The sequence below is a fragment of the Tardiphaga sp. 619_E2_N8_4 genome (assembly GCF_051810905.1).
In the GTDB taxonomy this organism is placed as follows: domain Bacteria; phylum Pseudomonadota; class Alphaproteobacteria; order Rhizobiales; family Xanthobacteraceae; genus Tardiphaga; species Tardiphaga robiniae.
The window spans coordinates 6203414-6252713 of the sequence record NZ_JBPWQJ010000001.1 but is presented as its reverse complement, the minus strand read 5'-3'; the positions used below and the strand labels follow the sequence as shown (position 1 = coordinate 6252713).

The following is a 49300-nucleotide window of genomic DNA, read 5'->3' as shown; positions in this document are numbered from 1 at the left end:
AGCTTGGGGTTACCCCCCTCCCCGACCCTCCCCCGCCTAGCGAAGCTTCGCTTCGCACGGGGGGGAGGGAGCAGGACGATAGCGCGTCGAAGCGAAATGTAGTTGCCATCCTCATGCTTCGATCGCCCTGCCCTTGAGCGCGAACAGACCGCGCGGCCGTTTCTGGATGAACAGGATGATCAGCACCAGGATGGCGATCTTGCCAAGCACGGCGCCTGCGACCGGCTCGAGGAACTTGTTGGCGATGCCGAGCGAGAATGCACCGACCAGCGTGCCCCAGAGATTGCCGACGCCGCCGAACACCACGACCATGAATGAGTCGATGATGTAGCTCTGACCGAGATTGGGCGACACGTTGTCGATCTGCGACAGCGCCACGCCGGCAATGCCTGCGATGCCAGAGCCGAGGCCGAAGGTCAGCGCATCGACACGCGAGGTCGCGATGCCCATGGACGCCGCCATGCGGCGGTTCTGGGTGACGGCGCGCATCTCGAGTCCGATGCTGGTGTAGCGTAACATCGCCAGCAGGATCGCGAACACGGCGAGCGTGAAGCACAGGATCCAGAGCCGGTTGTAGGTGATGGTGAGCTGGCCCAGCTCGAATGCGCCGGACATCCAGGAGGGATTACCGACCTCGCGATTGGTCGGGCCGAACATGGTGCGCACCGCCTGCTGCAGCACCAGCGACAGACCCCAGGTCGCCAGCAGCGTTTCCAGCGGACGGCCATAGAGGAAGCGGATGATGGTACGCTCGATCACGATGCCGAGGAGACCAGCGACGATGAAGGCCAGCGGCACGGCCATCAGCAGCGAGTAGTCGAACAGGCCGGGATAGCTGGTGCGGATCACGTCCTGCACCACGAAGGTGACATAGGCCCCGATCATCACCATCTCGCCATGCGCCATGTTGATGACGCCCATCACGCCGAAGGTGATGGCGAGGCCAATGGCGGCGAGCAAGAGAACCGAGCCGAGCGACAGGCCGTACCAGGCGTTCTGGCCGATCGACCACAGCGTCTGCCGGCTGTTGATGGCGGTGACAGCGCTGGCCGCGCTGCGCGCGACACCAACGGTCTGATCGGCCGGCAGGCTGGTGAGCAGCGCCAGCGCGTCCTGATCGCCGCGGCCCTTGATGATCGCAATGGATTCGATCTTCTCGGCCTCGGTCGCATCTTCCTTGTAGAGCAGGATCGCGGCGCGGGCTTCGGTGAAGGCCTGCTTGGCGGATTTGTTGGTTTCCTTTTCCAGCGCAGCCTCGATCACCGGCAGCATCGCGGTTTCGTGGCTCTTGAACACCGATTGCGCCGACGCAATGCGTTTGGCGGGATCCGGCGACATCAGCGTGAGCCCGCCCAGTGCGGATTCGATGTTGCGGCGAAGACGATTGTTGAGGCGCACCGCTGCGGCACTGGCCGGCACTTCGGCAACGGCCTCGCCGGTCGCGGCGTCGGTGACCTTGCCGTCGGTGCCGGTGAGATAAACCTTCTTGCTGTCGGGATCGGCGGAGAGGCGGCCTTCCTGCAGCGCGGTGATCACAGCGAAAGCCTGCGGATTGCCGGAGGTGGCAATGATGCCCACGGCTTCGTCGCTGTCGGAGAAATCATCATTGGCGAATTTGGCGACGGCATCCTCGAAAGGACCCGCAAAGGCCGGAATGGCGGCGGCGACGATCAGCAGAAATGCAACAGCGATCGCGCGGAAACGATAAAGGAGATCAGTCACTGGAAAACCCCGGCCGAAGAAAAAAGAGAAGGCGACGGATTCACCGCCTTCTCCAGTTTTGGGAGTCTCGAGAGTCGAGATAGACACGAAACCATCAACCGTCATTGCGAGGAGCGAAGCGACGAAGCAATCCAGAAGCCGCAAACAAGAAAGAACTGGATTGCTTCGCTGCGCTCGCAATGACGGAGAGTGTGTGGAGCTAACTTACGAACCCTGACCGCCGCACTTGTTGGTCTTGGTGTTGAAGTTGCCGCACTTCTTGCCAACCCAGTCGCCAATCAGGTCCTTGGAGCCGTCGAGCTCCTTCGACCATGCATCGCCAGCCACCAGCGCCGGGGTCTTCCAGACCACGTCGAACTGGCCATTGGCTTTGATTTCGCCAATGAACACCGGCTTGGTGATGTGGTGGTTCGGCAGCATCTTGGAGGTACCGCCGGTCAGGTTCTTGGCTTCGATGCCGGGCAGAGCGTCGATGACCTTGTCGGCTTCGATCGACTTGGCCTTCTCGACCGCCTTCACCCACATGTTGAAGCCGATCACGGTGGCTTCCATCGGGTCGTTGGTCACGCGCTTCGGATTCTTGGTGAAGGCCTGCCATTCCTTGATGAACTTCTCGTTCTCAGGGCTCTTGATCGACTGGAAGTAGTTCCAGGCCGCGAGATGGCCGAGCAGCGGCTTGGTGTCGATGCCGGCGAGTTCTTCTTCACCCACCGAGAACGCAACCACCGGAATGTCGGTCGCCTTGATGCCCTGGTTGCCGAGCTCCTTGTAGAACGGAACGTTGGCGTCGCCGTTAATGGTCGAGACCACGGCGGTCTTCTTGCCGGCCGAGCCGAACTTCTTGATGTCGGCGACGATCGTCTGCCAGTCGCTATGACCAAACGGCGTGTAGTTGATCATGATGTCTTCCTGCTTGACGCCCTTCGACTTCAAGTAGGCTTCCAGGATCTTGTTGGTGGTGCGCGGATAGACGTAGTCGGTGCCGGCCAGCACCCAGCGCTTCACCTTCTCGTCCTTCATCAGGTAGTCGACAGCCGGGATCGCCTGCTGGTTCGGAGCGGCGCCGGTGTAGAACACGTTACGCTCGGACTCTTCGCCCTCGTACTGCACGGGATAGAACAGGATGTTGTTCAGTTCCTTGAACACCGGGAGAACCGACTTGCGCGACACCGAGGTCCAGCAGCCGAACACGACGGCAACCTTGTCCTTGGTGATCAGCTCGCGCGCCTTTTCGGCGAACAGCGGCCAGTTTGAAGCGGGATCGACCACCACGGCTTCGAGCTTCTTGCCGTTCACGCCGCCCTTCTTGTTCTGCTGATCGATCATGAACAGCACGGTGTCTTTCAACGTGGTCTCGGAAATCGCCATGGTGCCCGACAGCGAGTGCAGGACGCCGACCTTGATGGTGTCGTCTGCGGCTTTGGCCGGCGAAAATGCCGACAGGCCCAGAGCCAGACCCGTTGCCGCGGCCATCAGGCTGCGACGCGAGATCGGCTTGGCTATTGCGTGAGTCAAATTGGTAATCATGTGCGGTCTCTCCCTGACGCAGACGAAATCAATGCGGAACGGCCCCACGGCCGGCGCGTTAAGGAGATCGCAAGAAGTGTGCCAGCCCTCGAACACACGTTAAGCTATTGGGATTACTCGCATGTTTCCGATTTTCGGAAAGCGCGGAGGTTTTCCTGTTTATTTCTTGTGCAGAAAAATTGATCATGCACACGGCAAACAGCTTAAATAATCGCCAAAAATTGCCTCATGTCTAAATTTCATGCAGCGGTATTTTGTCGCTGGTTTTAACCCTCTCGCCGATTGACCTTGAATCCGCCGCCTTGCTGTTCCATATCAATCGAACGACCTAGAGAATCATCAGGTCCTTGCGAGCCGCGTGTTCTGATCCCGTCTTTACTCTGATCTCCTCAGGGCAGTTCGACGGTTTCTGGCTTGCCCCTTCAGCTAACCAGAACTGACGCCCCAAACACGCGGGTGTCCCAGACACACTCGCGCGCTCCCTGGCCCCATGGTCTTTGAATCATGGCCGGGCGCCTGCTTTCACTTTGGAAAGATTAATCTTTTGACCACCTTTCAGGAATTCGGCCTCGCCGATCCCATCACCCGTGCGCTTAAAGAAGAAAACTACACCACTCCGACCCCGATCCAGGCCCAGACCATCCCGATTGCCATCACCGGCAAGGACGTGATCGGCATCGCCCAGACCGGCACCGGCAAGACCGCTTCCTTCGCGCTTCCTATCCTTCACCGCCTGCTCGAGAACCGCATCAAGCCGCAGCCGAAGACCTGCCGCGTGCTGGTGCTGAGCCCGACCCGCGAACTCTCCGGCCAGATCCTCGACAGTTTCAATGCCTATGGGCGCCATATGAACCTGTCGTCGGCGCTGGCCATCGGCGGCGTGCCGATGGGCCGTCAGGTCCGTTCGCTGATGCAGGGCGTGGATGTCCTCGTCGCCACCCCGGGCCGCCTGCTCGATCTCGTGCAGAGCAACGGCCTGAAGCTCAACATGGTTGAGTTCCTGGTGCTCGACGAAGCCGACCGCATGCTCGATATGGGCTTCATCAACGACATCCGCAAAGTCGTCGCCAAGCTCCCGATCAAGCGCCAGACGCTGTTCTTCTCGGCCACCATGCCGAAGGACATCGCCGATCTTGCCGAAGCAATGCTCAAGGATCCCGCCCGCGTCGCGGTGACCCCGGTCGCCTCCACCGTGGAGCGCATCAGCCAGCGGATCATGCTGGTCGATCACTCCGCCAAGCCGACGATCCTCGCCCAGATCCTCAAGACCGAGACGGTTGACCGCGCCCTTGTGTTCACCCGCACCAAGCACGGCGCCGACAAGGTCGTGAAGGGCCTCGAGCGCGCCGGCATCGCCGCCGCCGCGATCCACGGTAACAAGTCGCAGAACCACCGCGAGCGCACGCTGGCCCAGTTCCGCACCGGCGAAATCCGCACCCTGGTGGCCACCGACATCGCCGCCCGCGGCATCGACGTCGACGGCATCACCCATGTGGTGAACTTCGACCTGCCGAATATCCCGGAAACCTATGTCCACCGAATCGGCCGCACGGCCCGTGCCGGACGCGAAGGCATCGCAATCTCGCTTTGCGCGGGCGAGGAAATGGCGTATCTGCGCGATATTGAAAAGCTGATCCGCATTTCGCTTCCGAAGGAAGACCGCCGCACCCCAGGCCGCAACGACGTGGGGCCGTCGCCTTCCCAGAACCGTGGCGGTCAGCGCAACGGTCGCTCCGCCCCGCACGCATCACGCAGCAATGACGGAGCGCCCGGCAAGAACGCGCGCAATCGTCGTCGTCCTCATGGCGGCAACGGCAGCGCATCGCAACCGAACCGCGATCATGGTCGGAACGAGAATGCGAGACACGAGAATGCACGGCATGAGCCGATCTCACGTCCGGCCAACCAGGCTGGAACTGCGACCAAAGAAGGGATGCAGGGCGTTGCCTTCCTGCACCGCGAAAGCCGACCGAATACAACCCCGAACCGCACCCAGCGGCCACGCTAACAGCCGATCGATCTGGAGCTAACAATGGCCAAAGAAGAGCTGATCCAGTTCGAAGGACTGGTGACCGAAATCCTCCCCGATGCACGCTATCGCGTGCAATTGGATGCAGGACACGAAATCGTCGCCTACACCGCCGGCAAGATGAAGAAGAACCGCATCAAGACGCTGGCCGGCGACCGCGTGACCATCGAGATGTCGCCCTACGATCTCGAAAAGGGTCGTCTGATTTTCCGCCACAAGGACGAGCGTCCCGGCGGTCCTCCGCGTGGCGCACCGCCGCGCGGTCAGTTCCGTCGCCGCTAAGCGCATCCCGCGTTTAAACTGTCGACAGTTTAAATCGCAACGACAACCCATCCGCGCATCGGATCACTCGCGATCCCGCGGATGGGTAAGCGTTCCTGACCGTTCGTGCGCAATCAAAAAATCGTGCGCGTCAGGATTGTTTTGAGGGGGCGCTTCCCCTAATATGAGTTAATCGATTTTCGGCCGGACGACATTATCTATCCCCCGGTGCAGCCGGTCTAGACTGACGACCCTTCCAAAAATTCGATGTCACCAGCCCACATCTGTTGCGTGGGCTACACTATATCTTTGAGAAGGGACTACCCCCATGAGCATGGGAACAGTGAAGTGGTTTAACGCGACCAAGGGCTTCGGCTTCATTCAGCCGGACGATGGTGGCAACGACGTGTTCGTTCACATCAGCGCCGTTGAGCGTGCCGGTCTCGGCACCCTGCGTGAAGGCCAGAAGATCAGCTACGAAATCGTTGCTGACCGTCGTTCCGGCAAGTCGTCGGCCGACAATCTCCGCGCCGCAGGCTAAACGATCATTCGCAAGCTTGATGCTTGCGAATTGATCGACTGAATACGAAAAGGCCGCGCTCTTGAGCGCGGCCTTTTTGCTGAAGCATGATCCGAGAAAGTGGACCGACGATCGTTCGCTGCAACTACAAATACGCAGCGCATGATCGCAAGTTACGGCGTGCAGCTCGTCACCATCACGACGCAGGACGTTTGCCGCGGCCGCGTGTACATCGCATCGGACAGCGTGAGCCCGCCCTTCGGCACGACCCAGCCGATTGTCGGCACGTAGGTATAGTTAGCCTCGCCAAGGATCAGATACTGGTTTGCCACATAGTTTCCGTTGGCGTCCTTGACGATCAGATTGGTGGGAACCGATACGACCGTGCCCACGTCCTTCTTTTGGTCGCCGCGACTCCACACAACTTTGGCGGTCTTGCTCGATGGATCGATATAGACTTGGCTGATGGTCGCCTTGAGCTGCGTCTTGTCATAAGGTGTCAGCATCGCATCGGCGATGATGAAGAAGTTCGAGACATCGGTTTCCGCCAGCGTCGTGTAGCGTGACGCCAGGTCGGCCATCCCCTGTGAGATCTGACTGACCTTGCGATCGACGGCAAAACCGTTGGAAACATCCAACATGCCGAAGAACATCAGGAACATCAGCGGCATGATCATCGCGAACTCGACCGCGGATACGCCTCTCGTATCGTCTCGCAACAGCAAGGCCCGTCGCCAGGCTGCCAGTGCTGCCATCCGCACGTGCATTGTCCCGATCCCTGCCATCACTGCGGCCCGGTCGCCGCTGTCGCGGCCAGCAGGCGCTTGCTGCTCGTCGTTCCACGACTGATATTGGCGATGTTGTAGCCGAGGCCAGTCACATAAAGCGGCCACTGATAGAAGCCGCGCACGACCACCGTCTTGCTGGTCGGACAGGCCGGCGGCTGGTAGACAAGATTCGTCGACACATAGTTGCCGCTGGCGTCGATCGGATCCGAAATCGTGATCGCTGTGCCGGGATCGTACGAGCGCACATCGATGTCGATCTTGGTGCAATCCATCAGTGTCGATGCGCGCGCGCAGATCGACGTCTTGAAATCGACGGCTGTAGCTGCAGCGGAACACGTATAGACCGACCGCGCGGCATCCTGGACGCCGGTTTCAAGGACCTGCCCCGCCAGAAACACCATGCCGGTTTCCATGATGGCAAAAATCAGCGCGAAGAAGATCGGCGCGATCATCGCGAATTCGACCGCGGCCGAGCCGCTGCTGTTATGGCCGAAGCGGCGCAGGCGCCCGGCGAGCGTCGCCATCGAAATCAGCGGTAGCAGCATCTGCAAGTGCCTCGGTGATAGGAAATAACTACCGCCAAGATGTATCGGAAACAGATTGTTGAAGTGTTTCGCCGGATCGAGACAAGATGGCTCGCTGCGTTAACCCGCCATTAACCATGTGGCAGGACGCTTGCGATGGTGTCCGGCGGGATTGGTCTGACCGACGAAAAGTGGTGGCTTAGTTGCTCCTCGCCCCTATCGTCGCGGCCTGACTGCCGATGGCGCCGGCCTGATCCATCGTCGACTTGAAGAAGGTTTCCCCGTCACCCAGCGTCAAACGCCGCTCGCAATTCGCCGCGCAGCTATAGGTCTCCCGGCTCATACCGCGATAGACCGTCACGACCTTGTCGGTCGGCCCTTCCACCTGAATAACGCGGTCCATCAGCACGGAGCCCTGGCGATCAATGGCAATCACATTGGTGGCGCCATAGCTCTTGCCGGTGATGACAACCATGCCGCCGGCCTGCAGCGTCACATCGGCGATCAAGGGGTTGCCGACCACGATGGTCGCGATCTTCTCGGGAAATTTGACGAGCCTGGCCTGATCGACGCTGACTGCGATCAGATCATTCGCAGGAGCCGCAAAACCGCCCACCGGCAACAGCATGGTCCCTGCCGCCAGAGCACGGGCCACAAACACCGCGCGCATCCGCGCGCGCTTCGACTGAAACGACATCCTGTACTCCGGGACGATACAAGCCGACAAAAGCAGATACGCAGCGGTGCCGGCGCCCGACATGGCAAATGTGCCGTTAATTGATGAAGGAACTGGAAACGGCGGTGGCAGGGTGCATGATGGACGCTGTCCCGGCTTAGGAAGCCTGGATTGACTGGCATTCCGGGGCACTCGAAGGCGGCGAGGCCACTGCAGTGAGAACCTCAACCACTCCACCTGGAGCGGGGAATCTCGACATGTTCAGCGCAAAACAGATCGGGATTCCGGGTTCGCGCACGTAAAGATGCGCGCACGCCCCGGAATGACAGTGTGGGGCGGCAAGACAGCGCCCAAACATTTTTTTCCTATCTCCCGTTGACACCATCTCAGTCAGGTTTATATTCCCCATTGTCCTGCCCCACCGAGAGGGGCGATCGCGATCGTCACGTTCGCGGGGTGGGATGCGGTGGACGCCGGAGATGCGGCGTCACGCGGTTCACGGGTGACGTCTGTCTTCGGGCAGGACGGATCTGCGCCAGCACTGCCACTGGCAAGGAGACGGGTGGCCTTGGGATGGAAAGAGCCCTGGACAGTGTGACGGACGACCAAATCAAAACGCGTTCGGCTTACTCGCTTGAGGCTCCCTTCCCATCGCCTTGGGACTTTAATTCGGTGATCGGATCGTTCGCTGAGGCAAAGTGCAAGCAACCGAAAAAACACCGCAGGCGGAACGCTGGGCAATCGCTCGGCGCCTCCGAAAGTCCTGATGCACTCTAACCCTGCGGAAGACCGCATCGCATCAGGCCCAAGGGTGCAACGGGCACCCGGCGTTCCGCACGCCCTCTCACAGGGGCAGGGAATGCAAGAGACGACGGCGCCCCCGCGCCGCAAATAATGGGGGCGATGACGCATGTCTTCAGAGCAGTGGCTGTTTGACAGTTGAATCTGCGATGGCGCGTAGGCGCCAGAGGAATCCCTCCCTCAGCGCGGCTACGCCGCTTGGGGGAGGAGCAGGAAGAGCGTGCTACTGCTTGAACGGATAGGCCAGTTGCCCGGTGAATTCGGTCGGCAAAGGCTCGCCGTCGACACCGTAATTATCCGGCAGTTCACCCTTCGGCATGCGGAAGGTCCCGAACATGATGTCCCAGATCGGAAACGTGCCTGCGAAATTGGTGTTGCCGCCGCGCTCCAGCGACGTGTGGTGCCAGCGGTGGAACACCGGCGTCGCCAGCACATATTTAAACGGCCCGAGGGTCCAGTTCAGATTGGCGTGCACGAAAGCCGAGTGGAAGGTCGTGAACGGTCCGACCCACAGCATGATGTTCGGCGAGATACCGGCCATCAATAGCAACACGTCGACCGCGACGGTGCCGAGAAACAGGTTGACCGGATGAAACCGTGCAGCGGAGATCCAGTCGATCTCTTCCGACGAATGATGGATGGCGTGGTACTTCCAGAAGCCGCCGCCGTGATACATCCGGTGCAGCCAGTAGAGCATGAAGTCGGACACCACGAGAAAGAAGATCCCCTGTACCCAGAGCGGCATCTGCGCCAGCGGCCCGTGGCCGTTGTCGTAGAAGGCAATCAGTTCATCGGCATCGTGAATATTGAAGACGACGGCAGCGCCGACCACGAGGAGTCCGATCCGCACGACGCGGGTGATCAGCGGCACGAAGAACCAGTAGACCACGTCGGTCACGATCTCCGTCTTGCGCCACCAGTGCTTGCCGGGATTGCAGGCCCAGAAATGCGTCAGCACCGTAAAGACCACCGCAACAACCAGCGTGATCGGCACCACCTTCATGATGGTCTCGCCGAACATGTTCAGGACTTCCATGGGGAGTATAGTCATCGCGACCTCGTAGGCTCCGGAGGCCAAGAGTTACCGCGGTATGCTTAAGGAGCGATGAAGCGAAAAGGACACGCCTGGTGTCATCACACCCAAGTCATTCTAAAATCGCCTTAAGTAGGTATTTACCGTGCAAAAGAAGAGACAAATGCGACCGACTTTCATCAATCGAATTAACCGCACTGCAATTCCCCACTCCTAGTGTTCCCTCATGGTCACGGTGCTGAGAACGCCGGGGAGACCAGGCATCACGATCGACAGCCACGTGCACATATGGAGTTTTGTATTATGAAGAACCTCGTTTCGCGTTTCATGAAGGATGAGTCCGGCGCCACCGCTATCGAATACGGCCTGATTGCTGCCGGCATCTCGCTGGCCATCATCGCGGTCGTTAACGGCCTCGGCTCGAACCTGAACGGCAAGTTCACCTCGATCAACGGCTCGCTCAAGTAAGCGACTGTTACGAGTGCATCAAAGGCTCCGGTGTCCGGAGCCTTTTTTGTTTCGGAATGCTGCTGAGCCGTCGTCGTCAAAAGTGTAATGCGTATGAGACACCCCGACATTCCCCGCTCCGTCCTGCAGGGACTTCAGATCTCGCTCCGCGACCCCGCCGGCCTGGTCTGCGCCGCATTGATTCTCGCGCTGGTCGCCGTCGCGATTCGGATCGCCAGCGTTTGGTAAATTCTTTCTTGTTGTCCGATTGTTCATTTCTGCTGGCTAGGTTTTCCGTCGTCGCCGTAACGGGCCCTTGAAGCCATGATCCTCGATTTGACGCGCCTCCTGCTGTTCCCGGGCCTGATGGCCTATGCGGCGATCAGCGACCTTTTCACGATGACCATTTCGAACCGTATCTCGCTGCTGCTGGTGGCGGGCTTCGCCGTGCTGGCGATGTTCGGCGGGATGGGTCTTCACGATGCGCTGTCGCATCTCGGCGCGGGGGCGACCGTGCTGGTAGTCGCTTTCGCCTGTTTTGCGTTCGGCTGGATCGGCGGCGGCGATGCCAAGCTCGCCGCAGCTGCGGGACTGTGGTTCGGCTTCGACCATCTCCTGAACTACCTCGTTTACGCCTCGCTGTTCGGCGGCGCGCTCACGTTGCTGCTGCTCCAGTTCCGGCAGTGGCCGCTGCCCTATGCGCTCGGCGGCCAGGCCTGGCTGATGCGTCTGCATCACAAGGAAACCGGCATCCCTTACGGTATTGCCCTCGCCCTCGGCGCACTGCTCGTTTACCCCGACACCGGATGGGTGAAGACGATCGACCTGGCGCGTCTCGCGCTTCACTAAGATCGGAACTTTCTATTAACGCGATTTAGATACCGCTCATTAACCATGCTTTGACGAATAACTGGTCAACTCCCGTTACAGCGGCGGCAGCGTCGCGGCGTAATGTGGAAAGTTGAAGCGTATGAATACCGCACGCATTGTGGTCCTCGCCATTGCACTCGGCGCTGGCAGTGTGGCGCTATATCTTGCGAGCACATCGGACGCACCGCCGCCCCCTCAGGTCGCCGAAGCCCCGACAACTGACGTTCTCGTTGCCAAGGCCGATATCGCGCTCGGTCAGGCGCTCGGTCCCGATGATGTCCAGTGGCAGTCCTGGCCCGCATCAGCGGCGAGCACCAATGTCATCAGCCGTAACAGCCGCCCGGACGCAGCGACGCAAATCGCTGGCTCCATCGCGCGGTCGGCCTTCATTGCCGGCGAACCGATCCGCGAACCGAAACTGGTACGCGCCAATGGCGCTGGCTTCATGGCCGCCGTTCTGCCGACCGGCATGCGCGCCGTCTCCACCGAAATTTCGCCGGAAACTGGCGCCGGCGGCTTCATCCTGCCAAACGACCGCGTCGACGTGATCCTGTCGAAGCGCGAACGCGGTACGGATCGCAGCGGCATTGAGGTCATCAACTCCGAGATCATCCTGAATAATATCCGCATCCTCGCCATCGATCAGGCGCCCAAGGAAAAGGACGGTCAGAACTCAGTCGTCGGCAAGACCGCAACGCTCGAATTGAAGCCCGAACAGGCCGAGTTGCTCGCCCGCGCGCGGCAGAGCGGCACGATCTCACTGGCATTGCGGGCCCTGGTCGACGCTAACGCGCCTGCGCCGGTTGAAGATCCCAATGGCGGTAAGCGCGACAGTATTAGCATCGTGCGTTACGGCATCCCGTCGACCGCGACCATGACGAAGTGATGAAGAGGACGCAGGCGATGAAGCGCATCACAACAGGCGGATCGATGCGGGCTCTTGCAGCCCGCGCGCTGTCGCTCACCGCCATCACGGCGCTCACGATCAATCCCGTATTGACGCCCGTTTTCGCGGCCGACTCCGCGTCCATGCAAGCCGGCAGCGCCGGCGCCTTGAACGCAAAATTCCTGCCGCTCGGCATCGGCAAGTCGATCGTCATCGACCTGCCGCGCGACATCAAGGATGTGCTGGTCGCCGATCCCAAGATCGCCAACGCCGTCGTGCGTTCGGCACAGCGCGCCTACATCATCGGTGCGACCGTAGGCCAGACCAACATCGTATTCTTCGACGTCAACGGCCAGCAGATCGCCGCCTACGATATCGCCGTCACGCGCGACCTGAACGGTATTCGGGCCGCGCTCAAGCAGACCATGCCCAATACGGATATTCGCATCGAAGGTCTCGGCGATGGCGTGATGCTGTCGGGTACGGCATCGAGTCAGGTCGAAGCGCAGCAGGCCGCGGACCTCGCGGCGCGCCTCGTCGGCGGCATGGACAAGGTCGTGAACAGCATCTCGGTGCGCGGGCGTGATCAGGTCATGCTCAAGGTCACCGTTGCGGAAGTCCAGCGCAACATTGTCAAGCAGCTCGGCGTCGATCTGTCGGCATCGATGAGCTACGGCACGTCCGTCGTCAACTTCAACAATAGCAACCCGTTCACGGCGCGCGGCGGCAGCCTGGTCTCCGATAATGCCCTCAAGGCATCCTTCGGATCGACACCATCCGTCACGGCGACGCTAAAGGCGATGGAAAACGCCGGCGTCATCCGGACGCTTGCCGAGCCCACGCTGACCGCGATCTCCGGCGAGACCGCCAATTTCCTTGCGGGTGGCGAATTCCCGGTCCCCGGCGGCAATACCTGCGATCCCACGACGCGGATCTGTACGACGCAGATTACCTTCAAGAAATTCGGTATTTCGCTGGGCTTTACGCCGGTGGTTCTGAGCGAAGGTCGTATCAGCCTGCGTGTCGGCACCGAAGTTTCCGAGCTATCGCAGGAAAATTCCGTCACGATCAGCGGAACCTCGATCCCGGCGATCAAGGTCAACCGTGCGGACACCACGCTCGAGATTCCGTCCGGCGGTTCGATGGTGATGGCCGGCCTTATCAAGCAGCAGACCAAAGCGGCCATCAGCGGCCTGCCGGGCATGTCGCAATTGCCTGTGCTGGGCACGCTGTTCCGCAGCCGGGATTACGTCAACAACAACACCGAGCTGATGGTCCTGGTAACGCCCTATGTGGTCCGCGCCGTCGCGCAGAAGGATCTCTCGCGTCCGGATGACGGCTTCGTGGATGCATCCGATCCGCAGGCCGATCTGCTCGGCAACGTCAACCGCATCTATGGCGCACCGCACCGCACCGAGCCGACCCAACCGACGCGCAGCTATCGCGGCGTTTTCGGTTTCATCACGGATTGAGACGGGGCAAGTATCCGATGACCATGATCAATCATACAGCGATACACTCTTCGCGCACACGGACCGCCACTGGCGCGCTGCTGTTCCTGGCGCTTGCGCTCGGCGGCTGCAAGACCGTTGCGCAGGACACCACGTCGAGCATACCGGACGATTACCGGCTGCGGCATCCCATCGTTGTCGAAGAACGGGCCAAGACCACCGAGGTCTTCGTCGGCAGCCAGCGCGGCGGCCTGTCGGCCACACAGCGCGCGGATGTCGTATCGCTCGGTCAGGACTGGTTGCGCGAAGGCACCGGCGTCATCACTGCGGAGGTGCCGGTCAATACACCGAACGCACGCGCCGCCAGAGAGTCTTATCGTGAGGTTCATTCGCTCCTGATGGCGATTGGTGTGCCCCAGAACGGCGTCCTGATGCGCAGCTATCAGCCGAGCGATCCGCGTATGTTGCCGACCATCCGCGTCAGCTACCCGCTGATCGCGGCTTCGGCTGGTCCGTGCGGCACCTGGCCCGACGACCTTGCGTCGTCGATCAAGAACAAGGGCTATCTCGCGAACAAGCCATATTACAATCTCGGCTGCGCCCAGCAACGCAATCTCGCCGCCATGGTCGCCAATCCTTCCGACCTGGTTCAGCCGCGCGCCGAAACCCCTGTCTATGCCGGCCGACGTACCGTCGTGCTGGACAAGTATCGCAAGGGTGAGAGCACTGCGACGACCTATCCCGAAGACAAGACCAGAATCAGCAATGTGGGCCAATGATTAGCTACGCGCAGAAAACCGCAGACGAGCAGCCCTCCGCCGCAACACCCGCGGCAGAGGAGCATATTGCGCCGGCACCGCGGGTGTCGGTGCAGGCGTTCTGCGAGACCGTGGAAACCGCTGCCGCTGTGCAGGCCGCCGCCGAGGACAGGCGTCTGGGCAAGGCTCACATCAAGATTCAGATGGGCGGCATGCCTGCGGCCATCGAGGCCTATCGGTCAGCACCGACGCCGAACGTCATTGTTCTCGAGACCGAACCGCGCGGCGACATTCTCGCTGGCCTTGATCAACTGGCGACGGTTTGCGATTCCGGTACCCGCGTGGTGGTGATCGGCAAGGTCAACGATGTCACGCTCTACCGCGAGCTCGTTCGTCGCGGCGTCAGCGACTACGTGATCGCGCCTGTTGCGACTATCGACGTCGTTCGTTCGATCTGCGGACTGTTCTCGGCGCCGGAAGCCAAGGCGGTCGGCCGTATCATTGCCGTAGTCGGCGCCAAGGGCGGCGTCGGCGCGTCCACCATCGCTCACAACGTCGCCTGGGCGATCGCGCGCGATCTGGCACTGGACTCCGTTGTCGCCGACCTCGATCTTGCCTTTGGAACTGCCGGGCTGGACTACAACCAGGACCCGCCGCAAGGCATCGCCGACGCGGTGTTCTCGCCGGATCGTGTCGATACCGCCTTCATCGACCGACTGTTGTCGAAGTGCACCGACCAGCTCAGTCTGCTGGCTGCCCCTGCCACACTGGACCGCGTCTACGACTTTGGCGCCGAGGCCTTCGACTCGATCTTTGACACGCTGCGGTCGACAATGCCCTGCATCGTGCTCGACGTGCCGCATCAATGGTCGGGCTGGACCAAGCGGGCCCTGATCGGCGCGGACGACATCCTGATCGTTGCAGCACCGGATCTCGCCAACCTGCGCAATACCAAGAACATGTACGATCTGATCAAGGCGTCACGCCCCAATGATCGCGCACCGCTGTACTGCCTCAACCAGGTCGGCGTTCCAAAGCGGCCCGAAATCAGCGCCAGCGAATTCGCCAAGGCCATCGAGACACCGCCGATCGTCACGATCCCGTTCGATCCACAGATGTTCGGCTCGGCCGCCAATAATGGTCAGATGATTGCCGAGATTGCGGCCAGCCATCGCACCACCGAACTCTTTCTGCAAATTGCGCAGCGGCTGACGGGCCGCGGCGAGGCCAAGAAGCCACGAGGATCCTTCCTGGGTCCGTTCCTGGAGAAGTTGCGGTCGAAATAATCCGCCGCATGGAGTGTTGTCGTGTTTGGTAAGCGTAGCGGAACAGATACGGATGTCCGGGCCGTCAAGCCCGCCAGCGCGCCGGAGCCCTCTCCCGGCGCGATGGCTGCGTCTGCGCCACCGGCTGTGTCATCGCCGCCGCTGTCACCCGCGCGTGCTGCACCAGCGGCCCCCGTCATCGCAGAGCGTCGCTCCGAAAATTACTATCAGGTCAAAGCCACGATTTTCGGCGCCCTGATCGAGGCGATCGACCTCGCGCAGCTCGCCAAGCTCGACGGCGAATCCGCGCGCGAGGAAATCCGCGACATCGTTAACGAGATCATCGCGATCAAGAACATCGTGATGTCCATTGCCGAGCAGGAAGAACTGCTCGACGACATCTGCAACGACGTGCTCGGTTACGGGCCGCTCGAGCCGCTTCTGGCGCGCGACGACATCGCCGACATCATGGTCAATGGTGCCGGCACGGTGTTCATCGAAGTCGCCGGCAAGATCCAGAAGACCGGCATCCGCTTCCGCGACAATCAGCAGTTGCTGAATATCTGCCAGCGCATCGTCAGCCAGGTCGGCCGCCGCGTCGATGAATCCTCACCGATCTGCGACGCTCGTCTTGCCGACGGCTCGCGCGTCAACGCCATCGTGCCGCCGCTGGCCATCGATGGTCCTGCGCTGACGATTCGTAAGTTCAAGAAGGACAAGCTGACGCTCGAGCAGCTGGTCAAATTCGGCGCGATCTCGCCGGACGGCGCCCAGATCCTTCAGATCATCGGCCGCTGCCGCGCCAACGTGCTGATCTCCGGCGGTACCGGTTCGGGCAAGACCACGCTGCTGAACTGTCTCACCAACTATATCGACGACGACGAGCGCATCATCACCTGCGAAGACGCCGCTGAACTTCAGCTGCAGCAGCCCCACGTGGTTCGGCTCGAAACCCGGCCGCCGAACATCGAGGGCGAAGGCCAGGTCACGATGCGCGAACTGGTGCGTAACTGTCTGCGTATGCGTCCGGAGCGGATCATCGTCGGCGAAGTCCGCGGACCCGAGGCATTCGACCTGTTGCAGGCGATGAATACCGGCCATGACGGCTCGATGGGCACCCTCCACGCCAACAATCCGCGTGAAGCGCTGTCGCGCTGCGAATCCATGATCACCATGGGTGGCTTCTCGCTGCCCTCGCGCACCATTCGCGAAATGATCTGCGCGTCGATCGACGTCATCGTTCAGGCGGCCCGTCTGCGCGACGGTTCGCGCCGCATCACGCACATCACCGAGGTGATGGGCATGGAAGGCGACACCATCATTACGCAGGACCTGTTCGTCTACGACATGGTCGGTGAAGACGCCAACGGCAACATCATCGGACGGCACCGCTCGACCGGCATTGGCCGCCCGCGGTTCTGGGATCGTGCCCGCTATTACGGCGAGGAGAAGCGGCTCGCGGCGGCGCTCGATGCTGCCGAAGTCATAGCGCCGAACTGAGGAGCGAATGATGAACATGCAGGCGCTCGCATTGGCATTCATGGCCAGCATCGCTGTCGGCGGTCTGGCCTGGGTTTTTCTCTATCCGCTGTTGTCCGGCGAGAAGAAGGCCGAAACCCGCCGTGCATCGGTCGCGCGGACGGAGCCCGTGGCGCGCCAGGTCGACAGAAACCAGCGGTCCCGGCGCGAGCAGGTCGAAGGATCTCTCAAGGAAGTCGAAGCACGTCTCCAGAAGGAAAAGAAGATCCCGCTCGGAATCCGGATCGCGCAGGCCGGCCTCGACTGGAGCGACCAGAAATTCATGGTGATCTCCGGCATTCTGGGAGGCGGAAGCTTCCTAATGACCATGATGTTTGGCGGCGGTCTGCTCGCGGCCGCCGGTCTCGGATTCGCCGCCGGCTTCGGCCTGCCGCGCTGGATTCTCAGCTTTCTCAAGAAGCGGCGCGAAGCCGCATTCCTCAAGGCGCTGCCGGATGCCGTCGACGTCATCGTTCGCGGTATCAAAGCCGGCCTGCCGCTGTTCGATTCGATCAAGGTTGTCGCCGCCGACGCGTCCGAACCCCTGCGCAGCGAATTTCTTGCCATCATCGAAACTCAGACCATAGGTATGCCGCTCGGCGATGCTTGTGCGCGGCTCTATGAGCGCATGCCGCTTCCGGAGGCCAACTTCTTCGGCATCGTCATCGCGATTCAGCAGAAGTCGGGTGGCAACCTCTCGGAAGCTCTTGGCAATCTCTCCAAGGTGCTGCGCGACCGCAAGAAGATGGCCGAGAAAATCCAGGCCATGTCGATGGAAGCCAAGGCGTCCGCCGGCATCATCGGCTCGCTGCCGCCGATCGTGATGTTGCTCGTCTATCTCAGCACGCCTGAATATATTTCGCTGCTGTGGACCCATCCGACAGGCCGCCTGATGCTGGCGGCCTGCGTGGTCTGGATGTCCTGCGGCATCTACGTCATGAAGCGCATGATCAACTTCGACTTCTGATGGTGCCAGCATGCTCGATCTCCTGATAGCAAAGCTTCACGACATCCGTTTCATGACGATGCTGCTGGCCGCGATCGCGGTTGCGGCAACGGCCTACAGCCTGCTGACGCCGCTATTCGCCGGCGATGGCCTCGCCAAGCGAATGAAAGCGGTCGCCAGCGAACGGGAGCGGCTGCGGCAGCGCGAGCGGGACCGCATGGCGAAAGGCGAGAGAGTGTCGCTGCGCCAGACGCCGAAGCAGTTGGTCTCCAAGGTCGTGACCGAGTTCAACCTCAGCAAATGGCTGGCGCAGGAAGCCGCGCTCGACAAGCTGGTCATGGCCGGCTATCGCGGCCAAGCGCCCTATATCACCTTCCTGTTCTTCCGCGCCGTCACGCCGATCGTGTTCCTCGTCTTCGCGATCCTCTATGTGTTCGTCATCTCGCGCATGGAACAGTCGATGCCCATCAAGATCGGCATGTGCCTCGGTGCCGCCTATCTTGGCCTGCAGGCGCCGATGATCTTTCTCAAGAATGCAATCACCAAACGCCAGCTTTCGATCCGCCGCGCGTTTCCGGACGCTCTCGATCTGCTGCTGATCTGCATCGAATCCGGCATGTCCATCGAAGTCGCGTTTCGCCGCGTGTCCATCGAGATCGGAACGCAGTCGGTGGCGCTGGCCGAGGAATTCACATTGACCACGGCCGAACTGTCCTATCTGCAGGATCGCAAGGTTGCATATGAGAACCTCGCAAAGCGTACCGGATTGGAGGGCGTCAAATCAGTCTGTCTGGCGCTAATGCAGTCGGAACGCTACGGCACTCCGCTCGGTCAGAGCCTTCGCGTGATGGCGCAGGAAAACCGCGACATGCGCATGAACGAAGCCGAGAAGAAGGCCGCCGCGCTGCCGCCGAAGCTGACGGTGCCGATGATCCTGTTCTTCCTGCCGGTTCTGTTCGTCGTCATTCTCGGCCCAACGGGCATCAAGGTCGCAGCGATGCAGTGAGGCCGGTGAGCTTGGCCTTGCTCAACGTCATTGCGAAATTTGACCTGCGAGAAATTACGACCGACGCGGCGCGTCGTCGTCCCGGGCGCCCAGGCGGGGCTGACCTTTACTGCTCAGCATCTGCTTGAGATAGGCGACATTCGCCGCTGCTTCGTCTGGGGGCAGGTCAGCCCTCACGATAGATTCCGCTTCACCGAACCGGCCCTGCAGGCCAACCACGAGACCGAGATTCTGGCGAACGCGCGGATCGACATTGCCGCGGCCCTGCGCGCGGCGCAGCGTCGCCTCGGCCTGCGGCAGATCCTTCGAGAGCATGTAGGACAGACCGAGATTGGAGAGCACGGACGACTCCTCCGGCCTGATCTTCAGCGCGCTGTCGTAGTAACGGCGGGCTTCGTCATGCCTCCCCATCTGGTCAAGGACGGCGCCCTGTGCCGACAGGATACGCCAGTCCGGATTGGCTGGGCTATGTGCGGTGGTCAGCACATCGAAGGCGCGCTGGAAGCTGCCGGCGTCGGCCAGCGCGCGGCCGTAGCCTGCCAGCAGCGGCCTGTTGCCGGGATTCGTCAGCGTCGCCTGTTCGAACACCGAAACGGCCTGGGCCCGCTGGCCGTTGGCCCGGAGCGCCTGGCCGTAACGCAGGGCAGCGTCAGCATCCTTGGGATTGGCGCGATAGCGTTCGCCATAGACTTCGGCAGCACGCGCGGGATCGGTATCGCTTGGTGCTTCCGCCCGAGCGCCAAGGGAACCGGTGATATCGGACATGCCCGCCGTCTTGCAGCCGGCAAGGCCTGCGGCCAGGATCGCGGTCACCGCCGCGGTCGTCAAAAGCCGGGCAAGACAAGGGGGCTGACGCATGACAGGTTGACTCAACAATGGCGCGAACGGGCGGGCCGGACGCCTTCAGCAATAGAGTGTTAACCCTAATGGCTGGTTAATCGGTGCAGACCGCGCCATATCCTCCCATACCGTCGCTTGACGCCCTTTGCGCTTCGGGTGTCATTGCCGCTCCCTTTCGCGAGATTCCGCATATGCATTCCGCCTTCGAGACCGCTGCCGCCGCATCCGCCATACCGATCACCTTCGCGACCAAGACGACCTGGCCCGAAATCAGCGCGGCACTCCCCGCGCGGGCGAGAGCTTTCGCCGCGGCCAACGGTTTTGCGGCGAAGCCCGGCGCGTGGCTGGCGCTGCCAGCAGAGGACGGCGCCATTGCCCAGGTGATCTTCGGACTGGAAGACGACAGCGCGACCTTCCGTGACCTGTTCCGCCCCGGACAGTTGCCTGGCCTGCTGCCGCCCGGCACCTACCGTTTCGCCAACGCCCCCCACGACACCCGCCTCGCCGTACTGGCTTTTGCGCTCGGCAGCTATCGTTTCGGCCGCTATCGCAAGAATGATGAGCCCAAGGCGAAGCTGGTGCCGCCGGATGGTATCGATGTCGCCGATATCAGCCGCATGGCCGAGGCTGCAGCACTGGCGCGCGATCTCATCAATACGCCGTCGAACGATATGGGACCGGAAGAACTCGCCGCGGCCGCCAGGGATCTCGCCACGCGTTTTGGCGCAGAGTTCAACTGCATCGTGGGCGACGACCTCGTGCAACAGAATTTTCCGCTGATCCACGCCGTAGGCATGGCCTCGACGCGCGTGCCACGACTGATCGATTTCTCCTGGGGTGATCCGTCGCATCCTAAAGTGACACTGGTCGGCAAGGGTGTCTGCTTCGACACCGGCGGCCTCGATCTCAAGCCATCGAGCGGCATGCTGATCATGAAGAAGGATATGGGCGGTGCGGCCAATGTTCTCGCGCTGGCGCTGATGGTAATGGACGCCAAGCTGAAAGTGCGGTTGCGCGTGCTGATCCCTGCTGTCGAGAACGCCGTGGCCGGCAATGCCTTTCGTCCGCTTGATATCTTCAAGTCGCGCAAGGGGCCGACGGTCGAAATCGGCAACACCGATGCCGAGGGGCGGTTGGTGCTGGCCGATGCACTGGCCTATGCCGACGAGGAGAAGCCGGACCTGCTGGTCGATCTGGGCACGCTGACCGGCGCTGCACGCGTAGCGCTCGGACCCGATCTACCGCCCTACTACACCAATGACGAGACGCTGGCACTGGACATCGCGCGCTGTGCGAAGGAGCAGAACGATCCGCTCTGGCGACTGCCGCTCTGGGCTCCCTACGATGCCTGGCTCGACTCCAAGGTCGCCAATATCAACAACGCGCCCTCCGGCGGTTTTGCGGGCTCGATCACCTGCGCGCTGTTTCTGCAGCGTTTCGTCGAAGCCGCGAAGAGCTGGCTTCACGTGGATATCTATGGCTGGACGCCGTCGGCGAAACCGGCGCGCCCCGAAGGGGGCGAGTGCCAGGCCGCACGCGCAATCTATCAGCTCTTGAGCCAACGCTATGGATAAACGAGATCCCAGGCTCACACCCGCGCGACCAGACGTGGCCGCGCGATATCTTGAAGGTCAAGTCGAGGCCGCGCGCTTCGTCGACGGCGAAGAATTCGAGGTTGCCGATGGCGTCGCCTCCATGCGGCTCCAACCATTCTCCGGCGCAGAAATGAATACGCAGGCCTTGAAGGGCGAGCGCTTCACCATCTACGACCGCAACGACGAAGGCTGGGCCTGGGGCCAACTCAATGGCGACGGCTATGTCGGCTGGCTCTCGGATCTCGCACTCTATCCACCCGGGCCGACGCCAACACACAAAGTGACCGCGCTCCGGACGTTCCTTTTTCCTGGGCCCTCGATCAAGCTGCCGCCGACAGATACGCTGCCGCTGGGCGCGAGCCTGGCCATCGTCAAGATGACCGACGCATTTGCCATGACGAGCGCCGGACATTGCGTGCCAAAGCAGCATATCGCGGAGATCGATGCGTTCGAGACCGACTTCGTTGCCGTGGCCGAGCGCTTCATCGGCACGCCCTATCTCTGGGGCGGCAAGAGCAGCCTCGGTATCGATTGCTCCGGCCTGGTGCAAATCGCACTAATCGCCGCGGGAACCGGATGCCCCCGCGACAGCGACATGCAGGAGAGTGGCCTCGGCCGCGCCTTGTCAAACGCCGAGATGCAACATCTGAAGCGCGGCGATATGATCTTCTGGAGAGGGCACGTCGCCATCGTTCGCGATGCCGACACCATCGTGCATGCCAATGCGCATCACATGGCGACGGCCATTGAAGACACGAAAGGCGCCATTGCGCGGATCAAGGCGGCAGGCAGCGACGTGACCAGCATCAGACGACTGGGCTAGGCACCGCGCGCTCGTAGTAATCCCGCAGTCGGTCACGATGCAGCGCCAGCCATTGCAGGGCGCTAACCATCAAGCCGTTGTAAACTGCGCCGCTATCCAGCGCCGCGATCGCCTCGTCGATGGAGACCACGAAAGGCCGGGTATCCTCCGTCTCTCCGACGAGGCCGCCCCGAACAGGCACCTTGCTGCTGTCGACGAAGCCGAGAAAGAACGTGATATATTCGTCGGTACAGCCTGGCGTCGGCAGCACGCTATAGAGTTCAAACAAACGCTGCGGCGTTACGCCGATCTCTTCCGCGCATTCTCGCGCAGCGGCAGCGAGCGGCGTTTCATCGCCATCGATCCGCCCGGCGACGATCTCGACCATCTCGCCACGCCCCGTGGCTAGATGCGCCGGCAAACGGAACTGGTGGATCAGTACGATCTTGCCGCGCTCCAGATCGATGGGAATTACTGCTGCCACCTTGCTCGCACGCAGCACGTCGCGCTGCTGCCGCAACGTCTCATCGTCCGCGCGAATGATCGCGATATCGTACCGTTCGTAGGTCATGAAGCCGCGTCCGACCACCGTCGGGGCCGAGACAGCGACATCGGCAGCACGGTCCGTAATGGTGGGACGGTGATCGTTGTCTTTCGTCATCGTGTCCTACTGCGCAGCATCCCCGCCCGGTGCCGTTTCGATCCTGAACGCTGCGGCAAACAGCGCGCGGGTGTAGTCGGTCTTCGGATTCTTGAACAGCTCGGCCGCCGGCCCTTCCTCGACCACCTTGCCATGGCGCATCACGATGAGATGGCTGGCCAGTGACGCGACCACGCGCAGGTCATGCGAGATGAACAGATAAGTGAGATCGCGCTTGCGCTGCAGCTCGCGCAGGAGGTCCACCATCTGCGCCTGGAACAGCATGTCGAGCGCACTGGTCGGCTCGTCCAGCACAACGAAGCTCGGCTCAAGCACGGCTGCGCGCGCGATGCTGATGCGTTGGCGCTGGCCGCCGGAGAACTCATGCGGATAGCGGAACCGCGTCTTGGGATCGAGCCCGACATCCTGCAGCGCCTTGACAACACGCGTCTCACGATCCTCCGACGAGAGGGAAGGCTGATGCACGCTGAGCCCCTCGGCGACGATATCGCCGACTGACATACGCGGCGACAGCGCCCCGAACGGATCCTGAAACACGATCTGCATGTCACGCCGGATCGGCCGCATGTCCTTGAACTGCAGGCCCTGGATATCCTTGCTGAGGAACACAATCGGCCCCTGCGAGGAAATTAAGCGCAGTAGCGCAAGACCGAGCGTCGTCTTGCCGGAGCCGGATTCACCGACGACGCCGAGCGTCTCGCCTTGCCGTACCTTCAGGCTGACACCGTCCACGGCCTTCACATGACCCACCGTCTTGCGCAGCAATCCACGCTTGATCGGAAACCAGACCTTGAGATCGTCCGTGGACATCACCACCGGCGCTTCCGGCCGCGGCGGCGCGGGGTCGGGCTTCGGTTCGGCGGCAAGGAGTGCCTTGGTATAGGGATGCTGCGGCGCCGTGAACACCTGCTCCACCGGCCCCTGCTCGACGATCTTGCCGTTGTTCATCACGCACACCGTATCGGCGATACGGCGGACGATGCCAAGATCGTGGGTGATGAAGAGGAGACTCATGCCGAGCCGCTGACGAATGTCAGCCAGCAATGCGAGAATCTGCGCCTGCACCGTGACGTCCAGCGCAGTGGTCGGCTCATCGGCGATCAGGAGATCAGGTTCATTGGCGAGCGCCATCGCAATCATCACGCGCTGGCGCTGACCACCCGACAATTGATGCGGATAGCTAGCGAGGCGTGTTTCCGGGTCGGGAATGCCGACTTGCGTCAGCAATTCCAGCGTTCGTTCGCGCGCCTTGTTGCCGCGGATGCCGTTATGGAGTTGCAGTATCTCGCCGATCTGCGCACCGATCGTGTGCAGCGGGTTCAGCGAGGTCATCGGCTCCTGGAAGATGATGGAGATATCGTTGCCCCGGATGCCGCGGATCTCACGCTCCGACATGCTCAGGAGCTCGTGGCCCTTGAAACGGATATGGCCGGACGGATGTGATGCCGTCGGATAGGGCAACAGTCGCAGGATCGACATGGCGCTGACGGATTTGCCCGAGCCGGACTCGCCCACAAGCGCCACGCACTCGCCCCGTTTGATCTCGAACGACACCCTGTCGACCGCGACCGATGTATTGCCGCCATGGTGGAACGCGACCGAAAGATCGCGCACATCGAGCAGCGGCTGGTTGATGGCATCCATGCTGCGGCCCTACCTGAACGTCTTGCGCGGATCGAAGGCATCGCGCACGCCCTCGCCGATGAAGATCAACAGCGACAGCATGATCGCCACCGCGAAGAAACCGGTGAAGCCGAGCCAGGGCGCCTGCACATTGGCCTTGCCCTGCGACAGCAGTTCGCCAAGCGACGGCGAGCCCGGCGGCAAGCCGAAGCCGAGGAAATCCAGCGCGGTCAGTGTCATCACCGAGGACGAGACGATGAACGGCAGGAACGTCATGGTCGCGACCATCGCGTTCGGCAGCAGATGCCGGATCATGATCTTGGCGTTGGACACGCCAAGCGCCCGCGCCGCCATGATGTATTCGAAGTTACGACCGCGCAGGAATTCAGCGCGCACAAGGCCCACCAGCGACACCCATGAGAACAGCAGCAAGATGCCGAGCAGCACGAAGAAGCCGGGCACCAGAACCGATGACAGGATCAGCAGCAAATAGAGCGACGGGATCGCACTCCAGATTTCGATGAAACGCTGGAACGCCAAATCGACCCAGCCGCCGAAATAACCCTGCACACCGCCTGCGGCGATGCCGATGATTGACGAAACGATGGTGAGCGCGAGGCCGAATAGCACCGAGATGCGGAAGCCATAGATCAGCCGCGCCACGACATCGCGGCCCTGATCGTCGGTGCCGAGCCAGTTATATTCGAGATCGCGGCAGCTCTTGAGGCCCTTCTTTTCAACCACCGGCTTGCACTGTTCCTCGGTGAGCATCCATGTCGGTTTAGACGGTGCCGGCGTCGGCAGATCGAGATTATGCGTATCGTAGGAATAGCGGATCAGCGGCCAGAGGATCGTGCCGTTCTTCTCGGCGATCAGCTTCTGCAGGAACGGGTCGCGATAATCCGCGGCCGTCTCGAAGTCGCCGCCGAAGGTCGTCTCCGAATAGGTGACGAAAGCCGGGAAATACATCTTGCCGTCGAACTTGATGAAGAACGGCCGGTCATTGGCGATCACCTCTGCGAACAGCGAGATGAAGAACAGGGCCATGAAAAGCCAGAACGACCAGTAGCCACGGCGATTGGATTTGAAGTTCTGCCAGCGGCGCTGGTTGAGTGGCGAGATGCCGAGCGGATGCCGCGATGGCGGCACGGCTTCGCCGAACGGCGACTGTGTGGTGCTCTCCACGGGAAGGGGCGCGGTGATGGTCATCAGACTTCTCGCGCCTCAAAGTCGATCCGCGGATCGATCCACATATAGGCCAGATCGGACAGCAGGTTCACCACCAGACCGACCAGCGAGAAGATGAACAACGTGCCGAACACCACGGGATAATCGCGGTTGAGGACGCTCTCGAAGCCGAGCAGGCCGAGGCCATCAAGCGAGAAGATCGTCTCGATCAGCAGAGAACCCGAAAAGAAGGCGTGGATGAATGCGCCCGGGAATCCGGCGATCACGATCAGCATGGCATTGCGGAAGATGTGATTGTAGAGCACCTGCCGCTCATTGCAGCCTTTGGCGCGCGCCGTCATCACATATTGCTTGCGGATTTCATCGAGAAACGAGTTCTTGGTCAGCAGCGTCATGGTGGCGAAGGCGCCGAGCACCATGGAGATCAGCGGCAGCGTCATGTGCCAGAAATAATCGATGATCTTCCAGTACCACGGGAACTGGCTCCAGCCGTCTGACGTCAGGCCGCGTAGCGGGAAGATGCTCCAGAACGATCCACCCGAAAACAGGATGATCAATAGAATCGCGAACAGGAAGCCGGGAATGGCGAAACCGACAATGATGACCGCCGAGGTCCAGGTGTCGAAGCGCGAGCCGTCCTGCACTGCCTTGCGAATGCCGAGCGGAATCGAGATCAGGTAGGTGATCAACATCATCCAGATGCCGAGCGACATCGAGACCGGCAGCTTCTCCTTGATCAGCTGCAGCACCGTCGTGTCACGGAAATAGCTCTTGCCGAAATCGAAGCGCGCGAAATTCCACAACATCAGCGCGAAACGTTCAGGCGCAGGCTTGTCGAAGCCGAACTGCTTTTCCAGGCTCTTGACGAAATCCGGATCGAGCCCCTGCGCGCCGCGATATTTCGAGTTCACCGCATCGCCTGCGGCACCCGGCTGCGCACGGTTACCAAAGTCACCGCCGGACGAGCCGGAGACGCGTGAGGCACCGGTATCGGCGCCGCTGAGTTGCGCGATCACGCGCTCGACAGGACCACCGGGCGCGAACTGCACCACGACAAAGGAGACGAACAGGATTCCCAGCAGTGTGGGAAACATCAGTAGCACGCGCCGTGCGATATATGCGCCCATGCTATTTGGCCTGCTCACTTGAAGGTTTTGCGGACGCCCACCACAGATCGGGGGCACCGACGCCGATATATTTCGGCAGATTGGCGGGATGGCCGAACACATCCCAATAGGCCACGCGATGCGAGGCCGCATACCATTGCGGCACCCAGTAGCGCCCGGCACGGATGACACGATCCAGCGCTCGCGCCGCGAAAACCAGCTTGGGTCGCGTATCGGCGGCGATGACTTCGTTCATCAGGGCATCGACGACAGGATCGGAAATACCGGCGAGATTGTTCGAGCCTTTGGTGGTGGCCGACTGCATCGAGAAGAACGAGCGCAGGGAATCGCCGGGAATCGTGGAAAAGCTGAAACGCTCGATGGCCGCATCGAAGTCGAAATCGTCGCGGCGTGCGCGGAACTGCACGGGATCGACAAGGCGCACACTGGCCTCGATGCCGAGCGTGCCGAGATTCTTGATATAGGGCATGTGATGCGCCTGGAAAGCAGGCTCATCAAGCAGAAACTCGATCTTGAACGGCTCACCCTGCGACGTCATGCGCTTGCCGTCCTTCATCACGCAGCCGGCGTCGTTCAGGAGCTGGATCGCCTTGCGCAGCAGCGCACGGTCCTGACCTGATCCATCCGATGTCGGTGGCAGATAGGGCGCTCCGAAAACCTCGGCCGGCACCTTGTCGCGGAACGGCTCCAGCAATGCGAGCTCTTCCGGCGACGGCGCACCAGTCGCCATCAGGTCAGAGTTCTGGAACGGCGACACCGTGCGCACATAGGCGCCATACATGATGGTTTTGTTGGTCCATTCGAAATCGAATGCGTTACCGAGCGCCTCGCGCACACGCGGATCCTTGAACTTGGCGCGGCGTGTGTTGAGGAACCAGCCCTGCGCACCGGACGGTGTATCGTCGGGCAGCATCTCCTGCTTGACCCGGCCATCCTTCACCGCCGGGAAATCGTAACGCGTGTTCCAGATGCGCGAGGTGAACTCCTCGCGATACAGATAATTGCGACCGGTGAAGCCTTCGAAAGCCACGTCGCGGTCGCGATAGAAATCGAACCGCACCGTATCGAAATTGTAGCTGCCCCGGTTGACCGGAAGGTCTGCGCCCCACCAGTCCTTCACGCGGTCGAATTCGATGTAACGCCCGACCTCGAAGCGCCCGACCTTGTAAGGCCCGCTACCGAGCGGCGTCTCCAGCGACGTCTCATCGAATGCGCGCTTATCGTAATAGGCCTGCGAGAAAATCGGCATGCCTGCAACGAACAACGGCACGTCGCGGCCGCGTTTCTCGGCGAAGGTCACCACCAGCGTCACGTCATCGACAGCCTCGGCCTTCACCATATCACGCATCTGCTGCGTGATGATGGGGTGGCCCTTAGTCTTAAGCGTCGTCAGCGAGAACGCCGCATCGCGCGCGGTGAGCTTGCTGCCATCGTGGAAGCGCGCTTCCGGCCTCAAAGTAAAACTGTAAGTCAGACCATCGGCAGAGATCTGCACGGACTTCGCGACCAGCCCATACATCGCGTCTGGCTCGTCGCCCGCGCGCACCATCAGCGGGGCGAAGGTCATGCCCATGCCCTGCGCGCCGTCGCCTTTCAGAACATAGGCGTTCAGCGAATTGAAGGTCTGGAACGATTGGTTGAATGCACGGCTCGACGGCACCGTCGAGAAGGCGCCGCCCTTCGGCGCCTTGACGTTGACGTAGTCGAAATTCGGAAAATCGGCCGGATATTTCAGATCGCCAAAGGCGGAGATGCCGTGGGCTTCGCTCGGCGCTTGCGCCAAAGCGGGGCTGAAGCGTGACGCCGCGATAGCGCCGATCCCGAGACCCAGCACGTGCCGACGATTGAGCTGCGCCATGCGCGATGTGCTCCTCAAGAGCGCTTGCCGATCTTTGCGGCCTTGTCGGCGTCGTACCACCAGATGGCTGGGAAACCCGACTGCCCGTATTTCGGCGGCTCAGGCGGACGACCGAAGCGATCCCAGCGCGCGGTGCGGACCTTGTTGTAGGTCCATTGCGGCACCACGAAGTTGTTCCACAGCAGCACACGATCCAGCGCCTTGGTCGCAGCGACGAGATCGTTGCGGTCCTTGGTGAAGATCACGCGATCGATCAGCTTGTCGATCGCAGGATTCTTGATGCCCACGATGTTGCGCGAGCCGGCCATATCGGCTGCCTGCGAGCCCCAGAATTCACGCTGCTCGTTACCAGGCGACAGCGACTCCGGCCAGGACGACACGACGATGTCAAAATCCCAGGTCCGCAGCCGGTTCTCATATTGCGTGGCATCGATGGTGCGGACCGACACGCCGATGCCGAGACGTTCCAGCGACGGCTTGAAGAACAGCATCACGCGCTCGAAAGAGGGATCCTCACCGAGCAATTCCAGCTCAAACGGCGCACCGGTCTTGGCATTGACCAGTTTGCGATCACGGACTTCGTAGCCCGCTTCCTTGAACAATTGTAGCGCTTCGCGAAGATTGCCGCGTACATTTTCAGCACTGCCACCGACCGGATTCGTATAGGGCTTGGTGAAAACCTCCGGTGGCACTTCGGCACGCACCGTCTCCAGAATCTCCAGCTCCTTGCCTTCCGGCAGGCCCGACGACGCAAGCTCGGTGCCGTCGAAATAGCTGGAGATGCGCTTGTACTGGCCGAAGAAGATCTGCTTGTTCATCTCCTCGAAGTCGAACGCATAGTTCAGCGCGCGGCGAACACGCGCATCCTTGAACTTGTCGCGGCGAATGTTGAGCGCGAAGCCCTGCATGATGCCCGACGAACGATTGAGGAATTCTTCGAGGATGACGCGCTTCTCGGCCACCGCCGGAAAGTCATAGGCCGTCGCCCAGTTCTTCGCGCTATTTTCGGTGCGCCAATCCACCTGGTCGCCCTTGAAGGCTTCGAGCGCAACGGTGCCGTCGCGGAAATATTCGTAGCGCAGCTCGTCGAAATTATTGCGACCGACATTCACGTTGAGGTCGCGCCCCCAATAGTCTTTCACACGCTCCACCGACACCGAGCGCCCCGGGACGAACTCCTTGATGCGATAGGCGGCGCTGCCGAGCGGCATCTCCAGCGTGGTGCTGCCGATGTCGCGCTTGGTGCCGGAGGCGTTGCTGCCCTCCCACCAGTGCTTGGGCAGCACCGTGAGCTGGCCGACGATCTGCGGCAATTCGCGGTTGCCGGGTGCATCGAAGGTGAACTTGATCTCGCGCTCACCGACCTTCTCGGCCTTCACCACATGGCGGTAATAGGCGGAATATTGCGGGTGATATTTCTTGAAGGACTCCAGCGAGAAGATCACATCCTCCGGGGTCACCGGCTTGCCATCATGCCACTTGGCATTCGGCCGCAGCCGGTAGGACACCCAGGAGTAATCCTCGGGGTGGCTGACGGCTTCGGCGAGCAGACCATATTCGGTCGAGACCTCGTCCAGCGATCCTGTCGTAAGGGACTCGTAGATCAGCCCGACGGCGCCGGCAATGTTGCCCTTCACGCCGGCCACCGCGATGTTGAAGTTGTCGAAGGTGCCGATCGCGATCTGGCGGACGGCGCCGCCCTTAGGCGCTTCCGGATTGACATAGTCGAAGCGCTTGAACTCCGCGGGATACTTGATCTCCCCGAACAGGGACAGCGCGTGGCGCCACTCTGCACCTTTTGCCGGAGACTGGGCACTTGCTGCGTCGATGACGGAGAGGCTGCCGGCACCACCGATGACAGGGGCAAGTGCGGCGAAGGCGCTGGTCTGGAGAAGGCGGCGTCGGGAAATCGTCAATGTGCTGAATCCTGTGAACCGAAGCAGTCTATTAGAACGGTCATATAAGGCGAGGGTTCGACCGATTATGCCGGCTTTTCCGCAGGATACCACCCGTCACGCTGGTTGCATCCTAACGCGTTGCGGCCAAACGTCCCGCTTAAGCTTTGGTAATGCAGATACGAAAACGGCCAGGCTGAGCCTGGCCGTTTAATCGATGATAAATTACCAAGGAACAGCGTTACGACACCGTCCTCATTTCGCTGCAGTGGGCAGCGGCACCGGCTTATCGGCGAGAGTTGCCAGATAGGCGATCACGTCGGCGCGCTCGCTATCCTTTTGAATGCCGGCGAAGCCCATGGCCGTGCCCGGCACGGTGCCCTTCGGATTGGCGATGAACTTGTTCAGCTCCTCGAAGGTCCAGGTGCCGCCCTTGGCCTTCATGCCCGCCGAGAAGTTGAACCCGGCCTTGCCTTCGCCCACCTTCTCATTGACGACGCCGAACAGGTTCGGGCCAACGCGGTTCGGGCCGCCCTTTTCGAAAGTATGGCAGGCGGCGCACTTCTTGGCTGCGGTTGAGCCCTTCTCGACCGAAGCGGTCTGCAGCAGCTTTTCGATCGGTTCGGACGGCGCGGCAGCAGCCTTGGCACCACCGGCAGCCTCTTCCTTCACGGCAATATCAAAGCCGGGCTTTTCCATATGCTTCGGTGAAAACACGGCCTGGGCGGTGAAATTCGTCACCATCAGAACCAGGCAGGTGCCGAGAATGGCGCCCATAATCTTGTTGAGTTCGAAGGAGTCCATAGTCGAAAAGCCCCACGCCGTTTTAGGTCATTGGAAGGCCGCTCCAACGGCCTCGACACACTCAGGAATCACGTTCCTGCGGCCCTCAGGCCTGCCGTTTTGAGATAACGGTTTGCCCATCCTCTGGCAACCCGTATAAACGCCGCGCCCTTTGATGTGCATCATACTTTTCGGGGGGAAGATCACTGGAATCCAAGCCGATTTTGACATGACAGACACACGCACCCTGGTGCTCATTCCCGCCCGCATGGCGGCCACCCGCCTGCCCGGCAAGCCGCTGCTCGATATCGGCGGGCTGCCGATGATCGTGCATGTGGCGCGACGCGCCAAAGAGGCCGGTCTGGGCCGTGTCGCCATCGCCACCGATACGGCCGACATCGCGGACGCCGTTAAAGCCCACGGTTTCGAGGCGGTCATGACCTCCCCGGACCATCCATCAGGGTCCGACCGGATATTTGAGGCCCTGTGCAAACTGGACCCGGCCGGACACGTCCAGACCATCGTCAACGTCCAGGGCGACCTGCCCACTATTCCGCCGGGCGACATTAGCGCCGCGGTCCGCCTGCTCGACGACCCCGCGGTCGACATCGCGACCCTGGCGACCGAGATCCACAAGGATGACGAACATACCAATCCGAGCGTGGTGAAGCTGATCGGCTCGCCAGCCGGGCCTGACCGGCTGCGTGCGCTGTATTTCACCCGCGCCACGGCGCCCTATGGCGACGGGCCCCGCTACCATCACATCGGGCTTTATGCCTATCGGCGCGCCGCGCTCGAAGGCTTCGTCAAACTCGCGCCGTCGACGCTGGAGCTGCGCGAAAAGCTCGAACAGCTCCGCGCACTGGAAGCCGGCATGCGGATCGACGCCGCCATCGTCGATAGCGTCCCGCTCGGCGTCGATACGCCCGCGGATCTCGAAACCGCCCGCCGGCTACTGGCAAAAACCTGAGTGACTGATACAAGGCCCGCCATGACCATTCCCAAAAATCAGATCATGAAGATCGCATTCCAGGGCGAGCCCGGCGCCAATTCCCATATCGCCATCGTTGAGGCGTTTCCGAATGCCGAGCCGCTGCCCTGCGCCACTTTCGAGGATGCGCTGGCCGCGATCACCTCGGGCGAGGCCGATCTCGGCATGATTCCGATCGAGAACTCGATCGCCGGCCGCGTCGCCGACATCCACCATCTACTGCCGCAGTCAGGCCTGCATATCGTCGGTGAGTGGTTTCTGCCCATCCACCACCAGATGATGGCGCTGCCCGGCGCGAAGCTCACCGACATCAAGACGGTGGAAAGCCACGTCCACGCGCTCGGCCAGTGCCGCCGCATCATTCGCAAGCTCGGCATCAAGGCCATCGTCGCCGCCGACACTGCGGGCTCGGCCCGCGCGATTGCCGAACGCGGCGACAAGAGCTGCGCCTCGCTGGCCTCGCGGCTCGCGGCAGATATCTACGGGCTCGAAATTCTCGCCGAGGACGTCGAGGACGAGGATCACAACACCACGCGTTTCGTCATCCTTTCCAAAGACGCCAAATGGGCGCCGCAGGGCTCCGAACCGCTGGTCACCAGTTTTGTTTTCCGCGTCCGCAACCTTCCTGCGGCGCTCTACAAGGCACTCGGCGGCTTCGCCACCAACGGCGTCAACATGACCAAGCTGGAAAGCTACATGGTCGACGGCGAGTTCTTCGCCACGCAGTTCTACGCCGATGTCGACGGTCATCCGGATGACCGCAACCTCGCTTTCGCGCTCGAAGAGCTGAAGTTCTTCTCACGCGAATTCAGGATCGTCGGCGTCTATCCGGCGCATCCTTTCCGCGCGACCTTCGGCGAACCGACCTCGTAACTGGCAAGTTCAGGACGACGCCGGCCGGACGTGATCGGTCAGCGCATGCGTCGCCGCCATGGGCGATCCGGGCAGAAATAGCTGAACCGGACGGATTTCATAGACCGCAGTCGGATTGACGCGGCGCAGATCGCGCGCGGTTGCGACGGCGTCCTCACGGGTCGCACAATCGACGACATAGAAGCCGAGCAACTGCTCCTTGGTCTCGGCAAAGGGGCCATCGATGACCACGCCAGCGCCGGGTCCGCGCAAGGTGAATGCACCCTTAGTGCCGCCCAGCCGCGCAGCCGGCCCCATCCGGCCGTCGGCCGTCAGCTTCTCGTGAAGCTCATGAAGATTGGCCATCACCGCAGTGTCTTCGTCGGCCGTCCAGGACACGACGACGTCTTCGACGTGATAGGCCAGAATTGCATAGAGCATAGGTTTTACCTCGTGTGGTGACGGCGCCGATCCAAGGACGTTTCGGTAGTCCCGATCCCGACATTGCCTCTCGAAACTTTACGACGCCTCGCAAATTGACGCATCCACCGCAACCAACTCGACGATATTGCCGTCCGGATCGGTGACGTAAATGGAGCGCCAGCCGATCCATCGGTGTTCGTAGGTGTTCGGCTTGAAACCCGCCTTCGTCAGGGCATCGAGAGCAGGCTGATAGTCCGATAACGCAATCTCCAGCGCAAGGTGATGCAGAGTGGGTGCCCGCAAATCGGGAGCAGACCATTTCGTGTCGTCACGATTGGACGGCTGATCGGCCCTGAAAAGACCGATAATCCGGTGATGGCCTTCAAAGCCATCTTCCACTTTGAGAAATACAATCCGATCGTCGAAGGCGCGCAGCAGACTGAGACCAAGGACATCTCGATAGAAACTGACCGCGCGCGGCATATCGCTGACACGCAGAACAACTTCGCCAAGGCCACGCGGTGTTACCAGAGGCGCCATCATCCCCTCCCATTGTCGCGGCGCTCGCTAAGCTCGCTGCGCCCAGGCTGCTGCTCTCTGCAATTGAAATACATCCGCCAACAGATCATAGGACCGCTTCCGCGCCTCATGATCATACGTCGCGGTAATGACCATCAACTCATCGGCCTGGCATTCGCTGATGAGCGGCTGCAGCTTTTCCAAGACTGTCGACGGACTGCCGACGAACAGACGTGAACGATTGCGCGCGATCTTCATCTTTTCGCTGTCGCTATAAGGATAGGCCAGCGCCTCTTCGACGCTCGGCAGCGGCGCGTATTCGCCGCGGTCGCGACGGAGGCGATTGAGGTCGGCCGACGAGGCCAGCCGCTCGGCCTCGGCATCCGTCTCCGCGCAAATCACTGCGACAGCGAGAATCGCATGCGGTGCCTGCCGCCAGCTGGAGGACTTGAAGCGCGCGCGGTAATGCACCATCGCGTCGGCGGCGTCGTGGGATGCAAAATGGTGGGCGAAAGCGAAGCCCATGCCGACCTGCGCAGCGAGATCCGAACTGTAGTCGCTGGACCCGAGCAGCCAGAGCGGCGGCAGTGGCACGTCATTCGGCATCGCCACAACGTTGTTATAGGGATGACCTTCCGGGAATTGCCGCGTCTCCCACAGTACCAGCTCGCTCAGTCGCTCAAGGAAATCATCGCCCTCGCGGCCGGCAAGACGGTTGCGCAACGCATAAGCCGTCGCGCCATCGGTCCCCGGTGCGCGGCCGAGGCCGAGATCGATCCGGCCGGGAAACAGCGCCTCCAACATCTTGAAGCGCTCGGCCACCATCAGCGGCGCATGGTTCGGCAGCATCACGCCGCCGGAGCCGACCCGGATGTGCTGCGTCACTGCCGCAATCTGCCCGATCATGATCTCCGGTGCCGGGCTCGCGACCGACGCCAGATTGTGATGCTCGGCCAGCCAGTAGCGGACATAGCCGAGGCGATCGGCATGTTTGGCCAGATCGATGCTGTTGCGGAGCGCGCCCGCGGGCGGCGTGCCTGACGTGACGACCGAGAGGTCGAGAATGGACAATGGGATCATGGCGCCAAGCTAGTGCCTGCGCTGGAGAGGGCAAAGAGCGTTTTGGGCCACTCCCCCAAACGCCGACGGCAGCAAAGACCGCCTCTCGTGGGACGAATTCTGATATAAGAATAATTACACGACATTTGCCCACATACATCGTCATAGATCGAAGCGGCTAGATCGGCTATTTAAGGCCATATTCTGGTAATTTTGCAGGAAACCGGCGCTGCCCACTTATATTACAATGAGGGAAATTACGCGAGATATCTGCTCTTAGTTGGGCCAATTCCCACCCTAAAACCGCTCCAGATGGGCTATTTCAGTCACCGACCGTAGCCTATCTTTGTGCAGTGCAGCCAACGTCCCCCGGGCTTGGCGCCAGAGACAACCGGTACCGCTTCATGCGGTGGAGTTCGACGCGATGACCGAGATCAACCCGGCCACCCCCACCAAGCTTCCCAATATTTCCTTCGAGTTCTTCCCGCCGAAGACCGAGGAGATGGACCGGACCCTGTGGGACACCATTGAGCGCCTGGCGCCGCTGAACCCGTCCTTCGTGTCGGTGACCTATGGCGCCGGTGGGTCGACCCGCGAGCGCACCCACGCCACCATCGTCCGTCTACTCAAGGAGACCGCCCTCACCCCGGCGGCGCATCTGGCCTGCGTTGGCGCGCCGAAAAGCGAAATCGACGATGTCGTGACCCGCTATCACGAGGCCGGCGTTCGCCACATCGTGGCCCTGCGCGGCGATCCGACCACAGGCATCGGCACGGAATATATACCGCACCCCGACGGTTACAAGACCTCCGCCGATCTGGTCGCCAGCATCCGCAACCGCTATCCCGATATCGACGTCACCGTCTCCGCCTATCCAGAGAAGCATCCCGAGAGCGCCGACTTCGATGCTGACATCGATACGCTGAAGGCCAAAGTTGATGCCGGCGCGACCCGCGCCATCACCCAGGTGTTCTTCGATAACGACCTGTATTTCCGCTACCTCGACAAGGTCCGCGCCCGCGGCATCGATATCCCGGTGCTGCCCGGCATCATGCCGATGCATAATTTCAAGCAGGCAAGAGCTTTCGTCACCCGCGCCGGCACCACGGTGCCATCCTGGCTCGCCGCCAAGTTCGACGGCCTCGATAACGATGCCGAGACACGCAAACTGGTAGCTACCACCGTCGCCGCCGGCCAGGTGCAGAAGCTCGCCAAACAGGGCGTCTCCGATTTCCATTTCTACACGATGAACCGCGCCGATCTCGTTTTCGCCATTAGTCACCTGTTGGGCTTCCGGCCGAACGGCGCGCAGAAAGCTGCCTGATCTCATGTCCGTACCCGTTTCGCCGAAGCGTACCGAACTGCTTGCCGCCGCTGCCGAGCGCATTCTCGTGCTCGACGGTGCCATGGGCACCATGATCCAGGGTCTGCAATTCGACGAGGCCGCATTCCGTGGTGAGCGCTACAAGGATTTCCACCGCGACCTCCGCGGCAACAACGACCTGTTGATCCTGACGCAGGCCGACGCCATCGAGGATATTCACGCGCAATATCTGCGCGCCGGTGCCGACATCGTCGCGACCAACACGTTCTCCTCGACCTCGATCGCGCAGGCCGATTACGACCTGCAGGCCATCGCCTATGAGATGAGCCGCGAAGGCGCGCGCCTCGCCAAGAACGCCGCGATCACCGTCGCTGCCGAGGACGGCAAGCCGCGCTTCGTCGCCGGCGCCATCGGCCCGACCAACCGCACCGCCTCGATCTCGCCGGATGTCGCCAATCCCGGCTATCGCGCGGTGACCTTCGACGATCTGCGCATCGCCTATAGCGAGCAGATCAACGGTTTGCTCGACGGCGGTGCTGATCTCTTGCTGGTCGAGACCATCTTCGACACGCTGAACGCCAAGGCGGCGCTCTATGCCATTGCCGAAATCTGCGAGGCGCGCGGCATCGACGTGCCCGTAATGATCTCCGGCACCATCACCGACAAGTCCGGACGCCTGCTGTCAGGCCAGATGCCGGAAGCGTTCTGGAATTCGGTGAAGCACGCCAGGCCAGCCACCATTGGCTTCAATTGCGCCCTAGGCGCCGAAGACCTGCGCGCGCATATCGCCGATATCGGCCGCGTCGCCGATACCCTCGTCTGCGCCTATCCGAATGCCGGCCTGCCCAACGAATTCGGCCAGTATGACGAGAGCCCGGAATTCATGGCGGGGCTGATCGGCGAGTTCGCTGCCAGCGGCCTCGTCAATGTGGTCGGCGGCTGCTGCGGCACCACGCCGGACCATATCGCGGCCATCGCCAAGGCCGTCGCGCCGCACAAGCCGCGCGTTGTACCGGAGATCGCACCGCTCCTGCGCCTGTCAGGTCTGGAGCCGTTCGAACTGACCTCGGCGATTCCCTTCGTGAATGTCGGCGAGCGCACCAACGTCACCGGCTCGGCTAAATTCCGCAAGCTGATCACCGCCGGCGACTACACCGCCGCGCTGCAGGTGGCGCGCGACCAGGTCGAGAACGGCGCACAAGTCATCGACGTCAATATGGACGAAGGCCTGCTGGATTCTGAAGCGGCGATGGTCGAGTTCCTCCATCTCGTCGCCTCCGAGCCGGATATCGCCCGCGTCCCGGTGATGGTCGACTCGTCGAAATTCAACGTCATCGAAGCCGGCCTGAAATGCGTTCAGGGCAAGCCGATCGTCAATTCGATCTCGATGAAGGAAGGCGTGGAGAAATTCATCGTTGAGGCCAAGATCGCGCAGCGCCATGGCGCCGCTGTGGTCGTGATGGCGTTCGACGAGGTCGGCCAGGCCGATACGTTCGCGCGCAAGACCGAGATCTGCAAACGCGCTTACGACATTCTGGTAGGTGAGCTGAACTTCCCGCCGGAAGACATCATTTTCGATCCGAACATTTTCGCCATCGCGACTGGCCTCGAAGAGCACAACAATTACGGCGTCGACTTCATCGAGGCGACGCGCTGGATCCGGCAGAACCTGCCGCATGCGCATATCTCCGGCGGCGTCTCCAACCTCTCCTTCTCGTTCCGCGGCAACGAGCCGGTTCGCGAAGCGATGCATTCGGTGTTCCTGTATCACGCCATCAAGGCGGGCATGGATATGGGCATCGTCAATGCCGGACAGATGATCGTCTATGACGACATCGATCCCGAGCTGCGCCAGGTCTGCGAAGACGTCATTCTCAACCGCGATCCCGGCGCCTCCGAACGTCTGCTCGAACTGGCCGAGAAATTCCGCGGCCAGACCAAGCAGGCGAAGGAACAGGATCTGTCCTGGCGCGAATGGCCGGTGGAGAAGCGGCTGAGCCACGCGCTGGTGCACGGCATCACCCAATATATCGACGAGGACACCGAAGCTGCGCGCCTGACCGTGGCGCGCCCGCTGCATGTCATCGAGGGCCCGCTGATGGCCGGCATGAATATCGTCGGCGATCTCTTTGGCGACGGAAAGATGTTCCTGCCGCAGGTGGTGAAGTCGGCCCGCGTGATGAAGCAGGCGGTGGCTTACCTGATGCCGTTCATGGAGCAGGAGAAGGCCGACAATCTCGCTGCAGGTATCACCGGCGATGGCCGCAAGAATGCCGGCAAGATTGTGCTCGCCACTGTGAAGGGCGATGTCCACGACATCGGCAAGAACATTGTCGGCATCGTGCTCCAGTGCAACAATTTCGAGGTCATCGATCTCGGCGTCATGGTGCCGGCCTCCAAGATCATCGACACCGCCAAGGCCGAAGGCGCCGACATCATCGGCCTGTCCGGCCTGATCACGCCGTCGCTCGACGAGATGACATTTTTGGCCGGCGAGATGGAACGGCAGGGTTTGAAGATGCCGCTGCTGATCGGCGGCGCGACGACCAGCCGTGTGCATACCGCGGTGAAGATCGATCCGAACTACCGCGCCGGCGCTGTGGTGCATGTCAACGATGCCAGCCGCGCCGTGGGTGTTGCATCGTCGCTGCTGTCGCCTGAGAAGAGCGTCGCCTATGCGGCCGAGGTGCGCGCCGATTATGCGAAGATCTCCGCGGCGCATTTCCGCGCCCAGCAGGACAAGAAGCGGCTGTCGCTCGTCGCTGCGCGGGCCAATGCGCATGTCGCGGACTTCAGCAAGACGGTGCGCAAGCCGACCTTCCTGGGCATCCGGACTTTCAGCGATTATTCGCTCGAAGAGCTTGCTGCCTATATCGACTGGACGCCGTTCTTCCAGACTTGGGAACTGTCCGGCCGTTTCCCCGGCATCCTCACCGACAGCGTGGTCGGCGAAGTCGCGACGTCGCTCTATGCCGATGCGCAGAAGATGCTCAAGCAGATCGTCGAGGAGAAGTGGTTCACGGCGAAGGCAACCATCGGCTTCTGGCCGGCCAACGCCGTGGGCGATGACATCCGCCTCTATGCCGATGACACACGCACAACTGAGATCGCGACGCTCTACACGTTGCGCCAGCAGCTCGAAAAGCGCGAGGGCCGCTTCAACGCAGCGCTCTCCGACTTCATCGCGCCGAAGACCTCGAATGTGCCGGATTATATCGGCGGCTTCGTCGTCACAGCGGGCATCGGCGAGGACATCATCGCCGACCGCTTCAAGAATGCGAATGACGACTATTCGTCGATCCTGTGCAAGGCGCTGGCCGACCGTCTCGCCGAAGCCTTCGCCGAGCGCATGCATGAGCGCGTCCGCAAGGAGTTCTGGGCCTATGCGCCGGACGAGAACATCTCGACCGACGACCTGATCCTGGAGAAGTATCAGGGCATCCGCCCTGCTCCCGGCTATCCCGCACAGCCCGATCACACCGAGAAGGCGACGATCTTCAAATTGCTCGATGCGGAGAACACTGCGGGCGTAACACTCACCGAAAGCTACGCCATGTGGCCGGGCTCGTCGGTGTCCGGGCTCTATTTCAGCCATCCCGAGAGCTATTATTTCGGCGTCGGCAAGATCGAGCGCGATCAGGTCGAGGAATATGCCGCGCGCAAGAACATGAGCGTGGCCGAGGTGGAACGTTGGCTGGCGCCTGTGCTGAACTACATTCCGGGTGCCGGTGCCGAGCCTGCACCGGTCGCCGTACCCGCGCCTGCCAATGACGAACTCGCGACCCATCCGCCGGGATGTAACTGCGCGGTGCATTTGATGTATCGCGGCAAGAAGGTCGGCGTGAAGTAGCGCTTTGCAAGTCGCAGGATGTGCTTGTCAAACAGCCACGCTCTCGCAGTCTCGCGGCTCAATGAGCCCGAGTTGTGCGGATAGTCTCCCCTCGAAACATGAGGGGTGGCGGCGCGCCGTGAGGCGCAAAGGGTGGTTTTATCGCGATCCGCTCCACCGGAACGCCGGCAAGCTGCAACCGCGCAACGCCTCACGGCGCACCACCGCGGCGATTTCTGTCCCCGGGACCGCTCTTCCGGGCAAAGGCGCAGAGCTCCGCACTCCGCTGATCCCGACGGTTTCCCGCCGTTCACCAATGCCACGTCCAGCCAGCATGAGTGGCAGACCCCCGTAGTGGGGCCGGACGGTGACCCAAGGCCTCCCGAGTGCGCGGGGTACGTCACCCCACACCCGCAGGCGCCGCATCCCTGTTCCACTTCAAGACGCCTCATGAAGCGCCCCTCGCGAACGGGATAAAAGGCATATAGACCTATATCGGATTTTAGTCAATAGAGCGCGAGGGATTATTTTCTCCCTCCCTCCCACCGCCGCGACGAATTCCGGTCCCGGCAAAGTTATCGTTTCAATCCCGTGGCGACGGAACGATCAGGAAGGCCGCAGCTTGTCGTATGCGCAATATTTGCGTTTGGAGGGTTGAAATGAAACGTACCATGATCGCGACGGCAGCCGCGGCACTCCTGGGTCTGGGCCTGATGCTTCCAGCGAACGCCATGCCGGTCGGTGGGCTTGCACCTGCGAGCACCGCCAGCGACATCATCCAGATTCGTGGCCATGGCGGCGGACATCACGGCATGCACCGCGGCGGGCGTGGACATCATTACGGCTGGGGCCGCGGACGCGGCCATCATTATGGTTGGTCGCGCGGACGGCATCGCGGCTGGCGCTAGAATCTGACATGACCATCATAGGAGCCGCCGCACAGGCGGCTCTTTCTGTTTGGTGAGCAAGCTTTCAATCTTTCCCCGGATCGCTCGCCAATACCCCCTTCACTGCCTGCGCCCAGCCCTTCAGTTTTCGTGTCCGTGTGGCTTCGCTCATGGCCGGCTTGAAGCGGTGTTCGAGCCGCCAGTTGTCGGCGAATTTGGCAGGCTCCGGAAATACGCCGGCCGTGAGACCGGCGAGATAGGCAGCACCCAGCGCGGTGGTTTCCTGGATCATCGGGCGATCGACTGGTGCATTCAGGAGATCGGCGAGACGCTGCATGGTCCAGTCCGATGCGGTCATGCCGCCATCGACGCGCAGCACGACAGTCGCAGCGGAGACATCGGGCCAGTCAGCACGCATCGCCGCATAGAGATCCCTCGTCTGATAGCAGACGCTTTCCAGCGCGGCATGGGCGAGTTCGGCCGGGCCGGTGTTGCGCGTCAGTCCGAACAGCGCTCCGCGCACATCGGGATTCCAGTAAGGCGCACCGAGGCCGACAAAGGCCGGGACCAGATAGACCGATTGCGAAGAATCGTTCTGATCAGCGAGCGGCCCGCTTTCGGCCGCGCTCTTGATGATGCCGAGCCCGTCACGCAGCCACTGCACGGCGGAGCCGGCAACGAAGATCGAACCTTCCAGCGCATAGGTCCGCACGCCGTTGAGCTGATAGGCAACCGTGGTGAGCAGCTTGTTCTTCGATTGCACCGGCGTCGTGCCGGTGTTGAGCAGCGCAAAACAGCCGGTGCCGTAAGTCGACTTGATCATGCCCGGCGCGAAACAGGCCTGCCCGATGGTTGCAGCCTGCTGATCCCCGGCAATGCCGCCGATGATGATCGTGCCACCGAACAGATCGGTGCTGCCGAAATCCGACGAAGAGTCCTGCACCCTGGGCAGCATCGCCTTGGGCACACGCAGCAGCTTCAGCAGTTCGTCGTCCCATTCACCGGTGTGGATGTTGAAGAGCTGCGTGCGCGAGGCATTGGTGGCGTCGGTGGCATGCACCTTGCCCGCCGTCAGCCGCCACAGCAGATAGCAATCGACAGTGCCGAACAGCAATTCGCCGCGCTCGGCGCGGTCGCGCGCGCCGGGGACATGATCGAGAATCCACGCCACTTTCGTTCCGGAGAAATACGGATCGATGATCAGGCCGGTCTTTTGCGTGATCAACGGCTCATGGCCGTCGGCTTTCATCTGGGCGCAGATCTCCGCGGTGCGGCGGTCCTGCCAGACGATGGCACGGTGCACAGCCTGGCCGGTGACGCGGTCCCACACCACCACCGTCTCGCGCTGATTGGTGATGCCGATGGCGGCAATATCCTTCGCGGTAACGTCGGCCTTCGTCATGGCCTCGTGGCAAACGGCCAACGTCGAGGTCCAGATATCCTCGGGCTCATGCTCGACCCAGCCGGAGGCCGGGAAATGCTGCGGGAATTCCTGCTGCGCACTGGCCGCGATCGAGATGTCGGCGCGAAAGATCATCGCGCGCGAGGATGTGGTGCCTTGATCGATGGCCATCACGAAAGACATGACGTTTCTTCCCGAAAGATTGTGGTCGCGTTGTGTTGGGAGGCGCAGGCAACCGGATTAGCGCGGGCGCGTCAAGCGGCAGCGCCGGCGGTCAAGTCGCCGAGTCGATCATCATGACCAGAGCGGACGCGACCATCGCCAGTTCGCGCGGCAGCGTCTCGCGGGCCCGCCGCACCATGCCCTCGCCCAGCCGGCCGAAGAAACGTGCCCAGCGCTGTGCGCGCCAATACAGCGAATTCTCTGTTGTCACCGAGCGCAGCTTGAACGCCTTGCCGGTGGCCCAGGCGTCGCATTCCAGTTTCAGAGGATCGGCGTAATATTGCGCGATCTTGTCGGCGCCCATGCCATCGGTCGCGAGCCAGTTCGGGATGTGTACGCTGCAAAGCTGCGCGACATCGGTGAACACCTTGTCGGTGCCGGTGCCGCTGCCCGGGCACGGCGAAGCAAAGGCATCGCCCACCAGCACGACGCCAGGCTGGACCACGTTGTCGCTCTCATAGAGATCGATGGGGCGGATCCTGATATCGCCGGATATCTTGTAGTCGCCGATCAGCGCGCGCAGTTTCGGCAGGCAGGCGTCAAGCGCCGCCTCGGGCGTCCGGCGCATCTGGCGAATCCAGGGATCGTCGGTCTCGCGATAGACGAACAGGTTGCCGCGCATGGCCTTGCCAATGGGAAACAGCGTGACATAGGCGGTGCGATGAACCGTCGTTTCGGCAAAGTAGGTCAGCGCCGGAAAGGCAAAACGTTCACGGCCGACGGGCGCGATATCGAAACCCACCGAGATCGAATGATTGGCCGAGATGACCGGGCGGCCGATATTGAGCTGATTGCGCAGGCTGACACTGGCGCCATTGGCGAGGACAACGAGACGCGCGGAAATCTCCTCGCCATTGGACAGGCCGATGGTCTGACGGTCATCCGATGTGGCGATCGACGTCGCCTTGGCGTGAATGGTCTCGACAGATGACGGGATCTGGCCACGCACGGTATTGACCAGCGTGTCGTAGAGAAAGCCGTGCTGCTGGCTGGGGCGCTTGTCGATCACGCGGCCGAAACGCGCGATCCAGATCTCGTCGTCATGGGTGGCGGCACCGAGCACCGCATCGACGAGACCCGTCTTGCGGAGCCGCTCGAGCTGGACGCCGCCGCTGATCTTCTCGCAGCGGAGTTCGGGCGGATGGACCTGATGCGGCTCGATCAGGATTGCAGACACACCGGCGCGACCGAGCATCGCCGCAGCCGTCGACCCGGCGAGGCCGCCACCAATGATCGCGATATCCGTCTGCCGCACGGGAACTCTCCAGCTGCGGCTATCCGTGCGCCCTAAGTGTTAAAAAACGGGAAAGGATTGAGGCAGGCGGCAAGTGGCTACCGCCGGAGGTTTATTTCGCGGGATTTCTTACCCTCCCCTGCAGGGGGGCGGGTCGGCGATCATCGCGCGCAGCGCGGTGAGAGGCGGGGTGGGGTGAAGCTGCGGGCGACAGCGTCTGTGGCTTCACCCCACCCCGACGAACGCTACGCGTTCGTCGACCCTCCCCCTTCAGGGGAGGGTAAGGACGTCACACCGATGCGGTCGTCACGCCGCCGTCGATGACGATGGTCTGGCCGGTCATGAAGGTGGAGGAATCCGAGCCGAGATAGGCGACGGCACCGGCGATCTCGTGGGGCTCGCCGATCCGGCGCAGCGGCGTGGTCGCGGTGCGGCGCTTGAGATTGGCCTCGTCTTCCCACAGCGCTTTCGCGAAGTCGGTCTTCACCAGCCCAGGCGCGATGCAATTGACGCGCACGCCCTTCGGTCCCCATTCGCCGGCGAGACTGCGGCACAGGGAGAAGTCGGCAGCCTTGGAGATGCCGTAGGCGCCAATCACCGTGGAGCCGCGCAAGCCGCCGATGGAAGAGATAATGACCACCGAGCCCTTGCCGCGCTCGGCCATCGCCGGGATCGCCTTGGCGCAAAGCCAGATGTTGCTCTTGACGTTGGAGCCCATGATCTTGTCGAAGGCTTCGTCGGCGATATCGAGCAGCGGACCGTAATAGGGATTCACCGCCGCATTGCAGACCAGAATGTCGATCGGGCCGTAGTGCTTCACCGTGCCGTCGATCAGGCCTTCGACTTCGTCGCGGCGCGAGATGTTGCACGGGATGACATGGGCATCGCCGCCATTAGCCTTGATGCCATCGACCACGGCCTGACAGGCATCGGCCTTGCGGCTGGAGACGACAACCTTGGCACCGAGGCTGGCGAGCAATTCCGCGGAGGCCTTGCCAATGCCGCGGCTGGACCCGGTGATGACGGCGACCTTACCGGTGAGATCGAATGGATTTTTCACGGGCGGTCTCCTTGTTGTTGATTGATTTTAGCGACGGCGCATTCCTTCTCCCCGCATGCGGGGAGAAGGTGGCTCGAATGCGCGTAGCGCGTTCGAGTCGGATGCGGGGGACTCTCCACGAGTTCATGAGCGCGTGGAGAGTCCCCCTCACCCGGATTGCTTCGCAATCCGACCTCTCCCCGCAAGCGGGGAGAGGTTAAGAGCAGAGTTACTCCGTGATCCCGCCCGCCTGCGCGACGCGGCGGAGGTGATAATCGGCATCGCCGAACTGCTGCTCGATCATGGTCAGCCGCTTGAAGTAGTGGCCGATCTTGTACTCCATGGTCACGCCGACGCCGCCATGCAGCTGCACGCCGCCCTGGCCGACGAAGCGCGCGGAGCGGCCGATCTGCACCTTGGCAGCGGCGACCGTCTTGGTGCGTTCGTCGAGATCGGTGAAGCTCGATGCCATCGAGGCCAGGAACGACATGCTGCGCGCGGTCTCCAGCGCGGTGAACATGTCGGCCGCACGGTGCTGCAGCGCCTGGAACGAGCCGATGGCGACGCCGAACTGCTTGCGCTCCTTGATGTATTCGACGGAGATCTTCAGCGCTTCTTCCATCGCGCCGACCGCTTCGGCGCACAGTGCGATGCGCGCGTCATCGACGACCTGATTGACGATCGACAAGCCATCCTCGGCATTGCCGATCGCGGCGTCAGCGCCGACTTCGACATTGTTCAGCTTGATATCGGCGGCGCGGCTGCCGTCCTGCGTCTCATAGCCCTTGATGTCGACGCCCTTGGCATTGGCGGGCACCAGGAACACGCCGACGCCCTTGGCGTCGCGCTGGCCACCGGCCGTGCGCGCGGTGACGATCAGCGTATCGGCAGTATCGCCGTGACCGACGACGAACTTCTCGCCGGACAACGTGTAGCCCGAACCGCTCTTCTTGGCCGACGTCTTGATGTCCCCGAGGTCATAGCGTGAATCACGCTCGACCTGTGCGAAAGCCATGGTCTTGGAGCCGTCGATGATCCCGGGCAGATGCGCAGCACGCTGCTCCGCAGAGGCGCGGCGCAGGAAACCGCCGCCGAGCACCACCGTGTCGAGATAGGGCTCGACCACGAGATTACGGCCCAGCGCTTCCATCACGATCATGGTCTCGATCGGACCGGCGCCGAAGCCGCCATCGTCCTCGGAGAACGGCAGGCCGAGCAGGCCCTGTTCGGCAAACTTGCCCCAGACGTCGCGGCTCCAGCCACCCTTCTCGGCGCGATACTTCTTGCGAGCCTCGAATTCGTAGGACGATTTCAGCAGGCCGTCGACGCTGTCCTTGAGGAGGCGTTGCTCCTCCGACAAATCAAAATCCATGGTCTTTCTCTCTCGGATCGCGCGTAACGCGCGTGTGAATGTGTTTAAGCTCCCTAACCTCTCCCCGCTTGCGGGGAGAGGTTAGGGCGAGCGAAGCGGAGCCTTCGGGTGAGGGGGACTATCCGCGGGCCCCGAGCCGGCGGAGGCTCCCCTCATCCGGTCCGAATGCGCTACGCGCAATCGGACCACCTTCTCCCCGCAAGCGGGGAGAAGGAAGACATCAAAGCCCCAGCACCGCTTTCGCGATGATGTTGCGCTGGATCTCGTTGGAGCCGCCATAGATCGACACCTTGCGGTAGTTGAAATAGGTCGGCGCGATCGGCGAGGCCCAGTCGCCCTCTTCGTTCTGCCCCTCGCCTTCCGGCATGAACGGCAGTGCGAACGGCCCGGTGACTTCGAGCAGCAGCTCGGTGAGCGTCTGCTGGATTTCCGAACCCTTGATCTTGAGGATCGACGAGGCCGGATCCGGCTTGCCCTTGCCGTGCTTGCCTTCGGCCGCGACGACGCGCATCTGCGTCAGTTCGAGCGCCTTCAGCTCGATCTCGGTCGCAGCCAGCTTCTGGCGGAACTGCGGATCCTCGATCAGCGGCTTGTCACCGGACATCACGCTGGACGCCAGCTCCTTGATGCGGCGGATGCGCTCCTTCGACATGCCGACGCGCGCGATATTGACGCGCTCGTTGCCGAGCAGGAATTTGGCGTAATCCCAGCCCTTGTTCTCTTCACCGACCAGATTCTCGGCCGGCACCACGACCTCATCGAAGAACACTTCGTTGACTTCGACGCCGCCATCGATGGTCTGGATCGGGCGGACGGTGATGCCCTTCGACTTCATGTCGATGAGGATGAAGGAGATGCCCGACTGCTTCTTCGCATCGGGGTCGGTGCGACAAAGGCAGAAGATCCAGTCGGCATGTTGCGCGAGCGTGGTCCAGGTCTTCTGGCCGTTGACGATATAGGTATCGCCCTTCTTCTTCGCCGTGGTCTTCAGCGAGGCGAGGTCCGAACCCGAGCCCGGCTCCGAGAAGCCCTGGCACCACCAGTCGTCCATATTTGCGATGCGCGGCAGGAAGTGCTTCTTCTGCTGCTCATTGCCGAAAGTGTAGATCACCGGGCCAACCATGTTGACGCCGAACGGCAGCGGCGGCGGCGCGGGGGTCTTCTGCAGCTCTTCCAGGAAGATGTACTGCTTCGCGGCACTCCAGCCGGTGCCGCCATATTCCTGCGGCCAATGCGGGACGGCCCAGCCCTTCTTGTTGAGCGTGCGCTGCCAGTTCACCAGGTCGTCTTTGCTGGTGTGGTGACCTTCCTGCAGTTTCTTGCGCACCGCCGGGTCGAGGCTTTCGCGGAAAAAGGTGCGCACCTCGTCGCGGAATGCTGTTTCTTCTTTGCTGAAGCTCAGATCCATCGGATCCTCCTTGTGAGCAGATGTGTAATTACTGAACGATTTCGAGCAGTCCGGCGGAGCCCATGCCGCCGCCGACGCACATGGTGACGACGGCGTATTTCGCCTTGCGGCGACGGCCTTCGATCAGCGCGTGACCGGCGAGACGTGCGCCCGACATGCCATAGGGATGGCCGACCGAGATCGCGCCACCATTGACGTTGAGCTTTTCCGGATCGATGCCGAGCTTGTCGCGGCAGTATAGAACCTGCACGGCGAAGGCTTCATTGAGTTCCCAGAGATCGATGTCTTCGATCTTGAGGCCATGACGCTTCAAGAGGCGCGGCACGGCGAACACCGGACCGATGCCCATTTCATCCGGCTCGCAGCCGGCCGAAACGAAGCCGCGGAAGATGCCGAGCGGCTTGAGGCCCTTCTGTGCGGCGAGCTTGTCGCTCATGATCACGGTGGCACTGGCGCCGTCCGAGAGCTGCGACGCATTGCCGGCGGTGATGGTGAAGCCATCGCCGCGCACAGCCTTCAGGCCGGCGAGACCTTCCGCGGTGGTTTCCGGACGTGGACCTTCATCCTTCGACAGCGTGATGTCCTTGAACGAGACTTCGCCGGTCGCCTTGTCGACGACACCCATCCTGGTCGCGATCGGCGCCAGCTCATCGTTGAACTTTCCACCCTGCTGTGCAGCCGCGGTGCGGCGCTGGCTTTCCAGCGAATACTCGTCCTGGCGTTCGCGCGAGATGTTGTAGCGCTTGGCCACCGTCTCGGCAGTGTCGAGCATCGGCATATAGACGTCGCCCTTGATCTTCATCAGTTCGGGATCGACGGTGTGGAACTTGTTGGCATGCTCGTTCTGCACCAGCGAGATCGACTCGCCGCCGCCACCGACCGCGATCTCGACGCCGTCGAAGATCACCGAACGCGCAGCCAGTGCAATCGCCTGCAGGCCCGAAGCGCACTGACGATCGATGGTGGTGCCGCCAACCGTGACCGGCAGACCGGCGCGGAGCAGCGCCTTGCGTGCGATGTTGCCGCCGGTCGCGCCCTGCTGCAGGGCTGCGCCCATCACCACGTCCTCAACTTCCTTGGGATCGATGCCGGCGCGCTTGACGGCGTGCTCGATGGCATGGCCGAGCAGCGTCGCGCCTTCGGTGGCATTAAGGGCACCGCGATAGGCCTTGCCGATCGGCGTGCGGGCGGTGGAAACGATAACGGCTTCGGTCATGGGCGGGGTCCTCCGGAGGCGGTTTGTTGTTGCAAAGCGGTTTGTTGAGTCATGATGGGCGTGGGTTGCAGGCCACGCAAGGCGTGGCGCGAGAGTTTTCCGACCGCGGTGCGCGGCAAATCA

43 protein-coding genes (1 of these 43 only partly in view) are annotated in these 49300 nt (G+C 61.8%); 19 read left to right on the top strand and 24 right to left on the bottom strand.

The genetic code is table 11. The features are described from left to right. Positions 1 to 111 precede the first annotated feature (111 nt). The gene (urtB, locus tag AB8A23_RS29690; protein WP_309947416.1) at positions 112 to 1722 is read right to left on the bottom strand and encodes an urea ABC transporter permease subunit UrtB; all 1611 of its coding nucleotides are present in this window, start codon (positions 1720 to 1722) and stop codon (positions 112 to 114) included. A 204-nt stretch (positions 1723 to 1926) separates the two neighbouring features. Then, entirely contained in the window at positions 1927 to 3249 is a 1323-nt protein-coding gene (urtA, locus tag AB8A23_RS29685) for an urea ABC transporter substrate-binding protein (RefSeq protein ID WP_092149862.1), read from the bottom strand. A 490-nt stretch (positions 3250 to 3739) separates the two neighbouring features. Here urtA and AB8A23_RS29680 point away from each other — a divergent pair, with 490 nt between their 5' ends. The 3 genes from AB8A23_RS29680 to AB8A23_RS29670 all read left to right on the top strand — a co-directional run bounded on the left by AB8A23_RS29680 (position 3740) and on the right by AB8A23_RS29670 (position 6080). Then, the gene (locus tag AB8A23_RS29680; RefSeq protein WP_439057443.1) at positions 3740 to 5257 is read left to right on the top strand and encodes a DEAD/DEAH box helicase; all 1518 of its coding nucleotides are present in this window, start codon (positions 3740 to 3742) and stop codon (positions 5255 to 5257) included. 24 nt (positions 5258 to 5281) lie between these two features. Continuing rightward, positions 5282 to 5560: a translation initiation factor IF-1 gene (gene infA, locus AB8A23_RS29675; protein WP_068733922.1), complete on the top strand. Its 279-nt coding sequence runs from the start codon at positions 5282 to 5284 to the stop codon at positions 5558 to 5560. Positions 5561 to 5867: 307 nt separating this feature from the next. Further along, on the top strand, positions 5868 to 6080 hold the full coding sequence (locus AB8A23_RS29670; RefSeq protein WP_011474122.1) for a cold-shock protein: 213 nt from the start codon (positions 5868 to 5870) through the stop codon (positions 6078 to 6080). A gap of 152 nt (positions 6081 to 6232) precedes the next feature. Here AB8A23_RS29670 and AB8A23_RS29665 read toward each other — a convergent pair whose 3' ends face one another. The 4 genes from AB8A23_RS29665 to AB8A23_RS29650 form a co-directional block, all read right to left on the bottom strand. Further along, on the bottom strand, positions 6233 to 6826 hold the full coding sequence (locus AB8A23_RS29665; RefSeq protein ID WP_175366987.1) for a TadE/TadG family type IV pilus assembly protein: 594 nt from the start codon (positions 6824 to 6826) through the stop codon (positions 6233 to 6235). 17 nt (positions 6827 to 6843) lie between these two features. Then, positions 6844 to 7392, bottom strand: coding sequence for a TadE/TadG family type IV pilus assembly protein (locus AB8A23_RS29660; RefSeq protein ID WP_120288699.1), 549 nt, complete (start codon positions 7390 to 7392; stop codon positions 6844 to 6846). A 178-nt stretch (positions 7393 to 7570) separates the two neighbouring features. Further along, positions 7571 to 8068, bottom strand: coding sequence for a pilus assembly protein N-terminal domain-containing protein (locus AB8A23_RS29655; RefSeq protein ID WP_120289175.1), 498 nt, complete (start codon positions 8066 to 8068; stop codon positions 7571 to 7573). Positions 8069 to 9071: 1003 nt separating this feature from the next. Further along, positions 9072 to 9899: a sterol desaturase family protein gene (locus tag AB8A23_RS29650; RefSeq protein ID WP_089263571.1), complete on the bottom strand. Its 828-nt coding sequence runs from the start codon at positions 9897 to 9899 to the stop codon at positions 9072 to 9074. 285 nt (positions 9900 to 10184) lie between these two features. On the opposite strand from AB8A23_RS29650, the gene AB8A23_RS29645 reads away from it, so the two are divergent. From AB8A23_RS29645 to AB8A23_RS29605, 9 genes are all read left to right on the top strand, one after another. Beyond that, positions 10185 to 10349 (top strand): Flp family type IVb pilin, encoded by a 165-nt coding sequence (locus AB8A23_RS29645; RefSeq protein ID WP_089261533.1) that lies wholly within the window; start codon positions 10185 to 10187, stop codon positions 10347 to 10349. Positions 10350 to 10652: 303 nt separating this feature from the next. After that, positions 10653 to 11177: an A24 family peptidase gene (locus AB8A23_RS29640; RefSeq protein ID WP_184514019.1), complete on the top strand. Its 525-nt coding sequence runs from the start codon at positions 10653 to 10655 to the stop codon at positions 11175 to 11177. 121 nt (positions 11178 to 11298) lie between these two features. After that, positions 11299 to 12084 carry a Flp pilus assembly protein CpaB gene (gene cpaB / locus AB8A23_RS29635; protein ID WP_089261538.1) on the top strand — a complete coding sequence of 262 codons (786 nt, stop codon included), beginning with the start codon at positions 11299 to 11301 and terminating at the stop codon, positions 12082 to 12084. 17 nt (positions 12085 to 12101) lie between these two features. Then, positions 12102 to 13556, top strand: a complete 1455-nt coding sequence (locus AB8A23_RS29630) for a type II and III secretion system protein family protein (protein WP_439057442.1) — start codon at positions 12102 to 12104, stop codon at positions 13554 to 13556. 23 nt (positions 13557 to 13579) lie between these two features. Continuing rightward, on the top strand, positions 13580 to 14314 hold the full coding sequence (locus AB8A23_RS29625; protein ID WP_089263573.1) for a CpaD family pilus assembly protein: 735 nt from the start codon (positions 13580 to 13582) through the stop codon (positions 14312 to 14314). Continuing rightward, positions 14311 to 15579, top strand: coding sequence for an AAA family ATPase (locus AB8A23_RS29620; RefSeq protein ID WP_439057441.1), 1269 nt, complete (start codon positions 14311 to 14313; stop codon positions 15577 to 15579). Before AB8A23_RS29625 ends, AB8A23_RS29620 begins: the two co-directional genes overlap by 4 nt. Before the next feature lie 21 nt (positions 15580 to 15600). After that, complete coding sequence (locus AB8A23_RS29615) at positions 15601 to 17058, top strand: CpaF family protein (RefSeq protein WP_120288696.1); 1458 nt, start codon at positions 15601 to 15603, stop codon at positions 17056 to 17058. Positions 17059 to 17068: 10 nt separating this feature from the next. Then, positions 17069 to 18043, top strand: a complete 975-nt coding sequence (locus AB8A23_RS29610; protein ID WP_309947396.1) for a type II secretion system F family protein — start codon at positions 17069 to 17071, stop codon at positions 18041 to 18043. A 10-nt stretch (positions 18044 to 18053) separates the two neighbouring features. Then, positions 18054 to 19028 carry a type II secretion system F family protein gene (locus AB8A23_RS29605; protein ID WP_175365649.1) on the top strand — a complete coding sequence of 325 codons (975 nt, stop codon included), beginning with the start codon at positions 18054 to 18056 and terminating at the stop codon, positions 19026 to 19028. A gap of 54 nt (positions 19029 to 19082) precedes the next feature. Here the strand turns inward: AB8A23_RS29605 and AB8A23_RS29600 are convergent, their stop codons facing one another. After that, positions 19083 to 19886 (bottom strand): tetratricopeptide repeat protein, encoded by an 804-nt coding sequence (locus AB8A23_RS29600; protein WP_120288694.1) that lies wholly within the window; start codon positions 19884 to 19886, stop codon positions 19083 to 19085. Positions 19887 to 20059: 173 nt separating this feature from the next. Here AB8A23_RS29600 and AB8A23_RS29595 point away from each other — a divergent pair, with 173 nt between their 5' ends. Both AB8A23_RS29595 and AB8A23_RS29590 read left to right on the top strand, forming a co-directional pair. Then, positions 20060 to 21442: a leucyl aminopeptidase family protein gene (locus AB8A23_RS29595; protein WP_439057440.1), complete on the top strand. Its 1383-nt coding sequence runs from the start codon at positions 20060 to 20062 to the stop codon at positions 21440 to 21442. After that, complete coding sequence (locus AB8A23_RS29590) at positions 21435 to 22286, top strand: C40 family peptidase (protein WP_439057439.1); 852 nt, start codon at positions 21435 to 21437, stop codon at positions 22284 to 22286. The genes AB8A23_RS29595 and AB8A23_RS29590 overlap by 8 nt, the downstream gene beginning before the upstream one ends. Here the strand turns inward: AB8A23_RS29590 and AB8A23_RS29585 are convergent. The 7 genes from AB8A23_RS29585 to AB8A23_RS29555 all read right to left on the bottom strand — a co-directional run bounded on the left by AB8A23_RS29585 (position 22270) and on the right by AB8A23_RS29555 (position 31421). Beyond that, a complete protein-coding gene (locus tag AB8A23_RS29585; RefSeq protein WP_439057438.1) occupies positions 22270 to 22926 on the bottom strand; it encodes an NUDIX domain-containing protein in 657 nt (218 codons plus the stop codon). The genes AB8A23_RS29590 and AB8A23_RS29585 overlap by 17 nt on opposite strands. A 6-nt stretch (positions 22927 to 22932) precedes the next feature. Continuing rightward, a complete protein-coding gene (locus AB8A23_RS29580; protein WP_439057437.1) occupies positions 22933 to 24570 on the bottom strand; it encodes an ABC transporter ATP-binding protein in 1638 nt (545 codons plus the stop codon). A 9-nt stretch (positions 24571 to 24579) separates the two neighbouring features. Then, the gene (locus AB8A23_RS29575) at positions 24580 to 25758 is read right to left on the bottom strand and encodes an ABC transporter permease (RefSeq protein WP_175365655.1); all 1179 of its coding nucleotides are present in this window, start codon (positions 25756 to 25758) and stop codon (positions 24580 to 24582) included. After that, on the bottom strand, positions 25758 to 26864 hold the full coding sequence (locus AB8A23_RS29570; protein ID WP_068736211.1) for a microcin C ABC transporter permease YejB: 1107 nt from the start codon (positions 26862 to 26864) through the stop codon (positions 25758 to 25760). The genes AB8A23_RS29575 and AB8A23_RS29570 overlap by 1 nt, the downstream gene beginning before the upstream one ends. A gap of 1 nt (position 26865) precedes the next feature. Continuing rightward, complete coding sequence (locus AB8A23_RS29565; protein WP_439057436.1) at positions 26866 to 28722, bottom strand: extracellular solute-binding protein; 1857 nt, start codon at positions 28720 to 28722, stop codon at positions 26866 to 26868. 14 nt (positions 28723 to 28736) lie between these two features. Further along, positions 28737 to 30638 carry an extracellular solute-binding protein gene (locus AB8A23_RS29560; RefSeq protein ID WP_309947385.1) on the bottom strand — a complete coding sequence of 634 codons (1902 nt, stop codon included), beginning with the start codon at positions 30636 to 30638 and terminating at the stop codon, positions 28737 to 28739. A 234-nt stretch (positions 30639 to 30872) separates the two neighbouring features. After that, entirely contained in the window at positions 30873 to 31421 is a 549-nt protein-coding gene (locus AB8A23_RS29555) for a c-type cytochrome (protein ID WP_068736206.1), read from the bottom strand. 208 nt (positions 31422 to 31629) lie between these two features. Here AB8A23_RS29555 and AB8A23_RS29550 point away from each other — a divergent pair, with 208 nt between their 5' ends. Together AB8A23_RS29550 and AB8A23_RS29545 are read left to right on the top strand one after the other, a co-directional pair. Beyond that, a complete protein-coding gene (locus tag AB8A23_RS29550; protein ID WP_089261562.1) occupies positions 31630 to 32370 on the top strand; it encodes a 3-deoxy-manno-octulosonate cytidylyltransferase in 741 nt (246 codons plus the stop codon). Between the two features lie 45 nt (positions 32371 to 32415). Next, on the top strand, positions 32416 to 33264 hold the full coding sequence (locus AB8A23_RS29545; protein WP_068736325.1) for a prephenate dehydratase: 849 nt from the start codon (positions 32416 to 32418) through the stop codon (positions 33262 to 33264). Between the two features lie 9 nt (positions 33265 to 33273). On the opposite strand, the gene AB8A23_RS29540 is transcribed toward AB8A23_RS29545, so the two are convergent. The 3 genes from AB8A23_RS29540 to AB8A23_RS29530 form a co-directional block, all read right to left on the bottom strand. Further along, entirely contained in the window at positions 33274 to 33684 is a 411-nt protein-coding gene (locus tag AB8A23_RS29540) for a YciI family protein (protein ID WP_093759237.1), read from the bottom strand. 78 nt (positions 33685 to 33762) lie between these two features. Beyond that, positions 33763 to 34206 carry a VOC family protein gene (locus tag AB8A23_RS29535; protein WP_175365659.1) on the bottom strand — a complete coding sequence of 148 codons (444 nt, stop codon included), beginning with the start codon at positions 34204 to 34206 and terminating at the stop codon, positions 33763 to 33765. A 27-nt stretch (positions 34207 to 34233) separates the two neighbouring features. Continuing rightward, the gene (locus AB8A23_RS29530) at positions 34234 to 35265 is read right to left on the bottom strand and encodes an LLM class flavin-dependent oxidoreductase (protein ID WP_439057435.1); all 1032 of its coding nucleotides are present in this window, start codon (positions 35263 to 35265) and stop codon (positions 34234 to 34236) included. Between the two features lie 403 nt (positions 35266 to 35668). Between AB8A23_RS29530 and metF the strand changes: the two genes are divergently transcribed. The 3 genes from metF (at position 35669) to AB8A23_RS29515 (ending at position 41305) form a co-directional block, all read left to right on the top strand. Continuing rightward, positions 35669 to 36568, top strand: coding sequence for a methylenetetrahydrofolate reductase [NAD(P)H] (gene metF / locus AB8A23_RS29525; protein ID WP_439057434.1), 900 nt, complete (start codon positions 35669 to 35671; stop codon positions 36566 to 36568). A gap of 4 nt (positions 36569 to 36572) precedes the next feature. Further along, positions 36573 to 40418, top strand: coding sequence for a methionine synthase (gene metH, locus AB8A23_RS29520; protein ID WP_439057433.1), 3846 nt, complete (start codon positions 36573 to 36575; stop codon positions 40416 to 40418). 638 nt (positions 40419 to 41056) lie between these two features. Further along, positions 41057 to 41305, top strand: coding sequence for a hypothetical protein (locus AB8A23_RS29515; RefSeq protein WP_089261574.1), 249 nt, complete (start codon positions 41057 to 41059; stop codon positions 41303 to 41305). A gap of 64 nt (positions 41306 to 41369) precedes the next feature. Here the strand turns inward: AB8A23_RS29515 and glpK are convergent, their stop codons facing one another. The 7 genes from glpK to pimA form a co-directional block, all read right to left on the bottom strand. Next, positions 41370 to 42869: a glycerol kinase GlpK gene (gene glpK / locus AB8A23_RS29510; protein ID WP_439057432.1), complete on the bottom strand. Its 1500-nt coding sequence runs from the start codon at positions 42867 to 42869 to the stop codon at positions 41370 to 41372. A gap of 91 nt (positions 42870 to 42960) precedes the next feature. Continuing rightward, on the bottom strand, positions 42961 to 44163 hold the full coding sequence (locus AB8A23_RS29505; RefSeq protein ID WP_439057431.1) for an FAD-dependent oxidoreductase: 1203 nt from the start codon (positions 44161 to 44163) through the stop codon (positions 42961 to 42963). 268 nt (positions 44164 to 44431) lie between these two features. After that, a complete protein-coding gene (locus AB8A23_RS29500; RefSeq protein WP_320447125.1) occupies positions 44432 to 45202 on the bottom strand; it encodes an SDR family NAD(P)-dependent oxidoreductase in 771 nt (256 codons plus the stop codon). A 208-nt stretch (positions 45203 to 45410) separates the two neighbouring features. Next, positions 45411 to 46553, bottom strand: a complete 1143-nt coding sequence (gene pimD / locus AB8A23_RS29495; protein ID WP_089261584.1) for a pimeloyl-CoA dehydrogenase small subunit — start codon at positions 46551 to 46553, stop codon at positions 45411 to 45413. Between the two features lie 220 nt (positions 46554 to 46773). Then, complete coding sequence (gene pimC / locus AB8A23_RS29490; RefSeq protein WP_089261586.1) at positions 46774 to 47961, bottom strand: pimeloyl-CoA dehydrogenase large subunit; 1188 nt, start codon at positions 47959 to 47961, stop codon at positions 46774 to 46776. Positions 47962 to 47989: 28 nt separating this feature from the next. After that, on the bottom strand, positions 47990 to 49177 hold the full coding sequence (locus AB8A23_RS29485; RefSeq protein WP_439057430.1) for an acetyl-CoA C-acyltransferase: 1188 nt from the start codon (positions 49175 to 49177) through the stop codon (positions 47990 to 47992). Continuing rightward, on the bottom strand, positions 49174 to 49300 hold the final stretch of the coding sequence (gene pimA / locus AB8A23_RS29480; protein ID WP_439057429.1) for a dicarboxylate--CoA ligase PimA. Its footprint extends 1577 nt past the window's final position; 127 of the gene's 1704 nt are visible here — the last part of the coding sequence; its start codon lies off the right edge, out of view — the gene reads right to left on this strand; the stop codon is at positions 49174 to 49176. The genes AB8A23_RS29485 and pimA overlap by 4 nt, the downstream gene beginning before the upstream one ends.

Coding starts and splice junctions, on each gene's coding strand:
- urtA (WP_092149862.1), bottom strand. CDS start 3,249: ATGATTACCAATTTGACTCACGCAATAGCCAAGCCGATCTCGCGTCGC.
- AB8A23_RS29680 (WP_439057443.1), top strand. CDS start 3,740: ATGGTCTTTGAATCATGGCCGGGCGCCTGCTTTCACTTTGGAAAGATT.
- infA (WP_068733922.1), top strand. CDS start 5,282: ATGGCCAAAGAAGAGCTGATCCAGTTCGAAGGACTGGTGACCGAAATC.
- AB8A23_RS29670 (WP_011474122.1), top strand. CDS start 5,868: ATGAGCATGGGAACAGTGAAGTGGTTTAACGCGACCAAGGGCTTCGGC.
- AB8A23_RS29665 (WP_175366987.1), bottom strand. CDS start 6,826: ATGCACGTGCGGATGGCAGCACTGGCAGCCTGGCGACGGGCCTTGCTG.
- AB8A23_RS29660 (WP_120288699.1), bottom strand. CDS start 7,392: ATGCTGCTACCGCTGATTTCGATGGCGACGCTCGCCGGGCGCCTGCGC.
- AB8A23_RS29655 (WP_120289175.1), bottom strand. CDS start 8,068: ATGTCGTTTCAGTCGAAGCGCGCGCGGATGCGCGCGGTGTTTGTGGCC.
- AB8A23_RS29650 (WP_089263571.1), bottom strand. CDS start 9,899: ATGACTATACTCCCCATGGAAGTCCTGAACATGTTCGGCGAGACCATC.
- AB8A23_RS29645 (WP_089261533.1), top strand. CDS start 10,185: ATGAAGAACCTCGTTTCGCGTTTCATGAAGGATGAGTCCGGCGCCACC.
- AB8A23_RS29640 (WP_184514019.1), top strand. CDS start 10,653: ATGATCCTCGATTTGACGCGCCTCCTGCTGTTCCCGGGCCTGATGGCC.
- cpaB (WP_089261538.1), top strand. CDS start 11,299: ATGAATACCGCACGCATTGTGGTCCTCGCCATTGCACTCGGCGCTGGC.
- AB8A23_RS29630 (WP_439057442.1), top strand. CDS start 12,102: ATGAAGCGCATCACAACAGGCGGATCGATGCGGGCTCTTGCAGCCCGC.
- AB8A23_RS29625 (WP_089263573.1), top strand. CDS start 13,580: ATGATCAATCATACAGCGATACACTCTTCGCGCACACGGACCGCCACT.
- AB8A23_RS29620 (WP_439057441.1), top strand. CDS start 14,311: ATGATTAGCTACGCGCAGAAAACCGCAGACGAGCAGCCCTCCGCCGCA.
- AB8A23_RS29610 (WP_309947396.1), top strand. CDS start 17,069: ATGAACATGCAGGCGCTCGCATTGGCATTCATGGCCAGCATCGCTGTC.
- AB8A23_RS29605 (WP_175365649.1), top strand. CDS start 18,054: ATGCTCGATCTCCTGATAGCAAAGCTTCACGACATCCGTTTCATGACG.
- AB8A23_RS29600 (WP_120288694.1), bottom strand. CDS start 19,886: ATGCGTCAGCCCCCTTGTCTTGCCCGGCTTTTGACGACCGCGGCGGTG.
- AB8A23_RS29595 (WP_439057440.1), top strand. CDS start 20,060: ATGCATTCCGCCTTCGAGACCGCTGCCGCCGCATCCGCCATACCGATC.
- AB8A23_RS29590 (WP_439057439.1), top strand. CDS start 21,435: ATGGATAAACGAGATCCCAGGCTCACACCCGCGCGACCAGACGTGGCC.
- AB8A23_RS29585 (WP_439057438.1), bottom strand. CDS start 22,926: ATGACGAAAGACAACGATCACCGTCCCACCATTACGGACCGTGCTGCC.
- AB8A23_RS29580 (WP_439057437.1), bottom strand. CDS start 24,570: ATGGATGCCATCAACCAGCCGCTGCTCGATGTGCGCGATCTTTCGGTC.
- AB8A23_RS29575 (WP_175365655.1), bottom strand. CDS start 25,758: ATGACCATCACCGCGCCCCTTCCCGTGGAGAGCACCACACAGTCGCCG.
- AB8A23_RS29570 (WP_068736211.1), bottom strand. CDS start 26,864: ATGGGCGCATATATCGCACGGCGCGTGCTACTGATGTTTCCCACACTG.
- AB8A23_RS29565 (WP_439057436.1), bottom strand. CDS start 28,722: ATGGCGCAGCTCAATCGTCGGCACGTGCTGGGTCTCGGGATCGGCGCT.
- AB8A23_RS29555 (WP_068736206.1), bottom strand. CDS start 31,421: ATGGACTCCTTCGAACTCAACAAGATTATGGGCGCCATTCTCGGCACC.
- AB8A23_RS29550 (WP_089261562.1), top strand. CDS start 31,630: ATGACAGACACACGCACCCTGGTGCTCATTCCCGCCCGCATGGCGGCC.
- AB8A23_RS29545 (WP_068736325.1), top strand. CDS start 32,416: ATGAAGATCGCATTCCAGGGCGAGCCCGGCGCCAATTCCCATATCGCC.
- AB8A23_RS29540 (WP_093759237.1), bottom strand. CDS start 33,684: ATGCTCTATGCAATTCTGGCCTATCACGTCGAAGACGTCGTCGTGTCC.
- AB8A23_RS29535 (WP_175365659.1), bottom strand. CDS start 34,206: ATGGCGCCTCTGGTAACACCGCGTGGCCTTGGCGAAGTTGTTCTGCGT.
- AB8A23_RS29530 (WP_439057435.1), bottom strand. CDS start 35,265: ATGATCCCATTGTCCATTCTCGACCTCTCGGTCGTCACGTCAGGCACG.
- metF (WP_439057434.1), top strand. CDS start 35,669: ATGACCGAGATCAACCCGGCCACCCCCACCAAGCTTCCCAATATTTCC.
- metH (WP_439057433.1), top strand. CDS start 36,573: ATGTCCGTACCCGTTTCGCCGAAGCGTACCGAACTGCTTGCCGCCGCT.
- AB8A23_RS29515 (WP_089261574.1), top strand. CDS start 41,057: ATGAAACGTACCATGATCGCGACGGCAGCCGCGGCACTCCTGGGTCTG.
- glpK (WP_439057432.1), bottom strand. CDS start 42,869: ATGTCTTTCGTGATGGCCATCGATCAAGGCACCACATCCTCGCGCGCG.
- pimD (WP_089261584.1), bottom strand. CDS start 46,553: ATGGATTTTGATTTGTCGGAGGAGCAACGCCTCCTCAAGGACAGCGTC.
- pimC (WP_089261586.1), bottom strand. CDS start 47,961: ATGGATCTGAGCTTCAGCAAAGAAGAAACAGCATTCCGCGACGAGGTG.
- AB8A23_RS29485 (WP_439057430.1), bottom strand. CDS start 49,177: ATGACCGAAGCCGTTATCGTTTCCACCGCCCGCACGCCGATCGGCAAG.